This is a genomic window from Micromonospora sp. NPDC051141, from assembly GCF_044455765.1.
GTDB lineage: Bacteria > Actinomycetota > Actinomycetes > Mycobacteriales > Micromonosporaceae > Micromonospora.
Map to the genome: position 1 here is coordinate 57,161 of NZ_JBITFD010000014.1, position 56,263 is coordinate 113,423.

Consider the following 56,263-nt stretch of genomic DNA (forward strand, 5'->3'; position numbering starts at 1 on the left):
GGCGGTTGCGTCTCGATGATGCCGCCGGCATCGGCAGCATCGCCATCAGCGGCCATAAGTTCCTCGGCACGCCCGTGCCAAGCGGTGTGGTCCTGGTCCGCGACACCGTCCGCACCCTCGGTCAGCCGATCGCCTACACCGGCACCGTGGACACCACGATCAGCGGCTCCCGATGCGGGCTGGCGGCGGCGCTGCTGTGGCATGCCATCGCCGTGCAGGGCCGGGAGGGACATCGCTGGCGGGCGGTGCACGCCCGCGAGCTGGCCGCCTACGCCGTCGCGCAGATCACTGCGATCGGCTGGCGCGCCTGGCGCCATGAACACGCGATGACCGTGGTGCTCGACACCCCACCCGCTGAGGTGCGGACGCGGTGGGTGCTGGCCACCGAGGGCGCCGTGAGTCACCTGATCTGCATGCCCGGCATCACCCGCACCCAGATCGACGCGTTCGTCACCGATCTGGCCGCCGCCACACCTCGCCCGGCGGCACCGCGACCCCGCGCACCGGCCGACGACTCCGGCCTGATCACCACCAGCACCCATTGATGAAGGAGAGGCCACGATGGCGACCGGTTTCATGACCGACACGTTGTTCTTCTGGCACGACACCGGCACAGCCGCTCTCATGCTGCCGGCCGACCCGTTGCACGGCGTCGAGCCCGACGCGCACGTCGAGAGCGGCCGGACCAAGCGCAGGGGCTTCGAGCTACTCGACGTCACCGGCCTGCTGGACATGATGACGAGGGTTCGGGCGCGCCCCGCATGGATCGGCGAGCTGCTGCGCGTGCACACCGACGCGTACGTGCAGCGGGTGGCGCAGGCGAGCGCCCAACCGCGGGGAGGCGACGCTGGCGACGGCTTCACCCCGTTGGGTCGAGGCAGCGACGAGATCGCGCGCCTAGCCGCCGGCGGCGTTCTGGACCTCGTCACCGCCGTCGCGTCCGAGAACCTCACCAACGGTTTCGCGCTGGTGAGGCCTCCCGGGCATCACGCCGTCGCCGACGCCGGGATGGGCTTCTGCGTGTTCAACAATGCGGCGCTCGCCGCCCGGCACGCCCAGATCCAGCTCGGGTTGCGCCGGGTCGCGATCGTTGATCTGGACACGCACCACGGCAACGGCGGCCAGCAGCTGTTCTATGACGATCCGACCGTGATGCACATCAGCATCCACGAGGCCGGCTCCTTTCCGCCCGACTCCGGGTGGATCGAGGAGACCGGCGCCGGCACCGGCGAGGGATACACCATCAACGTTCCGCTGCCCCTGGGCAGCGGCCACGCCGCCTGGCTCTACGCCATGAACCAGGTCGTGCTCCCCGCACTGAAACGATTCCAACCCGACTTGATCATCGTTCCGGTGGGGTTCGACGGCGGCTGCTTCGAACCACTGGCCCGCCAGGCGCTGGTCGTGGACTCCTACCGGCAGATGGCCTCGCTGCTGACCAAAGCGGCCGACCGGCTGTGCGACGGCCGGGTCGTCGCGATCAGCGAGGGCGGCTACAACCCCGAGATGGCACCGTGGTGCATGGTCGGCTTCGTCGAGGGCCTGATCGGACGCAACGGCAACCTCAGCGATCCCCTCGCCGGTATCACCGCCGGATACGCCGCCGCGCCGATGCTGCCCCACCAACAGGACGTCATCGACCGAGCCGCCCGCCTGGTACCGCGCATCACCGCGACCGTCCCGGCCGGCTGACGCCCCGTCATGATCCCGAACCCCACCATCACCGCCGTGACCACGGCGACCCTCATCGCCGCGGTCGCCGCAGTGACCACCGCGCCGCCACCCGTCCCACCGGCAGCCGTCTACGGCAGCGCTGACAACGACTGCGCGGTGCCGTCGCCGACGTCGCACCGCCGCCTCTCACCGCCGACGGCGGGGGTGCGGCTGCGTCCCGGCGGCCCGGCGCGCCTGGTGCTACTGGACCTGGCCGGACGTATCACCGCCGAGGCGTGCGACACCACGCCCGGCAGGTACGCGGTGGTGCGGCATCACCTGTGGCGCTACGACTCCGGCGGCGTGGAAGAAAGCGATGTGGTGCGCTGGTACGCCGCCGACGAATCCGGCGCGGAGCTGGCGGTACGACACCCCCGCCAGCAGGTGGCACACGACTGGTGGGAACCGGCATTCGACCGGGCGGGGCACGTGGCGCACTCCTACATAAGCGGTGAGTTACTTATCAGCGCAGCCCAGTTCGACGGACAGTGGCAGGTCGAACCGCCGGCATTGGTGGACGAGCTGGCCCAACTGGCGATGTGGCACAGCCCCGACCGGTTGCAACGGCAACTCGCGGCGCGGGTTTTGGCCGACACCGCGGGCCTCACCGCGCACCCCGCGACGACGGACCGGGCCGGCCGCGTCGGGGTCGGCATCGCCGCGTTCAGCGAGCACGGCCGTACCCGGCACCTGCTGATCCTGGATGCCCACACCGGGCAGGTTCTCGCCTACGAAGCCGCGACGCTCACCGCGTCCGGCTGGCGTGCCCAGGTGTACCTGCTCCTGCTGAACCGCACCCACGCTCCGAGCCGCTGGTGGGAACCGCCGACCGCAGGCCAACCCGTCGCGGCCCCGCCGCCGTACCTGCGGCCCCGCCGCAAAACCCATTGGGTCACTCACCCACAAACGGTCTGCATCACCGACCGCACCTGACGCCTGGAGCGAAGACGATGACAAAGACACACGCCGCCGGGATGTCCGCACCGCTGCGGGAACTGCTCGACCCGCCCATCATTCAGCAGATCAACCAGCTCGACGTCTCCCCCGGGTCGCGGGTGTTGGAGATCGGCGCCGGGACGGGCCACGTGACCGCCTACCTCGCTCGCGCCGTCGGCCCGCTGGGTCGTGTCGTCGCGGTCGACGACGACACCACCCACCTGAACCCGAGCGCCGTGGTGGACGTCTACAGCCGCGACGTCGCCGTCAACCCCGACGCGGTGCCCGGCGACGCCGCTAGCTTTGACCTGGTCGTCGCGCGTTGGCCGTACCACCGGCTGGTCGACCCGGCCGCGCTGATCGACCGCATGCTCGCCCGCCTCCGGCCGGGCGGATGGCTTGTCCTCGCCGATGTCACGGACACTCGCCCGCATGTGCACCGCGCCGCCACCTCGGGCGACGAGGAGCTGATCAATCGCATCGTGCGCAGGCTCTACGACACGACCCTCGGCGCCGGCGGCACCGGTCGCTGGCCTGCCGACCTTGAGGAATTTCTGCACAGCCGGGGCATGCAAGGGGTGTGCCTGAGCGCCGCGTCGGAGACGTGGACCGGCGGCAGACCCGGCTGCAACGTCCTCGCCGGCATCGTCCACCATGCCCGGACCACCCTCCAGGCCCTCGGCATCCCCGCCGACGACATCGACTACTTCCAGACGGTCATGACCGATCATCACCTCGTACTGCGCTCGATCGAGCGCCGGGGCCTACACGCCCGCAAACCCGCCTAGCTGCCCGAGCCGTGCCGCTGGGGGATCGGCAACCTCCAGCGGCACGTCCGGCGACCACCCCCGAGGTGGTCACCGGATAGCGGTGCCGGGCCTCCACCGCCCAGGGTAGCGGCACCGCTAGGACGACCACGCCGGGATGAGGGCCCGACGGGTCGGCCAGGCCGGCGGCAGACACCCGGAATCTGCCGCCGGCGCAAGCGGACCCCTGCCCGCTCCGGCCACCCGCCGCAACTGGCACCCACGGACATCGCCACCAGCCCCGCGAGTTCCACCGCGACCTACGCCCGAAAGTCAACACGATCAGGAGCGCCATGGTGACGAGAACCCCAATCGGTCGTCAACGTCCACCGCGGCTGCTCGAACTCCTCGACCCGGCCATCCACCATGCCCTGGACCGCATCCCGATCCAGGCGGGCCAGCGCGTGCTGGACATCGGCGCCGGCACCGGCGAGCTGACCACCCGCCTCGCCCGCCTCGTCGGCCCAAGCGGCAACGTAAGGCCGTCGACCGCGACACCAGCTACCGCGCACCGACAGGCGTCATCGACGTCCACCAACGCGTCCCTCGACGCCGACGAGCTGCCCGGCGAACCCGGCAGCTTCGACGTCGCCGTCGCCCGCTGGATGCACGGTGCCCTGCCCGATCCGAACGCCGTGATCCGACAGATCATCGACCGGCTACGCCCCGGCGGCTGGCTGATCCTCGCCGACCTAACCGCATACACGTAAAGGGCAGTGGAAAACGTATCGCAGGCATCACTCATCTCCGCCGACCGGGCGTCACGGTGCGTGACCAGCGGTCGGTAGGTGAACACCTGCTTCGGCCGACGGTTTGTGCGCCGGAGGCGCCTACGGATCAGAAGGTTAGGGGTTCGAGTCCCTTCGGGCGCACAAGATCATGAAGGGCCTGACCCGGATCCTCCGTTCGCGTTGCTAGGCGCGCAGGCACGCCGGGTGCCAGCGGGCGTACCGGACGCAGCCGTCGTCGACGATCGGCACCGCTTGGGCCTGCCTCGTCACTCCTGTTCGAGGTCGAGATCGAGGGCGTTGGGATCGAACAGGTCGTCACGGTTGATGGTGACGATCGGTGCCTTTCCGGCTTTGCTCGCAGTTGTTGCGGGGGGAAGCGCGCGGATAATGACGAAGTAGACCCGCACTCCATTACTGTCGATGTAGGCCGGCCAGTCGCCTGGTTTCCCGTCGGTCGGCATCTGCAGGAGCCGGTTGGTCAGGTTGAAAATGACCAGGTAGGCGGTGCTTTTATTGTAGTCCTGGGCATACTTGAGAACCTGGTGATAGCCCTTGGCGAGGTAGGACTGCTTGCGGCCATGCCCGAATATCTTGCCGTCGCAGATGAGCGGATCCTCGGTGGCGAGGTCGCCGATGAGGTCCGGTTCGCCGGAGGCTCCCCGCGCCTTGGCGTGCGTGATGTAGTTGCCGTCTTGGAAGAGGAAGCTCTGCAGGTCGAGGTTGTAGACCTCTTCGCCGTTCGCCGTGTCGTTGGCGTACTTGGCGTGCAGTTCTTCGCGCCGGAACCACTCGACGGTGCGGACGTAGCGTTCGAGGACGTGCAGCACGCTGTTTCCAGCGGAAATGTGCTCGCCGGCATAGTCGAAGAATGGCTGCATGACCTGCTCGACCAGTTCCTGCCAGTGGTCGTTCAGGTTGCCGCTTGAGCCGTAGTTCATGACGTAGAGATTCAGGTCGTCATCGTTGGAGCCCCGGTTGCCGGCAAGGTCGACCATGACCTTCCAGCCGAACGTCGCCTGCTCGGCCTCGCTGTCGCTGATCCAGCGCACTCCTTGGTGCCGCATCGACTGCTTGAAGTCAACGAGGTCGATCTCAGGAGAGGCCCTCTCCGCCTCGGAGGTGATCGCCTGCAACGCTGGCTGCTGCTTGATCCAGCCGACGACGAGAGCGAGGGTCGCGGGGCCGTCGTGGTAGCCGGACGTGATCAGACGGCGGTAACGGTCGCGGAGCTGGACTTGGAGGTCTTGCTGGTATCTCATCCGAATGCGTTCCTGAGTGCCTGTTGGAGCTTGGATTCGAGGACACGACCGAGGTTCTGTAGATCGCCGTCCTGGTCGATGAAGAAGACGCGCGTGCGGCAGCACGGACAGATGACCGGGACTCTAGCGATGATCTCCGAGAAGCGCACCCAGATCGGGTAGGTGCAGGTCGGGCAGCCAATCTCTTGGTGAACGTGCAAAAACTGAGCGACCAGAGAGCCGGTCATCCTTGTTCCTCCCGCCTGGACTCACCTCAGCATCAACGAGTTCCGGACCACCTTCATCGAGCAGGGCTCCATAGGTCATTGACTTAGCATCGATCTGCCGACCACATTGCTCAAGTCGAGCGGTCCGGTTTCCGGTTCATCTGTATGAGCAACGCTCTGTTCGCGACGCGGGCCGCGTCGAGCTTTTCCTGGTCCTGCGTCAGGCGGGGCACGGATAGCGCGGCCTGCGGACCGGCGAGGGGTCGCGGCTCGGGCAAGCCGTAGTCCGACTCAATCCGGATCTTGCGGCTGGTCATCTGGGCGGCCCGGGAGCGCGGCGCGCACCGCGCGGTCGCCGAGCCACCCGGACGGCCGCCATGTCCAACGTCTTTCCGGTGATACTGCTGTTGGTGCTCACATGATCCTCCTAGGGGATTGGTAACGGGGTTGACGGTACGGAACGGGTGTGACGTTTTCGCGCCTCGATAAGATCATGCCCTGGCAAAGCGCGGATCTGACGTCCGGTCGGGACAGCCCAGGTGTTAGTCATGCGGTAGTAGGTCAACCGGCTGGACTACATGGCTGGTCGGCGACTGCTCTAGCGTCGTCCGGACCTAGCGAAGTGGAGCGAGCCTGTGGCAGCGTCGAGCCTGCGTGAGCAGTACGAACAGATTGCGGCGATGGCCAATCCCCGGCGGCGGGGTTTGGCCTTCGAGGATCTCGTCGGTGACTTGTTCGTAGCGAGCCACTTCGAGGTCAGGAAGAACGCCGGTGCGGCCCGACCCCGCCAGACCGATCTCTTGGCTGCCCGGGCCGGCGATACCTATCCCATCGAGTGCAAGTGGCGCTCGGACCGTGCGGACATCGACGACGTCGACAGCCTCCGGTCCCGGCTGAGGCGGACGAGCGGAGCCATCGGCCTACTCGTCAGCATCTCTGGCTTCTCTGGCACCGCCATCTCGGACGTAGCCGATCACCGCCACCAGCCGATCCTGCTGCTGTCGGGAGACGAGATTAGCGCCCTCGCACGCCGGCCGGATGATCTCGTACACCTGCTGTGGCGCAAGCAGCAGGCGCTGCAGGTCGAGGGTAGAGCACTCGTCGACGAACCCGCCCAGCTCAAGCGAGCACGGCCTCGTCGCCCACTACCCGCCTCCGGCTCGCGGTTTGTACTGCCCAGTCGTCCGGCTGCGCCGATACTGGCCTTCGAAGGCGGGTTCGATGGGTTCACCTTCGCGCATGACGTCGTCGACGTGGACTGGGTGGTAGCCCAGGGCAGCGGGGTCACCCTCGACGTCGAGGTGCCGGCGCGCCAGGAGCGCGACGTGCTCGACCTCATCGATAAGCTTGCGGACCTCGGCTGGGCGTCCCCCGACGCGAGGTGGAGCTTGCAGCAGGCCCGGACGAACTGGCACGGGTTCGGCGTCGCGGCGTTCGCCGCGGAGTTGGTTCGGTGGCGAGCACGAGCCGAATCGCCCGATGCGCACCACAGCGAGGAGTTCTGTTATGTGGACAACTGCGACGGGGGCTTGTACACCCTGACCTCGACGATCAGCGCGCACGAGTACCGCCGGGCGACTCAGACGCACCTGTCGTTCCAACTCCAAGGCGTCCCACTCGATACCGGCCCGCTGCTTCAACTATGCAGGTCGATCGGGGTCCACGGCGGAATCTACTTCCGATCGCTCACCGACAGGTCGCGCCGCCTGATCAATCTGCCGAACTGGATGACTGCCCCGGTCGAACCTGTGGCCCTCGTCGTGACGCCCGGGGCGGACATCTCCGCGGGGATGAACTTCGTCACGGGAATCGTGATTCCGAACCCGCTCCGGCAGCCACAGTGGCGGCAGAGCGAGGAGTGGGAGGCAGCGGGGCTCCGGCAGCTCGAACCGGCGGAGTACCTCGTGTGCGATCTCGGCGAACACCATCGCCACGACCAGGGAAGCTACTCCTACCGACTGAGGAGGATTGAGGTGGCGAAGACATCCAGCGGCACCGTCTTCGTCCCTTGCGCACGCTGGGACTGGAATCAGGATCGGATGGAGGACGTAGCCCCGGACGATGATCAGGAGACGAACGCATCAGAGCGGTGCCTCTTCCGCTTGGTGCCGCCGATCTGACTACCTCCGGCGTAACACGAACCTTCCCGAAGGACTTCCGTCACACTGAGATTCTCACCCGGCCCAAGCAGGAGGCATGTCTGTCGAGAGTGACCCTGCACCGTACCAAACCCCAGATCAGCGTCACTGTCGCTTGAAATTGGCCCTGGTACTCGAGTCAGCCCTGTCTGGCCCGGTAAGGTGCCGGCATCGTCATCAACGGATGCCACTGGAGGGGGCGGATCTACTTATCAGGACAGTGGCCCCCTGATCGGTGAACTTGGTGTTCTTCACCAGTCGACCATTGCGCCGATTCGTTGACCGAAGGTCGGGGCGTCCGGGACAGTCCTGGTCACCACAGTGGATGATTAGGATGTCGAGGGGTGGCATGCAGGGTGTGGATGTGATCGTGGCGGCACTGGCGGCCGGGGCAACGGCCGGGATGACGGACTCAGCTTCTGCGGCGGTGCGTGATGCCTACACCGGGCTGAAGGCCACGCTTCGGGACTGGCTGGGCGTCCGGCGTCCCGACAAGCCGGACGCTCTCGATGTAGACGAAACCGAGCCGGGGGTGTGGAAGTCGCGCCTCGAGCAGGAGCTGCTCGAGTCCGGTGCCGCCGAGGATCAAGAGGTGGTCCGGGCGGCGCAACGTCTGTTGGAGCTCGTCGCCGTCGACCAAGGGAACTCGGTCAACGTCACGGTGGAGAGTAGTTACGGCGCGATCGGCACCTTCTATGCACCGGTTACCTTCCACCAAGGGCCACCAGTCCCCCCGGCGCCGCCGGCGGCACCCTAGGGTCACCTGCCCCCGGCACCGACACCGACCCCTCCGTGATACGGCACTACGGCCCGACGGGCATCTTTCTCGCGCCAGTCACCATGCACGGGCACGCAGCCGCCGTCATGGCGGCCGGGCTGCTGCCAGAGCGTCTCGCCGGCTATTACCACCGGACGCTCGACCGGCCGGTGCTCGATCCCGAGGACATCCGAGGTCGGGCGGTCGCGCCGGCCCTGCGGGCGCTGTTCATGCCAGCTGCCTGCCGCGTGAGACAGACCCTGTCCTCTGAGAGTAACCTCGCCCTCGACGCCAACTGGGCCGGGGAACCGGTGGTTGACCTGCTCGGGTACGTCCGGAGTTACCTGCGGAGCGACGACGCGCGGGAGCGACCGCTCGTCGTGGTAGGCCACCCGGGGGCCGGGAAATCGACCTTTGCCCGCTTCTGCGTCGCGGAGCTCGCCAGCGAGGGCGCCTTGGCGATCCTGGTGGAGCTGCGCGCCGTCGTCGCCACCGCGCCCGTGCAGGAGCAGATCGAGCAGGCCCTGTACAAGCAGACCGGCATAAGAACGAGCTGGTCGGACGCGGCCGGCGCCCACGCGGACGCCCAGGTGGTGGTCGTGCTGGACGGACTGGACGAGCTGGTCAACGCGGCTGGCGTGGTTCAGGCGGAATACGTCCAGTCGGTCCGGGAGTTCCAGCGCCGCGAACGGGACAACGGCCGACCGACAGCAATGGTGATCACCAGCCGGATCAACGCGCTGGGCCGCACCGTGCTGCCGCCCCGGACCACGGTGGCCCGTCTAGAGCCACTCGACGACGAGCAGGTCGAACATTGGCTTGCGGTCTGGAACCACAGCAACGAAACCCACCTGCGGTCGCGCGGCCTGCGGACACTACCGGTCGTCACCGTACTGCGGTACCCCGACCTCGCCCGCTACCCACTGCTGTTGATGATGCTCGCCTGTACGACGCGGCCGACAACGCTCTGCAGCGGGAGGACACCGAGCTCGACCTGACCGAGCTGTACGAGAGGGTACTCACCGATTTCGTCACCCGTGAGGTCGCGAAGCGTTCCCCAGTGTTGCGGGGAGATGACCGCGCCGCCGTGATCCGGATGGAACTACGCAAGCTCGGCATCGTCGCGACCGGCATGTACGTCCGCGGTCGTCAGATCATTACCGAAGCCGAAATCGATAGCGACATGGCCGCGCTGATGCCGGTGGCACCGTCGAACGCGGGCGACCCGTCCGCCGGTCAGGAGGTCATCGGCCGGTTCTTCTTCGTCCACTCCTCTCGCGCGTTGCTCGCATCGGGCAAGGCCTCAGCCACATACGAGTTCCTACACGCCACCTTCGGAGAGTTCTTCGTCGCGTACATCGTGCGCACCGCGCTCATCGACCGGGAAAACGACCTCCTGCGGGTGGTGACGTCGTCCAGCCTGCTGCTCCGCAACGGCCCGATCACGGGCTTCCTCCGAGCGGCCCTCCGGCGTACCGATCCGGCCGTGCTCGGGGAACTCGGCCGGAACCTGGCCGCGCTACTCCGGGACGCGTTCACCACCCTGCCGGTGGATGCTCCCGACCCGGTGCGGCGGCTGGCCCATTATTCGGCGAACCTGGCGTTCCTGCTGGTCCTGACGGCAGCAAGCAACCCGGTCGACGTCGCGGCGGCGATCGGGCTGGAGACCTGGCAGCGCCTCGCCGGCCTCTGGCGCACTCAACTCCCGCGGGCGGACTGGTCGGCGCTGGTTGACACTATCCAAGTCACTCGGAAGCTGGAGTACGAGTACCTCGGCGGCGGGCATTACTCCGACCACGTGACGGAGACCTGGCTCGACGCGGCGGACGACGAGCCGGTCAGCTTGAACGCGGCACTCCCGTGGGAAAGCGAGTATGCGACCGACGACGGACCGGTACTCGACTTCCCGTTCTTCCGCCACCTCGTGTTCCCCGCTCGCAGCGAGGCAGGCAGGGCCCTACGGGAAGCCGCGCTGCTCCTCGAGTCAGACGATGCCCGGCGAAATCAGTTGTACACACTCTCCGCGATGTGGGCCAGCCTCGGCAGACTGGCGAAAATCGATGGCCAGCTGGCCATCGGAACCACCCTACCCAGCCTGCTGTGGCGAATCCTCTTCGACTCAGACGTGGAGTCTGGAGACGAGCGCATCTTTATGTACCAAGCGGCGTTCGAGGCGGCGAAGTATCATCCGGGCGGAGATCGAATCAGGGAGGTCCTCCTGCGCCGACTGGAACTCGAAGTCGTGGATCTCGGCCAAGAAGCTGTGAGGAGGATGATCAGGTCGACTCTGCCGGACGCCGCCGTGCGCTGGATCGCCGACTGAGCCCGTCTCTTGCCAGTTTCACCCGATTGGAGCGGTACCTAGCTCAAGGTAGGGATGCTGCCGGCGAGTGGCTATTCGCCTGGGGGGATCGGTTCGGGCCGTAGTTCCTCGGCTCCGACATGCTGGCCGACTGGGCGGTTGATCCATCGTTCGCCTTGGCCGGGCCGCCGGGATGTCGGCTTGTCGTCCTGGGACGTCCACAAGACGATGTCGATCAACTGAAGGTCTGATAAGTCCTGGATCTCGACAACGGTCGGTGTCACGGCGTTTCGCAGGGCCGCCATCTCGGCGCGGTGGATGCGAATCCAGATCGCTAATGCCCGGACGACTTTATCGATGCGCTCGAGACGGTCCAGACCGTGCTGGCGCGCCTTGTTGGAGAAGCCTTCACGGTTGAAGCCGAACACTTCTGCAATGTGTCCGTCGAGCACGGGAACCGCGTGGGGCCGATACAAGGCAGCCATTTTGGTGATCTTTGGTCCCTAGACGCCGTGGTACCCGAAATGGCACAGGTTGGCAACCGCGGCGACGTCGTCGTCGTCCATCGTGTGCAGGTCGGAGTCTTCCGGCACGGCAGCGACTCGGGCTGCGAAGTTGCGTCGCCGCTCACGGGAAAATCCGGCCACGTCTTCGATGTCCACTCGGCCGGCGAGCGCGTTGGCGTAGAGCAGTGACCAGGTGGTGACCTGATCGAACATGCCGGTGGTGCGGGTGCTGCAAGCGGCGAGATGGTAGGTGACCCATCCGCTGCGTGGCTCGGTGCAGAAGGCGAGCACTCGTCGGGCTGCATGGGTCACAGGCACCGGAGCCAGTACGTCACCGTCGAATCCTGCCGCTGCCGGGTCGATGGCCATCTCGGGAAGCTCAGTAGTCACAGTGACACCGTACGGGCTGGCCTCCTGAAGATCGATGCACGGCGCTGCCGTGGCAAGCCATCGAAGGTAGACATCCTGCCGGTTCGCGGAACGCTTGCGGGACAACGGGATTTGCGGTTCATGGGCTCGGCCGACGACGGCTACGACAACGCCCTGATGGGACTTCTGGCCGACGCTGAAGAGCGGACTGGTCTACCGCAACTCGTGACGCACTACGACGAGGCCGAGGACATGATCTTTCGCCTACATCGACGCCTGGTGCAACGCCCGCTGCATCCAGAAAAACCCTCAGCGGGTGATCCCCAGACGAGTACGAAGCCGCCTGGCACACCCACCAGGCGCAGCAGGACCAGGGCAGCTATCGCTCAGTCTGAGCCCACCGGCGCGAGGCAGCCCCGCAAATTGGGGGCAATCTCAGTCCTGTCTGCCGACATCGTCAGGCTGTGGCCGGGGGCTCCGATGCTGTAGCGCTCACCCGCGGACCGGAATATGTCGGTCACGCCTGGTAGGTGTACCTGGCTGTATCGGACTGACCAATCAGGAGTGACATGTCGACTTTGAGTGATCGCCTGTTGGAGGCGGTGGGCGAGGACCGTCGGGATGCGGGGATCGCGTTCCGGGCGGTGTATCAGCCGGTTGGGGGGCAGGGTGGGCGGATCGCGCCGCCGACGTTTTCGATCTCTGAGGTAGAGGAGCGTTCGGCGAGGAGGGAGGGGCGGCTTCCTCGGCCGTACATCTTCGAGCCTCGGTTGGTTGACGGCGAGCGGTGCGAGACGGTGGTGGTTGATCAGGTTCCGTCGCAGGCGAATCGCGTGGAGCAGGCTCTGCTGGCGGCGCGGGACGGCGGCCGTGTGGATCTTCCCTTGTTTGAGTTGGTGATGAGAAGGGAAGGCGTCCGGCTGACGTCGTTGGACTTCCCGCATCGCTACGCCGATGCGTACCTGCGGGACAGTGAGATCGGCGGGGTGCGCTTCGACCGCAGCGAGCTGGGACAGCAGCTACGGGCGGCATCAGCTGTGGATGTTCGTCCGCTGTTTCGGCGTGAGCCCTACTCACTGGTGTTCGGGGCGTGGGATTCGCACCGTAAGGGCCGGTGGCCGAGATTCCCCCGGGTGTACTCCTCGGAGATGTTCGGCGTGCACTGGCTGGAGGGCGCCCGCCAGGCCGGGAAGGTCGATCCGATGAACATCACCGGCGCCATCGATGACAAGACCAAGGCGGAGGGTGACTGGCGGTTCCTGCCGGAGGGCACGAAGGCCAAGGGCGGGAAGCCGAGCGAGATCGGCCATGGGCATATCGCCCCGAATCCGGCGCCGGGTGGGGTGACGGTGCGGGAGGTGCGCCGGCAGGGCTGGATCTCGTTGGCCGGGTTGGAGCGGCTGCGGTTCGGGGACGCCTCGGCGGAGGCGGCAACTTTGGCGCGGGCGACGTTGGCGGCGTTGGCGCTGGCCGGGGACCGGTTGACGTTCGGCCGTCCGTCGCTGTGGCTGCGTTCGGGGTGCGACCTGACGCGGGTGAGCGAGACGGTCGCTTTCGAGCAGGACGGCGGCGGCTGGGAGCCGTTGGAGATGTCCACGGCGCAGGTGTTGGCCGCGTTTGTGGAGCTGCGGGACCGCGCGGCGGCGGCGGGTGTGGTGATGGATGCGGATGTGGTGTCGGTGTCGCCGACGAAGCAGCTGGCGGAGGCGATCCGGTTCGCGGTGCGGTCGGCTGCCGCCGAGGGGGAGTAGCGGTGGCGGTGAGCATGACGGTGCGGCTGCGGGCGGGCCGCTACGACGCGGCCTACCCGAAGGACCGGATGGAGTGGCCCCCGCATCCGGCCCGCTTGTTCTGCGCCCTGGTCGCCTCCGCGGAACACGATCCGACGGCGCCGGGCTTCGAGGCCGACAGTGAGGCGTTGCGGTGGTTGGAGGCGGCGGGGGCTCCGTTGGTGCTGGCGGCTGCGGTCGAGCGGGTGACGGCGTCCGTGCGGGCGGGGTTCGTGGTGACGAACGCTACCGACAGCAAGGCGGGTAGCACGGTGTGGCCAGGTCGGACGAACCGGGAGTCCCGGCGCGTGGGCGCGCTTCCTCCCGATGATCGAGTCGTGTTCGTGTGGCCGCGGGCGTCGGCGCCGGACGGGGTGCTGTGGCGGCTGTCGCGGCTTGCCCGTCGGGTGCCTTATGTCGGCCGGTCGACGTCGTCGGCGCAGGTCGAGGTCCTTGATGAGGTGCTCGAGTGTGGGCCGTCGCAGGTGACCTACCGGCCGGTGAAGATCGGCACCGAGGGGTCGGTAGGGGTGCGGGTGCCCTACCCGGGTTACCTCGACGCGCTGCGCGACGCCTACGCGCAGGGGCACCGGGCGTGGGAGATGTCCGAGGAGATGTCCTACACCTGCCGCCCCGCCGACGAAAAGGCCGAACCGCTCGCGGAGGCGGGGCCGTACGTGGAGTTGCTGGTGTGGCCGGCGGCGCGTGGTCAGGTGCCGGTCGGGGGTGACGCGCTGTTGACGGTGGCGGAGCTGCTACGCCGCGCGGCGATCTCTCGGATCAAGGATCCGGTGCCGGCGCAGGCCAGCGGCCATGGCGCGGATGACCGCCCACACCTGGCGTTCCTGCCCCTGCTGGACGTCGGCCATCCGCACGCCGACGGACATCTGCTCGGCGTCGGGGTCGCCGTCCCCCGGGATCTGGAGCCGGACGACCGGCTGGCGATCCTGCGGGGTCTGCTCGGTGATGGTGGAGAAGATCCGATCCGGGAGCTGCGCGGCGGCGCCGCACCCCGGATCCGATTGGGTGATCCGGCGCTACCACCGCAGGTGTGGGGTCTGCGCCCGGACCGCTGGACGAGCCGCAACGGCGCACGGCGGTGGGTCACGACGACGCCGGTGATGCTGGACCGCTACCCGGGTCGACGCGACCCGGCCGAGTTGGTGGCCGAGTCTCTTGTTACGGCCCGGTTTCCCGAGCCGTCGTCGGTGACGGTGCTGGAGGGTCCGCTGCCGCGGGGGGCGGTGACGCGGCCGCGGCGGGGCACGATCCCCGCCGGGCGGGACCGGCGTCCGCTGCTGCACTGCCGCGTCGAGTTTCCCGTGCCGGTGCGAGGGCCGGTGATCGCCGGCGCGCTGCGTTACCTGGGTTGCGGCCTGTTCATCCCGGAGGCATCTCGTGCTGACCGCTGACGACTTCACCGCCTTCGTGGCGCAGGTCCACAGCCCTGGTCTGGGGGACCGGAGACCGTTTCCGTGGCAGCGGGCCCTGCTCGACCGGATCCTGGCCGAGGGGCGGTGGCCGGACGTTATCGACGTGCCGACCGGGCTAGGCAAGACCTCGGTGCTGGACGTCGCGGTGTTCGTGGCCGCGCTGCGCCCACAGTTGGCGCGACGCCGCATGTTCTTCGTGGTGGACCGGCGGCTGGTGGTCGACGAGGCATATGAGCACGCCACCCGCCTGGCGTCCGCGCTGCGCGACGCCGCTTCCGGCGTCTGCGCGCAGGTCGCGCAGGCGTTGAGGATGCCGGGTGATGACGGGGAGGTCCTCACCGTCGCGCGGATGCGCGGCGGGGTCACCTGGGACCGGATCTGGGTGGAGCGCCCCGACCGGTACGCGATCGTCACCGGCACCGTCGACCAGGTCGGTAGCCGACTGCTGTTCCGCGGCTACGGAGTCAGCGAACACGCCCGCAGCATCGACGCCGCCCTCGTCGGCACGGACAGCCTGATCGTGATCGACGAGGCGCACCTCGCCGACGCGTTCCAGACCACGATCACCGCCGCGTCGGCCCTGGACCCGTGGCCGCTCACCCCCGCCCCGGCCGTAGTGACCATGTCCGCCACGACCCCCACGACACAGGAGCAGACCGGTGGCGCGCGGGTGCACCGGATCAGCGCAGCCGATGAGGAACACCCGGTCGCCGGACGGCGGCTGCGGGCCCGCAAACGACTGCGCCTGCTCACCGTGACCACCAGCCGGGCGAAGGCCGCCACCGACGTTCCCCGGGCCATGGCCACCCTCGCCGCCCGCCTCGCCTGCGACGCGACGGTCGTCGGGGTAGTGGCGAACACGGTGGCGCGGGCGCGGGCCATGTTCGGCCACCTCGCAGGCGGGCCGGTCGAGGTGATCCTGCTGACCGGTCGCAGCCGCCCCATCGACCGCGACATCCTCCTCGCCCGATATTACGAACGAATCAAAGCCGGCCGTAACCGCACCGACCCTCGGCCTCTCATCATCGTGGCGACCCAGACCATCGAGGTCGGCGCGAACATCGACCTCGACGCGCTGATCACCGAGTCCGCGCCGCTGAGCGCCTTGATCCAGCGGCTCGGCCGGCTCAACCGGCTCGGCCTGCACGACGTCCCCGCCCCCGCCTACGTGGTGCACGACGCCAGCGTCACCGACGACGACCCGGTCTACGGGCCCGCCCGGCTCGCCACCTGGCAGTGGCTGACCACCCAGACCCCGACCGGCACCGTCGCCAAACCCGAGGCCGCCGGCAACGGACTTGAAGCCTCACCGACCGCGCTGAGGACCCTCGCCGCCAGCGCCCCCACCGAAACCGGCACTGGGACGATGGTCACCGTGCCCGTGCTGACCTCCGCCACCTTGGACGCCTGGAGCCGCACCTCACCCACCCCACACCCAGACCCGCCGATCCCACCATTCCTGCACGGCCTGACCGACCACGCCCCACCGGTCACCGTCATCTGGCGCACCGGGCTCCCCAACGACGAACCGCAGCGCTGGCCCGCGATCATCGACTTCCTGCCGCCGGTCACGGAGGAAGCCATCGACATCCCGTTGCGCGAGCTGCGACGCTGGCTCCTCCAGGACCCGGACACCGAACCAGTCGCCGACATCGAAATCCCCGAAGCCGACACGGACAAGCGGCGAGCCACCGGCAAACCCCCACCGCGCCCCAACGGTGGTGAGGAACGCCGAGTGCTGCGGTACCACCACCGCGGTGACACCGAAATCGCCACAGCAGGGCGCATCCAGCCCGGCGACACGATCGTCGTGCCCGTCGAGTACGGCGGATGTGACCAGTACGGCTGGAATCCCGCCAGCACCCACACCGCCATCGACGTCGCCGACCTCGCCTACCGGCGGGGAAAGCCCGTCCTACGGATCGGAGCGCACCTTCGTCACCTCGCCGCCTACGCCACCGGCACGGACCTCGCCCCCACGACGTCGCCCGATGCATCCCCCGAGGCGTCACCGTGGGCGGCGCCGCTCAACGAACTCCTTGCCCTCGCCGCCAGCAAGACAGGTCAAACGCAGCCCGACAAATATCGAGAAGCCCTCACCGCCCTGGCGGCGGTGATCGACCACAGGGAACCACTGCGCCGCACCCTGACCGGCTTGCAGGGCAAGATCACCGCCACGCCGACCCAACAAACTGAACCCGCAACCGGTACGAGTTGGACGCCAGCCTTCCCGGTCATCCTCGCCGCCACGAACACCAGCAGCGCCGACGACGACTCCGAAACCGGCAGCTCCACCACCGCATACCCGGGCCGCAGGATCGGCCTCGACGCCCACCAACGCGCCGTCGCCGCCCGCGCCGCGCAGTTCGCCACCAACCTCGGCCTCGCGCGTCGCCTCACGGCGAGCGTGGAAGCAGCCGGGCGATGGCACGACGAAGGCAAACGCGAACTCCGCTTCCAGACCATGCTCTTCGCCGGGCGTCGCGCCGCGGCTGAACTTGCTCCCGAACCCCTCGCCAAATCCGGACTCGACCCCACTAACCGAGCCGAAGCCATCCGAGCGCGCGAGGTCGCTGGATATCCCCCTGGCATGCGTCACGAAGCCCTCTCGGCCCGCATCGCCCGCCACCGACTCGCCCACACTCCGGACCTTGACGCCGACCTCGTCGTGCACCTCATCGCCAGCCACCACGGCCGCAACCGGCCCCTGCTCCCACCCGTCACCGACCCCGACCCGATAAAGATCAATATTCCAGGACTGCCCGTACTCAACACAGCGGACACCATCGACTGGGCCGCCCCCGCACGCTTCAGTCGCCTCAACTCCCAATACGGACGCTGGGGGCTGGCACTGCTTGAGGCCATCGTGCGGCTCGCCGACATCTGGTGCTCCGCCCGAGACGAGGAGATCCCATGAAACACCCGGTCGACCTCCCCGCTCTCGACGGCCGCGACCCACTCGGCTTCCTCGCCGCCCTCGGCCTCCTGCGCCTACTCACCGACGAAACAAGCTTCGACGTCAACCTCAGCTTCAACGACGACACCGCCCGGGCCGTCCTCCACAGCCCACTCGTCGACATCGCCGACGTCGTCGAGCAACTCACCGCCATCCTCGCTTCGATACCCGACGACGGCGTCATCCCCAGCGTCCCCGCCACCTTCCCCGAAGCCAAAGTCGGCACAGCGAAGGACCCGATGCGCTCACCCCGCGTCGACTACCGCGCCGCCCACACAGCCCTGACCGGCGACAACCACAACCTCACCCTTGATCGATGGCTATCCGCTCTGGTCACCGACCTCGCCACCGACAGCCAAGGCAGAGTCGGCATCACCCCCTACGCCGCCCCCGCCGGACAACAAAGCTTCCGGACGATGTTTAGCAAAACCCTCGAACAGATCCGCCCCGACCCATCCAACCGCTTCCACGAAGCCCTCACCCGCTGGCGACGCGCCGACGGCTACACCGGCGAATACCTCGACCACCGCGCCATCCGCACCGCAGCCGACCACCCCACCGGCACCTCCCTCCCCGCCGGAGTTCCCGCAGCCACCTGGCTTGCCCTCATGGCCCTACCCCTCCTACGCCTCACCGGCACCGGCACCAACCCCCGAGCCACCTGCTGGCACCGCCCCAACCACCAACAACCCGTCATGACCTGGCCCCTCTGGCGACAACCCCTCGACACCCACGCCGTCACCGCACTCCTCGAACACCCCGCCCACCGCAACCGCGACGCCTGGCCCGCACTCGGTATCTTCACCACCGCAAGCGCGACCCGCACCACCGGCAAGAACTCCGCCGGAACCCTCACCCCGGCAACGACATAACCAGCAACTGGATCACGAGTAAGGCTGCAAACGCTGCACCACCTGGCAATTGAAGTCGCCCACGATCATTGACAACTCAACAGAGCGAACAACTGCAGGACGCGGTTCGGAACCCCAAGCAGGAAATCCCAAGCGCGAGGTTCCTGCGTTAGATAAGACGCAATTAGGCGCAAAGCGGCAGGCAAGCAGCGTTTCGAAGCCTGCCTTGGTGAATACGTGCAGCTCATGCCTCCTGATGCCGGCCGCGGGCGGCCGGCCCTCATTGCGACGACCTGGTCGACGGCCCGAACCGGATCCGGGCGGTCGCTGACGCCGGCGCACGCGGCCGGCCCTCATTGCGATTAGTTCCCGCCCGCGCGTACGCCGAGCAGGCCGGCGACTGACGCCGGCCGCATGCGGCTGGCCCTCATTGCGACACCGTCTGCACGGACTGGCCGATGTAGCCGACCACCGGCCTGACGCCGGCCGCGTGCGGCCGGCCCTCATTGCGACGCGCACCTCGGCGGGCAGTTGGAGGTCCTGGTCGAGGCTGACGCCGACCGCATGCGGCCGGCCCTCATTGCGACGCACTCGACATGGCCGCCGGTGGCACCCGCGCGACCTACCTGACGCTGACCGCATGCGGCCGGCCCTCATTGCGACGACGTCACCGACTACGTCCTCGCCGGCTGACCCCCCTCTGACGTCGTCCGCATGCGGCCGGCCCTTATTGTGACGCCAGCGCGGCCTGCGCGATGACGTCCGGGGTGAGCAGTTGACGCCGTCCGCATGTGGCCGGCCCTCATTGCGACACCCGGAGCGCCTTGAGCAGGTGCCGCAGGATCAGGTCCCTACGCCGACCGCATGTGGCCGGCACTCATTGCGGCATCGTGGTGGAACCCGGCAACGACGCTATCGCGGGCACCCTACGCCGACCGCCCGCGGCCGGCCTGATTGCGACATGACAACACCGACCAGACCGGGCAGTTCCGTGAACTAACGCCGGCCGCATGGTCGGCCCTCATCGCGACCCGCGCCGGCCGACGCCGACCGTGCACGGTCGGCCCCTTGCCTGCATGACCGGCTCCGAACCGGCACGGGACGCGTGGATCAGGTTGAAGTCGCCCACGATCATTGACAACTCAACAGAGCGAAACAGCTGTAGGCCGCAGGTTCGGAACCCCAAGCAGCAACACCTCAAGCGCGAGGTTCTCATGCCACATAAGGTGCAATCAAATGCGAAAAGGTTGGCGATCAGCGGCTCGAAGCCTGCCCCAGTGGATACATGCAGCTCATGACCCCTGACGCCGACCGCATGCGGCCGGCCCTCATTGCGACACCGCGCAGTACCGGGTCGATGGTGGCTCGGGCGCCTGACGCCGACCGCATGCGGCCGGCCCTCATTGCGACGCTACCGGCGGTTGGGTGTCCGGGATGGGGGCGGGCCGACCTGACGCCGACCGCATGCGCGGCCCTCATTGCGACACGCTGCTCGTGGCCTCACTCATCCTGTGCGAGTTGTTCTAACGCCGACCGCATGCGGCCGGCCCTCATTGCGACTTGCCGGCGAGGAAGCGCGTCGCGCTTGTCGGATTCGACTGACGCCGACCGCATGCGGCCAGCCCTCATTGCGACCCGGCGCTGTCCTCGGGCCGCGTGCTCGGCGAGGCCTGACGCCGGCCGCATGCGGCCGGCCTTCATTGCGACAGCCCAGCCCGCCGAGTTCCGCGGCGATCAGCACACTGATCAGCAGGGCCAGGGGGTTGAGCTGCACCGTGTGGGACATGACGACCGGCTGCAGCAGGTGGTTTTTTGAGGTCGTCACATTGTGTCCGCAATGACGGCCTTCAGGTGACGGACTCGATCGGTCATTGGTCTCATGGTTTCCGTCGCCTTGCCGCCGGCTATGAGGTTGAGCGTTGGGCGGTCAGTGACGGCACCAAGTAGCTGCCGGACGCGTTCCACCGGCCAGCGTAGTTCCTGTGCCAGCGCGGTGATGGTCAGCCCATGATCGGTAGCTAGTTCGAAGGCTTTTCTGAGGAGGGTCGGCTGTTCGCCGGGGAAGCCGTCGATGGGTTCCAGGGCCGGTTTGGACTGGTTGAGGCGTTGGTAGGCCCGTGTCGCAGTGGTGTCGGTGTAGAGGCCCACTTCTCGGCAGCGGTAGATCAGGCTCTGGATCGACGTACCCCATGTGCGCTGGAGTTCCGCGAACGCCGCGAAGTTAACTCTCGCGGGTAGGAGGGGGATGATGCTGTCACGTGGGGTGAGGAACTCTGCAGCGAAGGTGTCAGCGTCTCGTTCGTGGCGAGTGTCACCGGGCAGGGCGTCGGCGTGGAGTACGAGGTGGGCGAGTTCGTGTGCGGCGGTGAAGCGCTGCCGGTATACGTCCTGGGATCGATCGCGGCTGATGATGATGAACGGCCTCGGTAGCCGGGAGGTCGAGAAGGCGTCCACGGTACGGAAGTCGCCGTCGGCTGGCGCATGGACGACGACGATGCCGTGGACCTCAAGGGTACGCACGAGGTGGGGAATGGGCGCGGTGCCGAGATTCCAGTGCTGGCGAAGAGCTTGGGCGGCCTGGACTGGCTCGGTGGGAAGGCTCGCGCCGGGATGGATCTCGCCGCCGGCGAACCCGGGAAGGTCTACGTGGGGCAGGAAGACGCGCCGTTCGAGGGCGTAGATGAGTTCCCAGACCTGCTCGGTGAAGGAGACGGCCTTGGCGCGCTGGTAGGAGCGTGTCTCACGGAGATGGCGGAAGTGCGCTGCGGAAGAGTCGAGGCGGGCGTAGGGACGCCCGACCTGGAAGAAGCCGACGGGATAGCCGAGGTGTTCGGCGAGGGCGATCAGAATCTCGGGGCGTGGCCGCGCCCCTGATTCGTACTGGCCGATGGCCGCGGCGCTGACCCCGACTCGGTCGGAGAGTTCCTTCTTGGTCAGCCCGGCGAGCTGGCGAGCTTGTGTCAGACGTGCCGAGTCGAACTGCCTGGCGACAGCACTGGCTGACCCCGAGGGCGACTCCACGGGCAGGCCGCCGGCAGAGAACAGGTCATCGGGCTCGTCAGTTCTGGGCATCGCTTCGCTGTTGGTGGTCGCTATGTTCGGCTACGGGGCTAACGGTGATCTGCTCAGCGGCGGTACGGGCGCGCAGCGTCGGGCTGGCCAGCTCGGCCTGGTCGAATCGCGGCGACGCGGTCGAGGTCGAGGGCTGGTTTACCAGGCGAAGTCCGGGGATCGGGTCTGCGGACGGGACGAGGAGGGGTTGTGCGGATACCCAGCTCGCTGTGCCGGTCTGGCTCACGCTGATCTGGCCCCATCCGATGTTGAGCAGCCCGTGCCGCTCGTGCGCCGCGTAGTAGATGATCACGATACCGTCTGGCTCCAGCCCTCGCAGAACGTCGGTGGCATGGGCATCCGACTCGGACTCCATCCCTTCGAAAGCTGGCTGCTCATGATCGGGTTTGGGGCCAAAAAGCCGCGCCAGCTCCAGCGTCGTCTTGTTGATCTTCTTTAGGGCGCGAGGGCTGTCGTAGGCGGTCGCGAGGTCCTTCGCGTACTCCACCGGCAGCACGGCGACGTTGTTGATGACAACGATGCGGTAGCTCTTGCCCAGCGGACGCACAGTCCGGGCGCCAGGGACCCCACCGAGGTGGTTGACCAGTTCCTCGTACCGCGCCGGCCAGCCTCCGCCGAAGGCGTGGCGCGACGTCAGGCGGACCGCGTGGTGGCCGTCCATCTGCCGTCCGACGGCGGCCTGGATCGCCGACGGGATGGCCTCCGCCAGCGTGGCTGCCACGTCGCGGCCGAACAGCGACGCCGCCCACGCTGCCGGCCGGATCTTCTTCGACACGATTCTCCCCTCACGCTTTACCTGCGTGCAGAAGGCTAGCATCTGTGCTTTAGTTTTGAGCGCGATGTCGCCACTTCGGTGGCGCTGAGTGTGTTCCCGCAGATCACGCCGCCCTCTGTTTGGCGTGATCTGTTGTGCGCCGCGATCGCGGCGGACGTCGATCAGGCCGCACCCGGTGTCCGGTTGCGGCGTTGCGGTTCGCCCAGGATGAGCGGCCGGGGAGGAAGGGGACGCATGACGGCGGATCTGACCAGGTTCGGCCGGGACGCACTCGTCACCACGGTGACGCAGGCCGCCAGTGTCTGGACCTCGCCGGGACCGCCGGGCGAGCGCTGGCGGCAGGTGGCTGAACTGCACGGGCGGGTCGCGCTGGCGCACTTGACGCACGGTGAGCCTCTGCTGCCCCTGGTGGCCTTCACCGACCTGTTGACCGGTCCGCTGTCAGGGCTTCTGCCGGACGCGCTGAGGGAAGCGTGCGACGAGGTTTTGTTGGTGGAGGACGGACAGCTGAGTGCTGCTGCCGCTGACCTGCTGATGGAGAACCTCGCGCCGTCGATGACGGCCTCCGATGTCGTCGGCTGGTCGGTCCCGCGTCTGAGCGCGGAGAAGGTGCAGGGCTGGCTTTACGGACAGATGCTGGCGACGGGCACGGAGGAGGGGTACCGGCGGGCGCGACGGACCGTCATCGAACACGCGGCGGGGGAGATGTCGGAGGTGATCGATGCGATCAAGGCCGCAGGGCTGCCCCGTGAGGGCCTGGTCGAGGAGATCCCCGCGTGGGCGTGGGTGGCGCACGAGGGGGAGCACTACTGGTTCGGGTGCCCTGTTTGCCGATACCCAATGCGGTACCAACTCGGTCGGCTTGCCTGTGCCTACCCGCCGCACACGAAGGCTCTCGGCGGCTCGATCACCGTGAAGGCGGCGAAGGGCCGTAAACCGGTGGCCGGCGCGTGGAACGTCGAGCGCGCCGCGCAGTTAGGCGGGCCACAGGTCACCACCGCGGTTCCGGTCACGGGTCAGGTGTGCCTTACCCGGCCGGCTTGGCGGTATTCGACCATCCCCGGTTGTGAAGAGGTCCGCCTGCACCGCGAACTCGAGATGATGCCGGGCGTCACCGCGAGACTGTGGCCGCACGTCGACCGGTACGACTTGGAAGTGAGGGCACCAGGACGACGGCGGCCCTGGCGGGTCGATGTCAAGGACTACACCGACCCCGCGCGGCTGGCCAAGGAGCTGCTGCGTCGGGGCAGCATCGGCGAATCTGACCTGTTGATCGTCGTCCCCGACTACCGGGCGGGCCATGTGGCGGTCCTCAACGAACGGCTGCGCCTTGCCACCGGATCACGGCGCCGGTTCGCCACGACGTCTCACCGATTCCTCACCGAGGTGACGAGGGCCGCAGCCGGATGAGCAGCCGTTCGCGTTTCCACAGAACCGCCAACCGGTTCCTCGTCGGACCGTCGCTACGTCTGGCGCTCGGCCTGGCCGAACAGATCTTCCCCACCGAGACCTGGGAAGGCGCGCCCGCGGTAGACCCCCGCGACGCGCGGTTTCTCCTCTCCGGCCAGCTCGGGGTGTGGAGCCTCTGGCGCGACGGCCTCACTGCCACGCAACGACATGCGATCGACCGTCTCATCCATCTGCGCCCTCGCCGTCTGGCCACAGAAGGTGGCCTGCGCGTCAGCCTCGACGAGCACCTGCGCAACAATCGATCGCCCCGCTACCTTGAGGCCGGAGACTTCCTGCAGGTAATCGACGGTGTGCCGGTCGGTGATCTGATCACAGCTGCGCTGCAGGAGCTGGAGGATGCCTCATCCCCGCTGCGCGTCCCCCCAGAGGCGCTGGCCGACAGGCGCTACAGCTCGTCGGTCTTCCTCGCCGGCCCCAGCCGCGACGAGTTCCGGCGCAACACCTACCTCATCCCGCGGGCGCCGATGCCCTACCCGCCCGTTCCGGTTCTGGACGCCACCGCGCCAGCCGAGGTGGTGGCCGACCTCGCGGACATGCACGCCACCGCCGAACTGATCGACAAGAAGCGCGGTGACGATGCCTTCCGCCTGGCAGAGGTCCTGGACGGATTCTCGCGGAAGCTGCGGACGCCACAGGGCCAACCCGTCCAACGGCTGAAGCTCGCGGCAGGACCCCTCCAGCTCATGATCGCTCCCACTGGTTCCGGGAAGAGCGTCTGGATGCGCGTCGCCGCCACCCACCTCGCCAGCCACAGAGGAGGCCGCCGCACCGTTGTCCTACTCACTCCTGATGTCGAGAGCACGCTGGATCTTGTTGCGGCCATCCGCAGTGACCTCGCGGCGCTGAACCTCGACATCCCCGTTGTCGCACTCATGTCCCACAGACGGCTCATCGAGGTGGCCGTCCAGCGGACCAACGACGCACCGGAGGATCCGGCCGGCGCCAGGTGGACCTGGCAGGAGCTCGGCTACTCCTGCATGCTGAGCGACGAAGAAGGCGCCGCATGGCAGCCCGGCCAGGAACCCTGCACGGATCTGCACGAGCCCGGCGTCGAAGGTCGCCACCGATGCCCTCTGATCGGTGCCTGCGAGAAGTGGGCGCCATGGCGGCAAGCTGCCGGCCCAGCCAAGATCATCGTCACCAACCACGCCTACTTCCAGCAGGGCTCGGTGCCGTTTCCCGTCATCACGAACGGCACACTCCACGGACGGATGAGCGCCCAGGAGCTGCTGCTGCGGCGCGCCGACATCGTCCTTGTCGACGAGGTTGACGCCTTCCAGGGACATGCGGTCGCTCAGTCCGGCCGCACCCTCGTCCTGGCCCGTCGTGACACACAGAAGCTGCTCTTGGAGAAGCTCGACGACCAGCGCAAGGAACAGGTCGAATCCGACAACGTGCCGGGCGAACTCGAACTCGCCTTCCAGCGGGCCATCCACCGGGTCGAGTTCCTCTCCGAGCGCTACCTGGCCGCCGTCGTCAACGGGTTCATCGACCCGCAGGACCCACTCGGCCCCAAACAGACCAGGCTGCACCTGCCACGCCGATGGGACAACCTCCTGGCCTGTCGCCTCTTCGGCCTCAACGAACTCGAAGACCGCCCCAGCGACGACCAACTCGACAGGTTCAAATCCCTGTTCACCCAGAACGGACCCGACCCTGACGCGCTACCCGCCGGTTGGGCGGACCTACGCAAGGAACTGCGCCTCGTCGTCGCCGACGAACCGGAATCCGACCTGATCCACAAGAGAAGCCAGGGCATCGTCAGCGCGATCCAAACGATCACCGCGCCCATCACCGACGAGGGCGAACCGGATGCCGACGCCGACTTGGACGCCGCCGCCGACCTGGACGAAACGGACTGCGGCCGTCAGGCCGGGAAGGACGACGGTCCGGCAGACCCCACCGCTTCGGCGTGGCAGCTCCAGACCGCTCACCTTCTCCTACGTAGGGCGTTCCTCGGCGAACTCCAGCAAGGGCTCGCCGAACTGGAAGCCCTACTGCCGCTGATGCGCGACAGCGGCATGCGGCTCGCCGACGACGTCGAAGCCGCGCTGGACCGAGCTCCCTCCTGGCAGGCAACACCCGAAGGACCGATCGGCCGAACGGTCTTCGGATTCGCCGTCACCGGCGACCCGGAGAGCCGCTCCGACCGGCAGTTCACCGCAGAGATCCTCTCCGGCGACCCGCACGCCTACACCGCAGACCTCGGAATCACCACGGCTCCCGCGCTCACGGGCGCGCCCAGAGTCATCGTCGGACTCTCCGCGACCGCCTACCTACCCGGTTCTCCCACCAACCACGTCCATGCCGACGTCGCCTGCTACTACCCCGACAACGCCGGCATTGGCACTGGCACTGGCACTGGCAGACTGGTCGTCAGCAACGCGTCCGTCAACGACCACACGACCAACCGCGGGATCGTCATCTCCGGGGCAGCCCGCAACCGCAAGGCCCAACTACTCGAAGGCATCGGATCCGGCCTCTGGGACCAGATCCTCGAACAGAGACTGCGGGACCTGCACGACCACCGGGACGCCGAACGCCGAGCCCGTGCCCGGGTCCTGCTCGTCACGAACTCCTACGACCAGATGCTCGCCCTCTGCCGCGGCCTGATCGCCGGGGGAGCCCACCGCACCCGCATCGCCGTCACCGTTCCCGCCGGTGACCGCCGCGGCCTGCAGATCCCCGACGACGTGCTCGCCATCCCCGCCAGCCGGCTGCGGACCTTCCCGGGCACGGGCAGGGACGTGCTGATCTCACCTTTCGCACGGGTCGCCCGCGGGCTCAACATCGTCGTCGGCCACCGGTCCGCGCTCGACTCCATCTGGGTATGCGTCCGGCCCATCAAGCTCATCGACGAACCATCCGCACTGGTTGCCCACACTGGTGCCCACGCCCGCCGCAACCGGCACCCCGGCGAGGACCCGCGCAAGGAACTCGACGAACGCCACCGCATCGCCGCCAAACATCTGGAGCTCATCAACAGGTCGAACCCCGCCTTCGGGCGCCTGCCCCCCGACGTGCGAACCGCGATCTTCGCCGACGTCCTGGCCGACCTGATCCAACTCGCCGGGCGCGCAAGGCGTGGCGGCACCAATACCACTCTCCACCTGGTGGACAACGCCTTTCACCGAGGAGGCGCCGCACCGGGCAGCGACTTCGCCTCCCTCATCCGCAACCTCCACCAGCGATGGCGCGACGACGACCAGCTGGACCAGGTCCGCTCCATCTACGGCACCACCATCGACGCGTTCTTCACGTTTGCCGGCATCAACGACAGGAACCCCTGATGCGTACTTTGGCCTTTCCCTACACCGAAGCGATGGCGGAGAAGATCCACGGCTACACCCTCGGCAGCGAGGTCAACGACACCTGGCAGGACCTGCACCGCCGATACACCCGCCACCCGAAGAACCTGCCGTACAGGGACCTGAGCCTCGGCCTGCGCTACGTGTCCAGCGACTACGCCACCATCTGCAAGGACCCCGACGGCCCCGGCACGCTGCTCCTGATGCGCAAGAAGATCGACACCGCCATCATCAGCCGGCTGTTCGCCGCCTTCGAACGAGACCTCGCGGCCCGGCACGGCGCGCCATTCGAAGACCTCCTCGGCCCACTGCTACGCCGCGCCAGGCCACGCACGATTCACATCGCCAAGTACCTGCAGGCGGGCACGGCGACGCACGCCGACATCCCGAACTGGGTCTTCGACGTCGCCACCTGGAGGACCATCGAACTCCTCCGAGGCACGCTCAAGCTTCCCGATGGTACGGACCTGCTTCTCCGTCCCGACACCGACGGCAACCTCGTCGCCTTCAACCGCCCGCTTCCCGAGACGCACCCCAGGGCCGAACAAGGCATCCACTACATCAGTCTCGAACCCATTACCGTCCCCGGCTACCCCGGCATCCTGCTGAACCTCGACGCCCACATCAGCGCCACCACCGGCTTCCCCGGCAACGCCAAGAGCCTCTGGATCGCCACCGACGACACCGGCATGCTGCTCACCGCCAGACACCGCTACGACCGCCCCACCAACCGAAACGTGATCACCGGGCTCCTTCCCCAACTCGTCGACTCCTTCAGCATCCGCGGCGTGCCCGCCAACTTCACCGCAGATGACCTCCTCGCGACCCACCCCCGCATCCGCGCCCGGCACGCCACCACCCCCGACAGGCACCCCATCGGCTCCGGACCGGGCCGCCGATTCCTCGACTGCGTGCTCGAGCACGCCACCGCCAGGCTCAACACGCAGTCGCTCGTCCTGGAAACCACACCCATACGCAACATCGATGCTGCCGGCGACCCCGACCGGCACGCCAAACTTGCCTCGGCCGTCGACGCGGCCGCACGGCCGATCCACATCAGCGTCGTCTACCAGGACGACCTGCAGCGCCACCGATCCGCCCAGGCGCTCGCCGACGTACTCAACCTTCCCGAGAACAGCCTCACAACCGCGGAGAACACCTTCCTCGACGGCGCGCTCACCATCACCTTCGACAGCGTCAAGACCGACATGCTGGTCGCTCCCGGACCCACGCACCTCCGGAACACCCTCGCCGAGCAGATCATCTCCACCAGGACCCCGGACGCCCTGCACCTCGTACTCGCCGAGAGCAACAAAGAACTCGCCGCAGCCAAGCCCGCCGAAGACCCCAAACCACAGCTTCGCCGCGCCCTGGCCGCCCACGGCACCGTCAGCCAGTTCATCGATCCAGCGTCAACGCCCAAGCCCAACGCCGTCGACCACCCCGCCAATGCCGCCGTACGAGACCTCCTCCGGGCAGCGGGACTCACCGCCACCACACCAGCCCGGGTGTTCTCGCACCCCCTGCAGCCGCAGCCATGCGTCATCGTCGGTCTCTACACCCGCGAACAGAACCAACCCGCCACTCGCATGATCAGCCTCTCCGCCCTCATCAGCGACGGAACCGACACCCCCTGGCACATGCTCGGTTACCACCCCGACGCTCACGGCTGGAACGACCTCCCCACCGCCATCGCCGCACATCACGCCACCGACCTGAGCCAGTTCAACGACCCGAACCCCACCACCCGCACAGCACTGGCGCGGGCCTACACAGAACGGGCCCTGCACCAGCTCCGCACCCGCTACGACGACATCCCGATGATCATCTACATCGACGGCTCCAACCGGTACCCGCTGTGGTCCGGCACCACCAACAAGAGCCTGGGGAATAGACAACTCGATGCGCTGCCCCACCTTGGAATGATCAACCCAGCCGGCATTTCACTGGTCAGGGTTAACGCGGCATCAGATGGCAAGCTGCCACAGCCTGTCAGGGCAACCGGAAGCCGGGCCAGCGCTGAAGACGGTGTAGTCCCAGCCACCGAACTGCTCTACCACCTGCCCGGCGCCCATCAGGACACCTACTACCTGATCAACCGATCGCGCAGCGACAAGGCGTTCCAGTCCAGCGTCAGAGCTGGCCATCGTCAGACGCGATTCGACCTCGCGGAGGCAAGGGAGCTCCGGACACCCTGGCACGCGATGACCTGCACCGAGTTCCTTCTGCTCGAACACGGCACCTTCGAACGCCAACACCTCGCGGCCCTCAGCGCGCGGCTGTGTGGGCATTCGCTGGCCTGGGACGGGCGGACGGCCCGACCCGCGCCCGTACACCTCGCTCGACAGATCCTGGAAGATCATCCCGGGCGCAAAACGGCTACACGCTGAGGTGTGGACGGCCGACGGACCCACCCGCGCATCGCAACGCCCGATTCTCGAACCACAACGCCCCGTCGAGCACCGGTTCCGGTTACCGCGCTGCCAGCTTGGTGGACACGGTGTCCGTCCTCCCACAACTGCCACGTGTGAACTTACCGATATGGCTGTTCCGGCGAACCAGATCATGAGCTCGAACATCACGGCCCACCCCGGCGGTTGCCCGCCATGGTGTGTCAAGGTCCATGCCGAGGATGAGTTGGATAGTCCGGGCGACCGGGCCCGGGGGCACTCCCGGATGGTGATGGAGACCCACAAGGGTGAGGTCGGCGGGATGGCGGTGGAGATCTTCTCACTGGAGCACCTTGACCAGCCCGAGGAGAGCACCCCAGCGGAGTTGGTCGTGTCCGCTCCGGATCCGCTCAGTCTGGCCGACGCCAGCTATCTCGCCACCTCCATTAGGAGGGCGGTCATGGAAGCTCGCCGATCGCACCGGCCGTACTGGCTGAGGCGGGCGTGTCCGTCCTGGTGTGTCGCGACGCACCAGGACGGCGACCATCTCGAGGATCGCATTCACTGGCCAGACGACTCGCCCCCTGTGCTGTTGTCGCTACACAGCTCGGTGAGTACTGCCGGCGAGTCATGCAGCGATGGGACGTACCGGCCGCCAGGACTGGAGGTCGACCTGGAGCAGCACACCGACGCGGTCGAGCCGGTAGTGAAGTTCGTGATCGAGGGCGCGACGGCAGCGTTGCGGCTCACGCTGGACGAGGCTGAGCAGGTGCGGACGGCGGTGGGACGAGTTGTGGCCATGGCGCGCGATGCGGACAACCAGCTGGTTGAGGCCGGATTGGCCGGTCCAGCGCCGAGGCCACACCGGCCGCGCCTCGACCAGAACGTGGCCGATCTGGTGGTCCAAGACGAGGGCCTGACGGCCGAGCAGAAGATCAGTGTGCTCCGCGGCGTGGTCGCCGAGCGACTTACCCAGCAGGGCCTGAGCGTCACTGAGCAGGCTGTGCGGTTGAACTGCACCGAGGAGCAGGCGCTGGACGCGATGGTGGACTTCGCGATGTGGTCGCACGCCGGCTACCTGCTTCCACCCGCCAAGCCGGCCGAGCCGCAGTGCCCGGTGTGGTGCGGTGGACAGTGCCTTACCGAAGACGGCGTCCGCCTGCACGACCGGCACGTGGCCGCCGTGTACGGCCAGCACCACGAATGTGCCAAGGACATCAAGGTAGCGACGGTCGACCTTCAGGCGTTTAACTCCCCCGACGGGTACGACGAGCCGCCATCAGTGACGCTGGCCATCGACAACCCGGAACAGCGCCCCACCGACATGACCAAGCTCGACGGGATGAACCACAACGCGGTCCGGAACCTGGCCGCGTCGCTGCTGCCGGGCTGCTGGGACCGCACGACGATCCGGCTCACCCCTCAGAAAGCGGCGAACCTCGGCGCGTCACTGATCGCCGCATCCCGCGCTGCCCACAACAACACCGCAGTCGAAGCCTGACCGGAGCGAGGATGTGGAGTGGTCCGGACCTGCGCAACGAGGTCCGGGCCACTCATCCAGCGGACGGGTGGTGCACCGTGTGCAGATGCCGGCCGGCGAACTCCGCACGGCCCCGGGATGTCGGGCACGGAGGGCAATCCCACGTCCCGGCGGCCGAAATGACATGCCGGGCTAGCCACTCCGCGGCGCCGGTCTGCACCGTCAGGCGCTCCCCGGCTCGCCGCATCTCCTGAGCCAGGACCGGCCGGACCACCGGAAGGTCGTAGCGCTGCTCGTAGGCCCGCAGACAGTCCACGACGTGCCCCGGCGTTCGGAACTCCGCACCCTCCTGCCGCGGCATGCCCCGCCCCGACAGCGGGCTGTACTCCGCAGGGAGAACAACCGCAACGACTCTCAGCCATGCGGCCACGCGTCACCCGGCTGCGGCTGGGCGTCGAGGATGTCGAAATTCAGATCGGCGCGGCGCAGGTAGTAACCGGCAGCCAAGCCCGCCTGCCCACTCCCGACGACCACCACATCACACGACCCGGGCACGCACGACACCTCGATCCATAGATCATCAAGCCGAGACGGCAGAAGCGTGGGCCCGTACACGAACTCACGGAGCCACCACCTGCGGATCCTCACCGAGGCTGGCCTGCTCGAGTGTGACAAGCGGGGCGTCTGGGCCTACTACCCCCTCGTGCCGTCCGCCATCGCCACGATCGCCGACCTGCTGACCCCGCCTCGCAAGCGAGCGACGAAGAAGACCCGCTGACCGACGCCACGGAAGACCGCTGCCAACGCCTCCTGACCCGGCGGCGCTCGGGCCGCAGGCGCGAAGGTTCTAACCTGCCGTCATGGGGGACGAGAAAGCGCAGCCGGAATTCAGGCAGTGGTACGACCGTGCGCTCGACGTCGGCCCGGCCGGAAATCAGGCATTCTTCGGTCGGGACGTGCTGGCTGGCCTGGTACAGGGAATCCGGGACTTTCGAGAGCACCGGCAGCGGCGGTGGGACCAACACCACGGACCTGGGGCGACGTTGCTGGGCTGCGCGATGTGGATGGACGACGCGGAACTGCTCGACGAACTCGCCAGGCTGCAGGCTGCCTGCGTGGTGGTCAGCAAGCAGGCCCGGGACAAGAAGGTGCAGCCGCCGGATCTGCCCTACAAGCTTCGCCGCCTGGCCGACCTCAACACCCGCGCGCCCGGTCTCCCGGTGTGCTATTTCCCCCCGCTGGAGCAACTGACCTCACTGGCCGCACCGGGGGTAGCCCGGCGCGCTGGACGAGCTTACGGAACCGGGTCGTGGCGTAGTTCGGGTTGATCGGCAGGCCGTCGGCGCGGATGAATACATAGCCAGTGTCGGTCCAGGGAGCGCCCTCGTCGGCGGCCTCGGCTTTCTGGTCAAGCTGGCGGCGGCGATGCGCCCGCAGGACCTGGACGGTGCGTTTGTCCAGGGCGATCGACCGTCGGCCGGCCGGGGTCTTCGGGTCGCCTTCGACGATGGCGTAGCCGGCGGTGGTGCGGTTGCGTTCGATGGTGAGCACGCCGTGGTCGAGGTCGATGTCGGTCCACCGTAGGCCGCACATCTCGCCGCGGCGCAGGCCGCGTAGGGCGGTGAGCCACCAGAACGCGAACAGCGAGTCATCGGTGACCGTACCGAGGAACTCGGCCAGGTGATCGGCGGTCCAGACCGCCACGGCCGGTCGGGCGCCGGTCTGTTCCCAGGACTCGACGCGGGCGTCGGTCCACACCTTCGCGTGGGGCTGCTGGTAGCCGGCGATCTCGATGTGCCGGGCCGGGTTGCACTCGATCAATTCTTCGCGGACGGCGAGGTTGAGCGCGGCCCGCAGGGTGGTGCGTAGGTGCTGCATCGCGGAGGCCGACTGTGGTCGGCCCTTGCTGTTGGTCGTGGCGGCAATCTGGGCGAACACGGTGCGTAGGTGCCGGGCGTCGAGGTCGGCCAGCCGGTAACGGCCGAGGTAGGGGATGAGGATGTTCTCCACGTCGCGGGTGTAGTGGAAGCGGGTGGTGGGTCGGATCTTGGTGCGGTTGTCGAGCCAGTGCCGCAGCCACCGTTCCACGGTCCAGCTCTGCGCGGTCCGGTCCGCTTTGGTCGTGGTCAGCCACTCGTCGCGGGCACGGCGGGCGGCGGCCTGCGACGGGTAGCCGCCGCGGCGGATCCGCTCGGAGCGGCCGAGCAGGTTGGGGGGCGGAGCAGTGGAAGTACCAGTTGCCGTGCCCGCGCTCGGACAGCCGAGGGCAGGACTGTTCCAGTCGCCGTCGGTGGCCGTCGCGGCAGCCGCACCGTTTGAAGATCACACCTGAGGTCGCCATGGCCGCGTCCCTTCGCTGGAGTCACGATTCCATCGATGTCGGCCCACTTGCGGTGCGGGCTTGTCGCCCGTTGCTCGCTACCTGCGCCTTCCGGCTATCCCGCTCCCGACGCGGTGGCCGTTGACCACGTCGCCGTGCTTGTTGCCAACGATATGCAACTGCGTAAGGATGGCAGCAGTGGGTGGGGCTGTGGCATTGCGATGATCCGAACCACCGCCATGGCGCCCACCCGCCCTTCACCCGACGATGACGAGGCGAGGACTTGCCGATGGGCCTCTACACGCTGCCCGACATGCCCTACGACTACGGTGCCCTGGAGCCGGCCATGTCCGGGCAGATCCTGGAGCTGCATCACAGCAAGCACCACGCCGCGTACGTCAAGGGCGCCAACGACGGTCTCGACCAGCTCGCCGAGGCCCGCGCCAAGGGCGACTTCGGCACGCTGGTCGGCTTGGAGAAGACCTTCGCGTTCAACCTGTCCGGGCATGTGCTGCACTCGATCTTCTGGGGCAACCTGTCCCCGGACGGCGGTGACCGGCCCGACGGCGAGCTCGCTGCGGCGATCGACGAGCACTTCGGCTCCTTCGACGCGTTCGCGGGGCAACTGTCCGCCGCTACCAAGGGCGTGCAGGGCTCCGGCTGGGGTGTCCTCGCCTGGGAACCGCTCGGCCGGCGGCTGATCGTCGAGCAGGTGTACGACCACCACGGCAACGTCGGGCAGGGCACCACCCCGCTGCTGGTCTTCGACGCCTGGGAGCACGCCTACTACCTGCAGTACAAGAATGTGCGCCCCGACTACGTCGACCGGCTGTGGAACCTGGTCAACTGGGCCGACGTGACCGCCCGGTTCGGCGCCGCCCGCGCCACCAGCCCGACGATGTGATCCCGGCGTGACCGCAGCCACCCCCGCCGCGGCCGAACTGGTCCAACGCGCCGCCGGGGTTATCGCCGCGAAGCACCGCGGTGACCTTGACGGCGCCGAGGAACTCCTCGCCGCGTTCCCCGGCGAGCGGGCCCGCACGCTCGGCTTCTATCTGCTTGCCGATCTGGCCCTCGGCCTTGTGCGGGCCGGCAGCGGCCAGTCCATGGACGACCTGATGCGAGAGTTGTCCCTGCTGGTCGCCGCGACCGCGGACGACCGACCATCCGAGAGACCCTGAGGTCGGCTCCTCCGCGCGCGGAGGAGCGTCCCGCCCCGGCCTTACACGGCCGGGGCGAAGCGCCAGGATCGCGTCGTCGGGCGGGTCGGGGTGTCAGCCGGTCGCCAGCCGTAGTCCGAGCGCGACGAACGCCACGGCACATACCCGGTTGATCCGGCGCGACCAGCGGCCACTGGCCAGCCGGCCGGCGAGCCGCCCGGCGCCGGCGCCCAGCGCGATGTCGACGGCGAGTTGCACGGCCACGAAGAGCGCACCGAGCAGGATCAGCTGCGCGGTGGTGTTCCCCGCTCCCGGGTGGACGAACTGGGGCAGGAACGCCACGCTGAACAGGATCATTTTCGGATTGAGCAGGTTGGTCACCAGTCCGCGCAGGAACGCCCGCCCGTCCCGGTCGTCGGACCGCGCTGCGGTGGCGCTGGAATTGTGGGCGCTGCGTAGCGTCCGCACGCCGAGGATGATCAGGTATGCCGCGCCGGCCCATCGGATGGCGGTGAACAGCAGCGGCGAAGCCGAGATCACGGTGGCGAGGCCGCCGACGACCGCCGTGACGTGCACGGTCTCCCCGGCGGCGACGCCGAGCGCGGCGACCATCCCGGCTCGGGTGCCGTAGCGGGTGGCGTTGGCCAGGACGAACATCATGTCCGGGCCGGGGGTGACCATGAGGACGACGATCGCGGCGAGGTAGCCGGCGAGCGTCGCTGTGGACAGTCCGAGCATGTTTCAGCCCTCCCCGGCGCCGTCGAGTAGTGCCTGGCGCAGGGCGAGTCTGTGCTGTCGGCGGATCTGCGCCTCGCGGTAGCGGCGCCGGTCGCCGTCGGTCTGGGGCAGCAGCGGTGGGACGGTCCGGGTTTGGCCGTCGTCGTCGATGGCGACCATGACCAGGTGGGCGGTGGCCACGTCGACGGGGGGTACGGCCCGGTCCCACCGGTCGGCGGTGACCTTGACCGCGACCTCCATGGAACTGCGGCCGGCCCAGGTGATCCGGGCGTCGACGTGGACGACGTCGCCGACGCGTACCGCGCGCAGGAAGGCGGTCTCGTCGATGGCGGCGGTGACGGCCGGTCCGTCGGAGTGCCGGGCGGCGACTACACCGGCGACGGAGTCGATGAGGTTGAGGATCCGGCCGCCATGGACCGTGCCCATCAGGTTGGTGTGGTGCTGGTCCATGATCTGCGACAGCGTCAGGTGCGACGCCGACGGCGCCCGGCCGGCGATGGTGGTGTCGTGCACGGTGGTAGTCCGTCCCTCGGGGCCACACCGCCGGGGCCGTGAGTACGCTGGCGGGGGCCAACCGCGTCCGGCGCGGCGTGCCACCCGTGCAGCCCTCCCGCGGAGCCGACGGCAGCGCAGACGGTTGTGTGCGCGGCGCGGGCAGGTCTTCGGACTCGTGGGCGTGGCCGGGGTCGCCGGTCTCCTACTGGCCGTCGCTTCCCAGGCGGTGAAACCCAGTGCTTCGTTGACGGCGGTCGTTCCCACTCACCGCTGCGGGGCAGTCCCGGATTTCCACCGGGTTCCCTCTTACGACACTCGGCCGGGTCTGGCCGGGCGAACCAGCGCCGTCCGGCAGCGTATCCCGCCGCCGGTCATGGCTGGGGTGGTCGCGAGGGCTGGTGTGAGGTATCTCCCTGGGCGCCGTGAACGCCCGTTTGCGGGTCGGGTGCGACGGGCTTTACCGGGAGCGGCTCGGGTGCGGCGAAGGTGATCGGTGCGCCGAAGGCCGCCTTCCGGGCGGCGCGGCGTAGCGCGGCGAGCACGGCAGGGCCGGCGAGGATGATCGCCACGGCGGTGGTGATTGCCCGGCCGGTGTCCCAGCCGAAGGTGGAGGTGACGGCGCTGAACACGGCCAGGCGGTGCAGGTTCTCCAGCACCGGGGCGCCCGGCAGGTAGGACAGTTGGGTGTCCGCGCCGGTGCTGAACGGCCAGAACCACAGGTTCATCAGCAGGCCGTAGCCGTAGGCGGCGAGCGCCCCGTATCCGGCGAGCACGGCGGTTTCGGCCCGGCCGCGCAGTCGGGACGGCAGCAGTCCGGCGCCGAGGCCGATCCACGAGGCGCACAGCATCTGGAACGGCAGCCACGGTCCGACCCCGGCGGTGAGTAGGGCGGAGGCGAACAGCGAGGTGGAGCCGAGCAGGAACCCGAAGCCGGGGCCGAAGACCCGGCCGGCGAGGACGAGCAGGAAGAAGACGGTTTCGATGCCGGCGGTACCGGCGCCGAGGGGACGCAGCGCGGCGTTGACGGCGGCGAGCACGCCGAGCATCGCCAGGGCTTTGCTGTCGATGCCGCCGGAGCTGAGTTCGGCCAGGACGAGCGCCACGAGCACCGGCAGCATGATGACGAAGACCAGCGGCGCCTCACCGGTGCGGGCGGTGGTCTCGGGCTGCGCGGGGACGAAGAACGGCCAGGTGAAGGTGGCCAGCGCGGCGGCCGAGGCGAGCGTCAGCACCACGGCGGTGCGCGGCGCGACCCGCAGCACGCTCATGTCGGCGCTCCGGCAGGGCGAAGCGCGGTGGCCACCTGGTCCACGGTCAGCCACGGTTGCGGTGCGAGGACCTTGGCGACCTGGGGCGCGAAGGCCGGTGAGGCGAGCATGACCTCCGCGGTGCTGCCCTCGGCGACGATCTCCCCGTCGGCCATCACGATCACCTGGTCGGCCATTGTCGCGACGAGTTCGACGTCGTGGGTGGCCAGCACCACGCTCCGGCCGGCGGCGGTCAGCTGCCGTATGAGCGTGCCGAACTGTTTCTTGGCGTGGTAGTCCAGGCCGCGGGTGGGTTCGTCGAGCAGGATCACCGGTGGGGCGGCGGTGAGCTGGACGGACAGCGCGAGGGCCAGTCGTTGTCCCTCGGACAGGTCGCGGGGGTGCCGGTCGCCGGGCAGGTCGGGGACGAGCTGGTCGAGGAGGGTTCGGCAGGTGCCGGTGGGTGCGTCGCTCTCCCGGTCGGCCTGGTCGCATTCGGCGTCCACCGTCTCCAGGTAGAGCAGGTCCGCCGGGCTTTGCGGCACCAGGCCGACGTACCGGCGGGCCTTCCCGGCCGGTAGCGCCTTCGGGTCGACGGTGCCGTGGACACCGGCGCCGTGGCCGTCGGGGCCGGAGACGGTGACGGCAACGGTGCCACTGTGGCGGGGGCCGCTGCTCTGCACCGCCCACAGCAGGCTGGACTTGCCGGACCCGTTGCGGCCCATGAGCGCGACAACCCGACCAGGATGCAGGTCGAGGTCAACGCCGGCCACAGCCACCGTTCCCGGATACCTCACGACGATCTTGCGTGCGGTCAGCACCGGAGAGGTGACGGGGACCGGCGGCGTGGCGGGGACCGCGTCGGCGAGACGCTGACGCAGCTCGGCGGCCCGTCGGCGGGCGTCACGCACCGACAGCGGCAGCGGGGTCCAACCGGCGAGCCGACCCAGCTCGATCAGCGGTGGCGCCAGGTCGATCCCGGCGAGCACGTCGGCCGGCTGGCCGTCGCGCACGTGGCCGTCGCCGGGCAGGTAGAGCAGCCGGTCGGCGTACTGCACGACGCGTTCCAGCCGGTGCTCGGCGAGGACCACGGTGACGCCGAGGTCGTGCACCAGCCGGGTGATGGTGGCCAGGACGTCCTCAGCGGCGGTGGGATCCAGCGCGGAGGTGGGTTCGTCGAGGACCAGGACTCGTGGGTGGGCGGTGAGCACGGCGCCGATGGCGACCCGCTGCTGTTGTCCACCGGACAGGGTCCGCAGTGGCCGGTCGCGCAGTTCGGCGATGCCGAGCAGGTCGAGGGTTTCCTCGACCCGTTTACGCATGACCGCCGGCGACAGCGCCAGCTGCTCCATCCCGTACGCCAGTTCCTCCTCGACGGTGTCGGTGACGAAGCCGGCCAGCGGGTCCTGGCCGACCACGCCGACGACGTCGGCGAGGTCGCGCGGCGGGTGCCGGCGGGTGTCCCGGCCGGCCACGGTGACGGTGCCGTGCAGGGTGCCGCCGGTGAAGTGCGGCACCAGCCCGTTGATCGCGCGCAGCAGGGTCGACTTGCCGGCTCCGGTGCGGCCGGCGACCAGGCACAATTCCCCCTCCTCGACGCGGATGGACACGTCGCGTAGTGGGGGCGGGTCGTCGTCGGTGTAGCGGACGGTGACCCGGTCGAACTCGATCACGTGCGGCCTCCCGCCGGTGCGGGGATACTGGTTCGGGTCGGCTTGGCTGTGGTGTCCGTCGGGCCGGTCGTGGCCTGGGTTGTCCGGGCCACCGGAGGCGGGGGCGCCAGCCAGGCCGGTGCCGCGGCGGCCGCGACGGCGAGCAGCATCAGCGGGGTCAGTTGCGGCCAACCGAGCGGACTGACCGGCGGGTAGAGCAGGTCCGGATCGACCGATCCGGCCAGCGTCATCAGGGCGGCGGTGGCCACGCCGCAGCCGGCCACCACCAGTTCCGCGGGTCGCCAGCGGTCCGGCCGGTAGCGGCTGCGGCGGACCCGACGGCCGGCCAACAGCATCCCGGTCACGGCGGTGGCCAGCCCGACCAGCAGCATCGGCAGACCCAGGAAGCCCGCGCCCGTGCCGTCGAGCAGGCCGTAGGTGCCGGCGCAGACGCCGATCAGTCCGCCGAGCACCAGCGCACCGGTGGCGGTGCGCTGCCCGGCCGGCACCGCGGCGGTGCGGCCGTAGCCGCGGGAGTCCATCGCCGCAGCGAGGGCCAGGGACCGGTCCAGGGCGTCGGCCAGCACCGGCAGGGCGATCCCGCGCAGGGCCCGCATCCCGCGTCCGGAGGCGCCCCGTAGTCGTCGTGCCCGGCGCACCCGCAGCACGCTCTCGACCAGTTGCGGGGCGACGGACAGCGCCACCACCACGGCCGTGCCGACGGCGTACAAAGCGCCGGGTACGGCCTTGAGTAGCCGTTTCGGGTTGGCCAGGGCGTTCGCGGCGCCGAGGCAGACCAGCATGGTGGCCAGCCGCAGCCCGTCGTAGAAGCCGCCGAGGACCTGTTCGGCGGCGACCGGCCCGAGCAGCCGGATGCCCGCCGCCCAGGCCGGCAGCGGGATCTCCGGCAGGCGGACCAGCACGTGGTCGCCCTGGCCGCCGCCGAACACGATCCGGAACACCACCCGCATGCCCACGACGATCGCGGCCAGCCACAGGTACATCCGGAACGCCAGGGCCCACGGGGCGTCGCCGCGCCGCCGGGCGACCACCATCGCGGCGGCCGCGACGAGCAGGCCCAGCGCCAGCGGGTTGGTGGTGTGGCTGGCCGCCGTGGCCAGGCCGAGCGCCCACAGCCACCACGCGCCCGGGTGCAGCCCGCGGGGCAGCCGCCCCGCCGACCACCCCGACCGCCACCGGCCGGCACCGGGAGCCGGATCTGGGCGATTCCCGCCGGCGGACCGGTCAGGCATCCGGTTCGGCGGTACGCCGCCGCCGGGCGGCGATCAGGCCGCCGCCGGCCAGCAGAACGAGCAAAGTCATCCCGGCGATCGTGCCGACCGGTGGACCTCCACCACCGCGGGGCGCGGAGACGTCGGTCAGCTCCGGGCCGGATGCCTCCGACGACGTGACGCCGGTGGCACCACCGGTCGGGGCGCTGCTGACCTGGCTCGGCGTCGGCAGCAGGGCGCCGGTGGCCGTACTCGTAGGGGTGGGGATCCCGGTAGCGCCGACGGTCGGTCCGGCCGCGCCGGGCTGGCCGCCCGGCGCGGGCGGTACGGCCCCGCTGCCACCCTGCGCGGGCGGTGCGACCGGTCCGCCACCGGTGGCCGGTGGGGGCGCCGCCGGTCCGCCACCGCCTGTGGCTGGCGGCGGCGGTGGGGGCGGAGCCGGTGGTGCGGGTCGCTTCGGGGCGGCGCCGGGCCGGGGCGCGTCGTTGGCGTTGCGGTTGAGCGAGAACGACCAGCCCTCGAAGCTTCCACCCGGTGGTCTGCGGTTGGCCACACCCTTGTCGCTGTAGGTCCAGCTGCCCCCGTTCGAGGCGTGCCAGTACGACCAGTAGGCGCTGGCCGGAGGCGTGTCGACGCACTTCTCCGCGGCTGCCGACGGTTTGCCCTCGATACGGCAGATGAATCCCTCGCCCCAGCGCAGGGTGCCAGTGATCTGGAAGCCGGCGTTCTTCAGAGCCGCGAGGCCGGTGCCCTGGTCGCCGCGTGCGCAGCGGATCACCGTGCCGCCGCCGAGTTCGTTGAAATCCACCACCACGGTGACCCCGGAGGCGTCCGGACAGTAGCCGGCCGACCCGGCGGCTGCCGCCGCAGCAGCCGGCGCGGTCAGGGTGCTCACCGCCGCCAGAGCGAGGACCAGGCCGGCCCGCGCGTACCGGGCCGTCATGTCGCCCGCCTGCGGCCGAGCACCAGCAGCAGCACGCCGCCACCGAGCATCAGGACCGCGACCAGCACGTAGCCGGCGATCGCCGGGCCGGTGGTCGGCAGCCCGGCCAGCCCCGGCGCGGGAGGTGTCGCACTCGGCGCGGCGGTCGCCGCCGGCGGCGTGCTCGGTGTGGTGGCCGACGGGGTCGCCGCCGGAGGGCTCACGGTGTCGCTGGGGCTCGGGTCGACGGTGGCGGTCGGGGTGGCGGTGGCGCTGGTGGTCGGGGTCGGTGATCCGGTGGGGGAGGCGGTGGGCGAGGCCGTGCCGGACGGGGTGGGTCCGGGCGAGGACGGCGGCAGGTCGACGCCGATGCGGCCGAGCGGCACCTGCGCGAGCCCGAGCAGCGCCTGGGCGGTGGCCCGGCGCCACTGGTCCCGGTCGGTGTCCGCGATCCCAGCCGCGACGGCGGTCGTGAAACCCTCGGTGCTGTAGGCGATGGCACCCGCGTCGGCGGTGGCCTTGCCGCCGTTCGCGCCGGTCAGCTGCAGCGGGGTCAGCGCGGCGACGGCGCGGCCGGCCTCGGTGTCGCGTCCGGCGGCGGCGAGGGCCTGCCCGGCCAGGCCGGTGCTGTTGGAGTTCGCGCCGGTCGTCGGCCCCGACCCGCCGAAGGAACCGTCGGTGTGCTGCTGGGCGACCAGCCAGTCGGCTCCCTTGCGCGCCGCCCCGGCCGCCCCGGTGGCGCCGTCGTCAGCGGCGCTCAGCAGCGCCTGCACGGCCATCGCGGTGGAGTCGACGTCGAGGGTGGCGCCGGGTTGTTCGTCGCAGGACGGTGACGGTCCGTCCGCGGTGTCCGGGTAGAGCCGGAAGCCGCCCGCCGCGCACTGCTGCCGGATGAGGAAGTCGACGGTGTCCTGCGGGACGTCACCGCTGCGGGCCAGGCCCAACACGGCGAAGGACTGGTCGAAGGTGTTGCTGGCGTCCGGTCCGCTGTCGGCGGTGACCCGGCTGGTGATCCGACCCCGCTGGTTACCGGCGTCCGCTGCGGAGATCAGCGACAGGGTTTCGGCGCGCAGGTCGTACCCGCCGAAGTCGGTGGGGTCGGCGCCGGCAGCGGAAGCAGCGTAGAGCAGCTTCGCGGTGGCGCCGCCGTCGGTGAAGCCCTCGATGCCCCACTCGTCGTAGCTGTTGTAGGCGCGCACGTGTGCCGCGACCTGCGCCGTGGCGGCCTGGCGGGTGGGCGTGTCCACGCCAGTGGCGGACAATGCGACGAGCCCGTCGATGGTCAGGCCCCAGTCCGGGCCGCCGAACGGTCCGGGCAGGATCCCGTCGGTGAAGTTGCCGCCCAGCCAGGTAGCGGCGTCCCGCGCGGCGGCGGCGTCAGCCGTGGCGGGCGCGGCCAGCACGGTCATGGGTACGGTGAGCGTGGCCAGGGCCGCCGCCGTGGTGGCGGCAAGGCCGGTGCCGAGTCGCCAGGGTGGGGACAGGGGCATAAGGGTGCCTTTCGCGGAGCGGTCGGTGAGAACTCCGGAAAGCATCCGAGACAAACGACACCCCGCTCCGCGAACTGCGGTGAGCGGGGTGGAATCGGACCTCGGCGGCCCGGACTTCACCCTGTAGACCTCGACAGTGGAAGCCGCTCGTCCCAGGCGAGGCGTTCCGGCTCGCGAGAAGGCTCTCGCTCACGGTTGCGGGTCAGCGCCGGCTTCTACCGGCTTCCCCCCACACGGGACGTATGCAGTTGTGTCCCCGGCGTACACCGGGTGCGGTCACCGTACCGCCCGGACGCCGTCCGGCGCCAGGGCGGTGACCGGGACCCGCTGCGATGCCGGTCACCGCCCTGGCGCGGCTCATCAGGGGGCGGTGATGCCCGGTGCGGCGCCGGCGCCGAACGACCAGCCCTCAACGCTGCCCGGGGCGGGGTTGTAGCTGGCCGCGCCGGAGGAGCTGTAGGACCAGGGGCCGCCGTGCGGCGCATGCCAGTACGACCAGTAGGCGGTGGCCGGTGGGGTGTTGACGCACGGGTCCGTCGCGGCGGTCGGCTTGCCGTTGATCCGACAGACGAACGCCAGCCCCCAGCGCTGGGTGCCGGTGACCGTGAACCCGGCACCCTGCAGAGCAGCGATCCCGGTCGCCGGGTCGCCGGGAGCACAGCCGACCTGGATGCCGCCGCCGAGGGCGGCGTAGTCGACGACGACGGTGACCCCCGAGGTGCCGGTGCAGGCCGCGGCCTGCGCGGCCTGCGGCGCGGGCTCGACGGCGGTCAGGGCGACGGCGGCCAGCGCGGCGGTCAGCAGACCGGCGAGCCGGGCCCGGATGGTGGATGGACGAAGGGACACGGATCCTCCTGAAGGTGGTCGGATGGCAGGGCGCTTACGGGCAGGCGAGGACGGGTGCGCCGGGGGCGGCGCCGGCGGCCGACAGGTCGGCGTAGCCGGTGCCGGTGAGGCCGAGGACGGCCTGGGCGGTGGCGCGGGCGGCGGTGTCCGGGTCGAACGCGCCGCCGTCGAAGTCGACCGCGCCCCGCCGGTCTGGCGTCGACGCGCAACCGACCTGCAGCCCGGCCAGGAACCGGTGCGCCCGGGCCCAGGCCAGCGGCCGGCCGGCGGCGCGCAGTGCCTGCGCGGCGAGGCCGGTGCTGTTGGCGTTCGGGACGCCGTCCGCATTGGCGAAGCCACCGTCGGGTCGCTGCACCGAGACCAGCCAGCGCAACCCGGCGGCGGCGTCGGCTCGGCGGCCGGTGGCCCGCAGCGCCTGCACAACCAGGGCGGTAGCGTCCACATCGGAGTGGCACGTCGGTTGGGCGGGCAGCACCGGGTAGCCCCCGTCGGGACACCGGGTGCCGGCCAGCCATGCAGCCGCTACCGGTGGCGCACCCTGCGAGGTGCGATCCAGGGCGAGTAGGGCGAAGGACTGGCTGAAGGCGTTGCTGTAGTCGCCGTAGGCCGACCGGTCGGAGAATCGCCCGGTGGGCGCCTGGAGCGACCGCAACCGGGCGATCAGGTCGACCCCGCCGACGTCGGTCGGGTTCCCGCTGCGGACCTCGACGGCGAGGGCCAGCTTGGCGGTCGCCCCGGCGTACGCCTCGGCGGCGCCGTCGCCGAGGTAACCGTCCCGGACGTCGGGTCGGGTGACCCAGGCCAGGGCCCGCGCGGCGGAGTCGTCGGCGACACCGGCGGCGGCGAAGGCGAACACCGCGTCCAGGGTCAGCCCCTGGTCCGGGTACGCGACGCCGTCGAAGACCACCTCGAAGCGTTCTCCGTCGACGAGTTGCCGGGCCAGCCACCCGGCGGCGGCCTCCGGCCGGTTCGGGCCGGGGACGGCGGCTACCCGTCCGGTCACGGCGGATGCGGGGGCGGCGAGGGTGAGGGCGGCGAGTACGCCGCAGAACAGGGCGAGCAGGGGATGCCGGCTCAGGCGGACGACCATCGGAAGCGCCTTTCCGGCCCGGCGGTCGTCAGAAACCCGGCCGACCGGCGGTACGCGGAGTCGACCGGGACTCCGACCCGTGGGCCACGACGGGTGGGGGAGCGGATGCGCGCGTACGCCGGGTATTCGGGCTCACCGCCGGGTGACTTGCCACCTCGGACGGCCTACCGTTGCGGGCCAGCGCCGGACTTCGACCGGACTTCCCCCGCACGGACGCGCGTTTGGTTAAGTTGTGGCGACAGTCTGGCTGGCCGCGACCACCCATGTCAATCCGTCGTCGGCCGTCAGCGGACAGTAACCGCCGTCTGCTCGCCGCGCGTGGGGATCGGCCGGTGCCGCGGGCCGGGTGGAGCGGGCCGCCACTCCACCCGGCGCGCCGGTTAGCTGCCGCGTACCTCGACCGCCGCAGTGACCAGGTGTTCCAGCGACGCCTCGACTCCGGGTAGCCGCGGGTCTTCAGCCCGTAGTCGGGGTTGACCCACAGCCGCTGCGCGGGGACCGCCGCCGCCCGCAGCAGCGCGTCCACGACCTCGCCCCGGGACGGCACCCGGGGCGAATGGATCTCCCACACCCCGGGCCCGACACCGCGCTGGTAGCCGATCGCGGCGAGATCGTCGAGGACCTCCATCTTCGACCGGGACACCTCGATGCTGGCGACGTCGGCGTCGAGGGCGTCGATGGCGGTGATGACCTCACCGACCTCCGAATAGCACAGGTGGGTGTGGATCTGCGTGCCGTCGGCGAACCCGCAGGTGGCCAGCCGGAACGCACCGACCGCCCAGTCCAGGTAGGCCATCTGGTCGGCCCGCCGCAGCGGCAGAGTCTCCAGGATCGCCGGCGCGTCGACCTGGATGATCCGGATGCCTGCTGCCTCCAGGTCCCGGCACTCTTCCCGCAGCGCCAGCGCGACCTGGTCCGCGGTGTCGCCCAGTGGTTGGTCGGTCCGGACGAACGACCAGGCCAGGATCGTCACCGGACCGGTGAGCATGCCCTTGACCGAACGGTCGGTCAGCGACTGGGCGTAGGTGGACCAGTCGAGGGCCGTCGCCCATCGTATGCGCCCGACAGGTGCTGTGGGCAGACCTGCCCGGCCCTCGGGAGCGGCGTTCGCTGCCGCATCGTCGATGCGCGACCGAGTAGCGTCGCGACATCGGGCACAGGCCTGCGACGGCGGAGGGGAACCGGTGGGTCAGAAGATCGACAGGGTGACGTTCGTGGTGGACGGCAGCGAGTGGACCGCCATGCGGCCGGAGGACTTCGAGCGACTGGACGCCTCCCGCAGGCAGGTCGGCGCGACCGCCGCCCGGGCCAACCGGTTGGAGCACGAGTTGCGTCAGACACGGGCCCGCCTGGCGCGGATCGAGGCGATCGTCGCCGAGGCGGACCCGACGCACTGCATGTGCGAGCGCCTTACCAGGGCGCTCGGAGACCCGACGTGACACCGTCGCCGGCCAGAAGTCGTCGTCGAATCTGACGCTGCCGTACATGAGCGCGATGCCCAGCATGATCAGGTGCCGGTCGACCACGCCGACGAGCCTCTCAGGACGGGGCTGCGGGCGGCGAACACCCGCGAACGCCACGCGGCCGTGCACGCCCTGCGCGCCGAAGGTCTGTCGATCAGCGCGACCGGCCGCCGAGGTGAGCTCCCGGCGGCCGAAGAACGCATCGGCGACTGTGGGGGCGTTCTTGGCAAAGTATTCAAGGTGCAGGTTCGGATCCGGAATCACCCGTACCTCGGTGATCGCGCGGATGTCCGGCCGTGACGAGCGGATGAGGTAGTCGCCCATCAACTCGACCTCACGACGGTGTCGGGGCGTGCGCAGCAGCTGGAAGCCGATAAAGATGCTCAGGTGCAGCGATTCCTGCGGCGTGAGCGGTTGCGGTGTCCGGAAGGGGTCCAGGATGCGGTCGATAACGGCGGTAGCCCCGTCCTCGATCACGCCGAGGATCCGTTCGAGTCGACCGTCTCGCTCACCGTCGAGGGTTGATGAAGGTTTAGAAGTCGCGGATCGTGCCTACGTCCTTGATGTTGCGTAGGCTCGCTCGTCCCGTGACTCGGTCGCGGACACGGATTTGCCCTGATGCGGAGAATCGTTCGAGGTAGCGGCGCGCGACGGTGTGGTGCCGGCTGCCGACCATCGGCACCGGCGAGGTCGTGTCCCACCACTGCTGGATCTCGTCGAGGATGCTCGGATCCGAGTCGATCATGTCATCGACCCAGCACCGCCACTGCTGGTCATCCCGCTCGTGCTCGCCGACCATCGCACCCTTCCCACCGCACGTCTGGCCGCGACGCGTTGGCCGCTACCCGATGATCTACCTCGCGTCCGATAATCTCGGACCCGCTCACCGCCGCGTGCCCTGGCGAGACGTGGGCGGTTAGCTCAGGACGTCGGCGCCGAGCCCGTGACGAACGTGATGTCGTCCAAGCCCCGAGGATCGGTGCTGCCACGGTCGGTCAGCTCCTGCAGGATCAGGGCCCGCAGAACGGCGCGCAGTTGAGCGGTGCTCAGACGTGGACTGTCGCCAGCGGGCCGGTCCGCGGCCATGACGGTCGCGAACACGTCACCGGCGAACGAGAACGTCCGTTTGCCCGCGTGTAGGAACTGGGACCGGAACTTGTACGCGGTCTTGAACGCCGCCTTCAGGACCGCCGGATCGTCGGCGAACACCACACCGCGCGGCTGCGGATCAGACCAGGAGCCTTCCTGCGGCCGGGCGCTCAACGCGTCCACACCCCAGATGTAGGAGCGCACCGGCTCCTGCCAGAAACCGGCCGGCAGCCGCGTCATGGCGTACGTCGCGAAGGTTTCCGCGAGCTTGATGGGCTTGTCCTTCATCAGGCGGGCACGCAGCGCTGCGGCCTGGGCCTCGGTGAAGTCCTGGCGGGCGATGAACTTCTCCCAACTCGCCGATTCGTCCCAGTCGGCCCACTCCGTCGGGGGACTGCCGAAGTGCTGCGCGAGGCACTCGATGCCCCCGACCATAAGCGCGTACGCTCCGACAAGATCACGGGTGGCCAGCAGCGAGGCGCAGTAGTGCATGTGGATCGCCGCGCTGAGGGCCCGCATGTCGTAGTCGCCGAGGCTGGTGAGTCGGGCTACCGCGTCGCGGAACGCCGCGTCGACCTGCGGCCAGTCGGGCATGGGCGCACCGAGATGGGTGTCCACCGCTCCGGCCAGCGGCAGCGCGAACGGATGCTCCTGCCCCTCGACTCTCGCCATGACCTCCGCAACGACCTGGCAGCGACGGTCGGTCACCAAGGTCAGCAGGGCGCCGAACATCGCGTTGCGGCCTACGGTGTCGAACTGCTCCGACGGCGACGTCGCGCGCATGTAGTGCAGGACCGTCACCGACTGGATGTGCTCACCCGGAACCTGCAGCAGGCCCTGGCCGTCTGCGGCGAGCAGCCCGTCTCCGTCGGCGGGCACCAACCCGGGGTGGATCATCCGCTGGAACTCGAAGGTCGGCGGGGTGCCCGGCGGAAGCTCGCGCAGGCCGTCGGCCCATTCCTTCAACCGCGCTGCGCCGGTCGGGTCCTTGTCGTCCAGCACTCCCACGTGTCCCCCGAAGGTCAACTCGCCACGGAGTGACCATCGTCGCGGTGCACAGGTACGGCGGACAACCCGAATACGCCGCACGCCCCACGTCTGCCGGCGATCGCCTCGCAGGAGGTGCCGGCGACGGTCTTCGACGGCGTCGGTCAGCGGATCTTCTTCGTTGCTCGCTTGCGGGGCGGGGTCAGCAGGTCGGCGATCGTGGCGATGGCGGACGGCACGAGTCGGTAGTACGCCCAGACGCCGCGCTTGTCGCGCTCCAGCAGGCCGGCCTCGGTAAGGATCCGCAGGTGGTGGCTGACGGTCGGCTGGGAGAGTCCGAGGGGCGCGGTGAGGTCACTGACGGACGCCTCCCCGTGCGGGGCGGACTGGATCAGACTGAGCAGTCGCAGCCGGGCCGGGTCGGCGAAGGCCTTGAGCACGCCGGCGAGCCGTTCGGCGTCGGCGCGGTCAATCGGCTCGCCAGCGAGGGGCGAGATGGCGGGCGTCTCAGTATTTACAGTTACCACGTCATGCATCGTTGCAGGTGACGCCGTCGATCGGCTGCGGAACGAGGCCAGGATCACCGTGAGTTCGCCTGAGGACCCACCGCTCCTGCCGTCCCGGCATGATGATCTACGGATCGAGGGAGGTGTCGCGCGTGCCGGGGTCGTGTGACGTGGTGGTCGTCGGGGGTGGGCAGGCGGGCGTGGCGGCGGGCTACTACCTGCGCCGCTCCGGCATGGATTACGTCATCCTCGACGCCCAGCCGCAGCCAGGTGGCGCGTGGCGGCACGGCTGGGAGTCGTTGCGGCTGTTCTCCCCGGCGGAATACAGCCCGCTGCCGGGGTGGGGGATGCCGCGGCAGGAGAGTGAGGAGTTCCCGACCGCCGGGCACGTCGTGGACTACCTGCGGGCGTACGAGCGGCGCTACGACCTTCCGGTGCGCCGGCCGGTCCGGGTTCGACAGGTGCGGCGAGTCGGGGATCGCCTGGCGGTGGACACCGACGCCGGGGCGTGGCTGGCCCGGTACGTCATCTCCGCGACCGGTACGTGGGAGTGCCCGTACGTGCCCGACATCCCGGGCCGTGAACAGTTCGCCGGCCGGCAGTTGCACACGGTGGACTACACCGCGCCGGAGGAGTTCCGGGGGCAGCGGGTCGTGGTCGTCGGCGGGGGTAACTCCGCGGCGCAGATCCTGGCGGAGGTGTCTCGGGTCGCCGAGGCCACCTGGGTCACCCTGCGCCCGGCGCGGTTCATGCCCGACGACGTCGACGGTCGGGTGCTGTTCGGGGTGGCGACCCGCAAGGCCGCCGGTGGGGCCGGCGAGAGCGTCAGCGACCTGGGGGACATTGTGATGGTGCCCAGCGTCCGCGACGCCCGGGACCGCGGTGTCCTGCACTCCCGACCGATGTTCGCTCGGATGACCGAGCACGGGGTGCGGTGGGCCGACGGTACCGAGGAGCCCTGCGACGTGGTGATCTGGTGTACGGGTTTTCGGCCGAACCTCACTCACCTGGCGCCGCTGCTGCCCGGTTGGCGGCAGGGGACGGTGACGGTCGAGGGCACCCGGTCGGTGGACGAGCCAGGCCTGTACCTGCTCGGCTACGGCGATTGGACCGGGCCGGCGTCGGCCACGCTGGTGGGTGCCGGCCGGACCGCGAAGGCGACGGTCGCCGACATCGCCTCACGCCTGCGCGGATCGCCGTAGGCCCGAGGCCCGGCCGCGCTGGCCGGACCTCGGGCGGCGCCGGTCAGGCGAGGGTGGCGAGGTAGCGTTCGGCGTCGAGGGCGGCGGCGCAGCCGGTGCCGGCGGCGGTGATGGCCTGGCGGTAGGTGTGGTCGACGACGTCACCGACGGCGAACACACCGGGCAGGTTCGTGCGGGTGCCGGGGGAGTCGACGGTGACGTAGCCGTCGTCGTCGAGGGTGACCTGGCCGCGGAACAGGTCGCTGCGCGGGTCGTGGCCGATGGCAACGAACAGCCCGGTGACGTCCAGGATCCGAGTCTCGCCGGTGTGGACGTCCCGCAGGCGGGCTCCGGCGACGGCACCGTCGTGGCCGAGGACCTCCTCGACGACGCTGTTCCACGCCACCCGGATCTTGTCGTTGCCGAGCGCCCGGTCGGCCATGATGCGGCTGGCGCGGAAGGTGTCGCGGCGGTGGACGATGGTGACGCTGCGGGCGAAGCGGGTGAGGAAGGTGGCTTCCTCCATGGCGGTGTCGCCACCGCCGACCACGGCGATGTCCTGGTCGCGGAAGAAGAACCCGTCGCAGGTGGCGCAGGCGGAGACGCCGTGGCCGAGCAGCTCAGTCTCGCCGGGGACGCCGAGGGGCCGCCAGGCGGAGCCCGTGGCGAGGATGACCGCCCGTGCCTGGTGCGCCTGCTCGCCGACCCACACGGTCTTGACGTCGGCGGTGAGGTCGACGCGGGTGACGTCGTCGGTGATGAACTGGGCGCCGAACCGGTCGGCCTGCTTGCGGAGGTTGTCCATCAGCTCGGGGCCGGTGATGCCGTCGGGGAAGCCGGGGAAGTTCTCCACCTCGGTGGTGGTCATCAGCGCGCCGCCGGACTGGCTGCCCTCGATGACCAGGGGTGTGAGGTTGGCGCGGGCGGCGTAGACGGCGGCGGTGTAACCGGCGGGTCCGGAACCGATGATGGTCAGCGGGTGGGGGTCGGACATGAAGAGGGCTCCTGCTCAGGGGTGAGCCGCCCGCCGGGTGGGTGGTCCGGCGGGCGGCGTCTGGGGGTGGCGTCAGGCGGCGGGGCGCAGCTCGGCGAGGAGCTTCTCCACCCGGGCGCGGATGTCGTCGCGGATCGGGCGGACCGACTCGACGCCCTTGCCGGCCGGGTCTTCGAGCTTCCAGTCCTCGTAGCGCTTGCCGGGGAAGACCGGGCAGGCGTCGCCGCAGCCCATGGTGACGATCACGTCCGAGGACTCCGCGGTGGCGTACTCCAGGAGTGTGGGGGTCTGGTCGGTGATGTCGATGCCGACCTCGCGCATCGCCTCGACGGCGGCGGGGTTGACGGTGTCGGCGGGTGCGCTGCCTGCGGATCGGACCTCGACGGTGTCTCCGGCGAGGTGGCGCAGCCAGCCGGCGGCCATCTGGGAGCGGCCGGCGTTGTGGACGCAGACGAACAGGATGCTGGGCTTGTCGCTCATGAGGTGCCTTCCATGCAGTACGAGTCGCGGGGCCGGTTGACCAGCACGTCGTCGAGGTGAATGAACAGGTCAAGGTCGGGATTGTCGTTGCGGTCGAGCGCCGGGTAGCGGCCCGGGTCGTGGCGGCGGTTGAACAAGCTGGGCGAGAGTCCAGCCGTGCTGGTGCCGTGCGGGCGCTGCGTCATGAGCGGTGATTGATAGTGGCGTCCCCGTCGGTGGGTACGACGACCTGGTCGGCGGCGTCACCGGCATCGGGATAGAGCGCGGCGAGCAGGCCCACACCGACCGCGAGGCCGACGAACTGCGCCACGACAAAGCCAGGCACGGAGGTGGGGGCGATGCCGGCGAAGGTGTCGCTGAACGCCCGACCAACGGTGACCGCCGGGTTGGCGAACGACGTGGACGAGGTGAACCAGTAGGCGGCACCGATGTAGGCGCCCACGGCGGCCGGGGCCACGACGGCGCGACCGGAGCGGGCGAGGGCGAAAATGAGCAGGATCAGGCCGGCGGTGGCGATGACCTCACCGAGCCACAGGTGCCCGGCGGTGCGATCCTTGCCGGAGAAGCCGATCGCGGCGAGGTCGAACATCAGGTTCGCCAGCACCGAACCCGCGATCGCACCCATCACCTGCGCCGCCACGTAGCCGCCCAGGTCGCGGGCGGTGAGACCGGTGCCGGCGCGCCGACCGAGGAACCAGTCGGCGGCGGACACGACCGGGTTGAAGTGGGCGCCGGAGACCGGCCCGAAGATCAGGATCAGCGCACCGAGGGCGAACGCGGTGGCGATCGAGTTCTCCAGCAGCTGCAGGCCGACGTCGGCCGGGGAGAGAGTGGCGGCCATGATGCCGGAGCCGACCACGGCGGTGACCAGCAGAGCGGTGCCGGTGAACTCGGCCAGCAGGCGCCGCCACAGAGTGGGGGTCATCGGTCTGTTCTCTCCCATGGTGTTGCCGTCCCGAAGGCTCGGGCAGGGTGGTTATCGGGTGGTGGGGACGTGCAGGTCGTCGAGGAGCCGGCGGACCCGGCGTTCGATCTCGTCGCGGATGGGCCGCACGCCGGTGGTGTCGAGGCCGCCGGGGTCGTCGAGTTCCCAGTTCTCGTAGCGGGTGCCGGGGAAGACCGGGCACGCGTCGCCGCAGCCCATGGTCACCACGACGTCCGCGGCGCGGACCACCTCGTCGGTCCAGGGCTTGGGGAACTCCTCGCCGATGTCGATGCCACGTTCGGCCATTGCGGCGATGGCTGCGGGGTTGATCTCGATTCCGGGTTCGCTGCCGCCCGACCAGGCGACGGCCCGGTCGCCGGCGAGGTGGGTGAAGAACCCGAGGGCCATCTGGGAGCGGCCGGCGTTGTGGGTGCACAGGAACAGCACCACGGGGCGACCGTCGCGGTGGTGACCCTCGACGCGGGCGAGGGCCTGCAGGCGCTGGCGGGCGAAGCGTTCGGCGAGCAGCGGCAGGTAGTGCGGGATGGTGCTGGCGATGGCGAACTGGTCGTAGCTGGAGAGCAGGAACTTCTCGATGGTTTCCGGGCCGTAGACGCCGGTGAACTCCCCGGCGAGCCGGGTCGCGGCGGTGCGCAGGGCGACCTGCTGGTCGATGGAGACCTCTTCGTAGGGGTGAGGGCTGGTGTCAGTCATGTCGGTCTCCCGGGGTGGTGACGGCGGGGGCGACCCGGTCGACGCGGGCGGCGAGGTCGGCGAACGCGGCCTCGAACGCCTCGTCCGTGTCGACACGGACCGGGTCAGGCACCGACCAGTGCAGGCGGGGGCGCACGGGCCCGGTGAGGTCCTCGTGGGCGTTGTCGCACACGGCGATGAGCAGGTCGCCGTCGCGGACGACATCGGTGACGTGAGCGGTGGCGGTGGGGTCCAGGCGCAGTCCGTGCCGGCCGGCGACGGCCACGGCGCGGGGATGCACCCGGGGGGCCGGTTGCGTGCCGGCCGACGCGGCCGGGGCATGGGTGCGGTCCTGCCACAGCGCGGCGGCCAGCTGGGAGCGGGCGGAGTTGCGGGTGCAGACGAACACCACCCTGCCCACGCCGGTCAGCGGCGGCGGGGTGAGCGCGGCGAGGGCTTCCGGGCGCAGCCGCAGGTAGGTGCGGCGTTTGTCGCCCTCGGAGCGGCCCTTGACCACCAGGCAGGCTTCGGTGAGGACCTTGACGTGGTGGGCGACGAGGTTGGTGGGCAGGTCGAGGGTGTGGGCGATCTCCCCGGGGGACGCGTCACCCAGGGTGAGCGCGTCTACGATCGCCAGCCGCGCCGGGTCACCGAGCGCGGCATGGATCCGCGCCCGCCCAGCCAGAGAATTACGCTCAACATTCATTGACTCAATCATAGGTGAGCTATCTAAGGTTGGCAAAGAGCGGTCCACAGGATGCGGCTGCCTCGGCGCCGCATGCGCGGCATTGACCGACCGGAGCGTTCGACATGCCCCGCCTGAACTCGCCCGCGAAGGTGGGCGCATTGCTGCGAGCCGGCGGGCTCGACGGCGAGCAGGCCCCTCCTCGCGGCGCGCGTCCCCGTCGGCGGGCGTTGAGTGCTGCTCTACGAGCCGGCGGGCTCGACGGAGAGCAGGGACGCCAACTGGCGCAGGATGCCGGGCCGGGCGCGGTGATAGACCCAGGTGCCACGCCGCTCGGCGTCGACCAGGCCGGCCTCGCGCAGTGTCCGGAGGTGGTGGGAGATCGTCGGGCCGGTCAGCTCGAACGCCGGCGTGAGGTCACACACGCACGCCTCCCCGCCCTCGGCGGAGGCGATCATCGACATCAACTGCAGACGCACCGGATCGCCCAGCGCCTTGAACGCCGCCGCGAGAGCCGCGGCTGCCTCTGCGGGCACCCGCCGCTGCGCAAGCGGCGCACAGCAGGAGGTCGCCGCGTTCAGGTCGATGGCGACGAGCGGCGCCGGCTGCTTAGACATGCCTCTAGGTTGACATCCTTCTAACCAGCGTGCAACTGTCTGATTTGACGGACGTCGAGACAGCGTAGGACGGGTAGAGGATCATGATGACTGGCGACAGTGACGGCCCGACCACCCCGGTGGGGCGGGCGAGCGTCGCCGTGCGACCGATGACCGCGGCGGACGCCGATGCGGTCCTGGCGATCTACCAGGCGGGGCTCGACGCGGGCAGCGCCAGCTTCGAGACCGCAGCGCCACCCTGGGCCGACTTCGACGCCGCCCGGCTGCCCGCGCACCGCTTCGTCGCCGTCGCCGACGGCCTCATCATCGGCTGGGTCGCGGCGTCGCCGACCTCCGCCCGGGCGGTCTACGCCGGGGTGGTCGAACACTCGGTCTACGTGCATCCCGCCGCTCAGGGCCGTGGCGCCGGGCGGCTGCTGCTCGACGCGCTTGTCGCCTCCAGCGAGGCAGCCGGGATCTGGACCATCCAGTCCGGCGTCTTCCCCGAGAACACCGCCAGCCTGACCCTGCACGAGCGGGCCGGCTTCCGCGTCGTCGGCGTCCGCGAACGCGTCGGCCGCCACCACGGCCGATGGCGCGACGTCGTCCTGATCGAGCACCGCAGCCCCACCATCGCCTAACCCCTTCCTCGCCCCGGACACCCGGGGCCCAGTCCGCCTATCTGATTCGACAGTTATCAACGCAGAGAGATGCTCGATGAGCACCCTGGACACCCTTCCGGTCGTGGTGATCGGCGCCGGCCCCGTCGGCCTGGCCGCCGCCGCCCACCTGCACGAGCGCGCCCTGCCCTTCCTCGTCCTCGAAGCCGGCGACACCGCCGGCGCGGCGGTGCGCCAGTGGGGCCACGTCCGCGTCTTCTCTCCATGGCGGTACGACATCGACCCCGCCGCCCGGCGGCTGCTCGACGACGCCGACTGGGTCGCCCCCGACCTCGACGCCCTGCCCACCGGGGCCGAACTGGCCACCGACTACCTCCAGCCCCTCGCCGAGCTACCGCAGCTCAAGCCGCACCTGCGCTACGGCGCCCGAGTCGAGGCAATCAGCCGCCTCGGCCTGGACCGGCTACGCACCCCCGGCCGCGACACCACCCCGTTCCTCATCCGCCTCACCGACGGCCAGGAGGTGCTCGCCCGCGCGGTCATCGACGCCTCCGGCACCTGGCGCACCCCCAACGTCCTCGGCGCCTCCGGCCTGCCCGCCCGCGGCGAGACCGACGCCGCCGCGTACCTGGAGCACGCCCTGCCCGACGTGCTCGGCGCCGACCGCGACCGGTTCGCCGGCCGCCACACCCTCGTCGTCGGCGCCGGCCACTCCGCCGCCAACACCCTGCTCGCCCTGGCCGACCTCGCCGCCGAACACCCGGGCACCGAGGTGACCTGGGCGATCCGCACCGCCTCACCGGCACGCACCTACGGCGGCGGCGACGCCGACGCCCTCCCCGCCCGCGGAGCACTCGGCTCCCGACTGCGCGCCCACGTCGACGCCGGCCGGATCCGCCTGCTCACCGGCTTCACCGTCCACGCCCTCACCCCCACCGACGGCCGCGTCACCGTCGTGGTGCGCCACAGCGACGGCAGCGAGGAATCGGTCACCGTGGACCGCATCGTCGCCGCCACCGGCTTCCGCCCCGACCACACCATCGCCGCCGAACTGCGCCTGGACCTCGACCCGGTCATGGGCGCCACCCGCGCCCTCGCCCCGCTCATCGACCCCAACGAACACTCCTGCGGCACCGTCCCCCCGCACGGCGTCGACGAACTCGCCCACCCCGAGACCGGCTACTACGCCGTCGGCATGAAGAGCTACGGCCGCGCGCCGACGTTCCTCATGGCCACCGGCTACGAGCAGGTCCGCTCCGTCGTCGCCGCCCTCGCCGGCGACTGGACCGCCGCCCGCGACGTCCAGCTCGACCTGCCCGAAACCGGAGTGTGCAACAGCAACCCCGACAACTCCGCCACCGGCGACAACTGCTGCGGACCCGCGCCGGCCGCCGAACCGGCCGGACGCGGGCTGGCCACCGGCATCACCGGCGGACTGCTCGCCGCGCCGCTGCCCCTCGTCACCCTCGACGCCGCCCCCGCCGACACGCAGGCCGGCGGCTGCTGCGGCAGCTGATGCCCACCACCACGACGGTGCCCGCCGACCCCACGGTCGGCGGGCACCACGGGTGGCTGATCGTCGCCGCCCTCGCCGTCACCTCCACCATCGGCTACGGCACCCTCTA

The 56,263-nt window shown here is 69.7% G+C and carries 52 protein-coding genes, 3 pseudogenes, 1 CRISPR repeat array and 3 riboswitches (1 of these 59 only partly in view); of the genes and pseudogenes, 25 read left to right on the plus strand and 30 right to left on the minus strand.

Annotation, left to right across the window (positions count from 1 at the left end; all coding sequences use genetic code 11):
* From ACIA6B_RS24610 to ACIA6B_RS24630, 5 genes are all read left to right on the plus strand, one after another.
* Positions 1 to 545: the 3' end of a histidine decarboxylase gene (locus ACIA6B_RS24610; RefSeq protein WP_396776942.1), read on the plus strand. Its footprint begins 655 nt before the window's first position; the window shows 545 of its 1,200 coding nt (coding positions 656-1,200); its start codon lies beyond the left edge, outside the window; the stop codon is at positions 543 to 545.
* A gap of 16 nt (positions 546 to 561) precedes the next feature.
* Positions 562 to 1,692, plus strand: coding sequence for a class II histone deacetylase (locus ACIA6B_RS24615; RefSeq protein ID WP_396776693.1), 1,131 nt, complete (start codon positions 562 to 564; stop codon positions 1,690 to 1,692).
* Positions 1,693 to 1,728: 36 nt separating this feature from the next.
* A complete protein-coding gene (locus ACIA6B_RS24620) occupies positions 1,729 to 2,646 on the plus strand; it encodes a hypothetical protein (RefSeq protein WP_396776695.1) in 918 nt (305 codons plus the stop codon).
* Between the two features lie 41 nt (positions 2,647 to 2,687).
* The gene (locus ACIA6B_RS24625) at positions 2,688 to 3,437 is read left to right on the plus strand and encodes a class I SAM-dependent methyltransferase (protein WP_396776696.1); all 750 of its coding nucleotides are present in this window, start codon (positions 2,688 to 2,690) and stop codon (positions 3,435 to 3,437) included.
* A gap of 314 nt (positions 3,438 to 3,751) precedes the next feature.
* Positions 3,752 to 4,165, plus strand: coding sequence for a class I SAM-dependent methyltransferase (locus ACIA6B_RS24630; RefSeq protein WP_396776698.1), 414 nt, complete (start codon positions 3,752 to 3,754; stop codon positions 4,163 to 4,165).
* Between the two features lie 287 nt (positions 4,166 to 4,452).
* Here the strand turns inward: ACIA6B_RS24630 and ACIA6B_RS24635 are convergent, their stop codons facing one another.
* From ACIA6B_RS24635 to ACIA6B_RS24645, 3 genes are all read right to left on the minus strand, one after another.
* Positions 4,453 to 5,445, minus strand: coding sequence for a hypothetical protein (locus tag ACIA6B_RS24635; RefSeq protein WP_396776700.1), 993 nt, complete (start codon positions 5,443 to 5,445; stop codon positions 4,453 to 4,455).
* On the minus strand, positions 5,442 to 5,672 hold the full coding sequence (locus tag ACIA6B_RS24640; RefSeq protein ID WP_396776701.1) for a hypothetical protein: 231 nt from the start codon (positions 5,670 to 5,672) through the stop codon (positions 5,442 to 5,444). Before ACIA6B_RS24640 ends, ACIA6B_RS24635 begins: the two co-directional genes overlap by 4 nt.
* A 110-nt stretch (positions 5,673 to 5,782) precedes the next feature.
* Positions 5,783 to 5,968: a hypothetical protein gene (locus ACIA6B_RS24645; protein ID WP_396776703.1), complete on the minus strand. Its 186-nt coding sequence runs from the start codon at positions 5,966 to 5,968 to the stop codon at positions 5,783 to 5,785.
* A 318-nt stretch (positions 5,969 to 6,286) separates the two neighbouring features.
* Between ACIA6B_RS24645 and ACIA6B_RS24650 the strand changes: the two genes are divergently transcribed.
* From ACIA6B_RS24650 to ACIA6B_RS24665, 4 genes are all read left to right on the plus strand, one after another.
* On the plus strand, positions 6,287 to 7,771 hold the full coding sequence (locus tag ACIA6B_RS24650; RefSeq protein WP_396776705.1) for a restriction endonuclease: 1,485 nt from the start codon (positions 6,287 to 6,289) through the stop codon (positions 7,769 to 7,771).
* 367 nt (positions 7,772 to 8,138) lie between these two features.
* Positions 8,139 to 8,546, plus strand: a complete 408-nt coding sequence (locus tag ACIA6B_RS24655) for a hypothetical protein (RefSeq protein WP_396776707.1) — start codon at positions 8,139 to 8,141, stop codon at positions 8,544 to 8,546.
* A 35-nt stretch (positions 8,547 to 8,581) separates the two neighbouring features.
* Entirely contained in the window at positions 8,582 to 9,544 is a 963-nt protein-coding gene (locus ACIA6B_RS24660; RefSeq protein WP_396776709.1) for an NACHT domain-containing protein, read from the plus strand.
* A gap of 98 nt (positions 9,545 to 9,642) precedes the next feature.
* On the plus strand, positions 9,643 to 10,869 hold the full coding sequence (locus ACIA6B_RS24665) for a hypothetical protein (protein WP_396776711.1): 1,227 nt from the start codon (positions 9,643 to 9,645) through the stop codon (positions 10,867 to 10,869).
* Between the two features lie 71 nt (positions 10,870 to 10,940).
* Here ACIA6B_RS24665 and ACIA6B_RS24670 read toward each other — a convergent pair whose 3' ends face one another.
* Together ACIA6B_RS24670 and ACIA6B_RS24675 are read right to left on the minus strand one after the other, a co-directional pair.
* Positions 10,941 to 11,300, minus strand: a complete 360-nt coding sequence (locus ACIA6B_RS24670; protein WP_396776713.1) for a hypothetical protein — start codon at positions 11,298 to 11,300, stop codon at positions 10,941 to 10,943.
* Between the two features lie 51 nt (positions 11,301 to 11,351).
* On the minus strand, positions 11,352 to 11,744 hold the full coding sequence (locus ACIA6B_RS24675; RefSeq protein ID WP_396776715.1) for a hypothetical protein: 393 nt from the start codon (positions 11,742 to 11,744) through the stop codon (positions 11,352 to 11,354).
* A 548-nt stretch (positions 11,745 to 12,292) separates the two neighbouring features.
* On the opposite strand from ACIA6B_RS24675, the gene cas7u reads away from it, so the two are divergent.
* The 4 genes from cas7u to ACIA6B_RS24695 are packed head-to-tail and all read left to right on the plus strand — an operon-like array spanning position 12,293 to position 18,753.
* The gene (cas7u, locus tag ACIA6B_RS24680; RefSeq protein WP_396776717.1) at positions 12,293 to 13,474 is read left to right on the plus strand and encodes a type I-U CRISPR-associated RAMP protein Csb1/Cas7u; all 1,182 of its coding nucleotides are present in this window, start codon (positions 12,293 to 12,295) and stop codon (positions 13,472 to 13,474) included.
* A 2-nt stretch (positions 13,475 to 13,476) separates the two neighbouring features.
* Positions 13,477 to 14,904 (plus strand): type I-U CRISPR-associated protein Csb2, encoded by a 1,428-nt coding sequence (csb2, locus tag ACIA6B_RS24685; RefSeq protein WP_396776719.1) that lies wholly within the window; start codon positions 13,477 to 13,479, stop codon positions 14,902 to 14,904.
* Positions 14,891 to 17,842, plus strand: coding sequence for a type I-U CRISPR-associated helicase/endonuclease Cas3 (gene cas3u, locus ACIA6B_RS24690; RefSeq protein ID WP_396776721.1), 2,952 nt, complete (start codon positions 14,891 to 14,893; stop codon positions 17,840 to 17,842). The genes csb2 and cas3u overlap by 14 nt, the downstream gene beginning before the upstream one ends.
* Positions 17,839 to 18,753, plus strand: a complete 915-nt coding sequence (locus ACIA6B_RS24695; RefSeq protein ID WP_396776723.1) for a hypothetical protein — start codon at positions 17,839 to 17,841, stop codon at positions 18,751 to 18,753. The genes cas3u and ACIA6B_RS24695 overlap by 4 nt, the downstream gene beginning before the upstream one ends.
* Before the next feature lie 242 nt (positions 18,754 to 18,995).
* Positions 18,996 to 19,619: direct repeats of the CRISPR family, unit length 21 nt; unit sequence GCGGCCGGCCCTCATTGCGAC.
* A 934-nt stretch (positions 19,620 to 20,553) separates the two neighbouring features.
* Here the strand turns inward: ACIA6B_RS24695 and ACIA6B_RS24700 are convergent.
* Both ACIA6B_RS24700 and ACIA6B_RS24705 read right to left on the minus strand, forming a co-directional pair.
* Complete coding sequence (locus ACIA6B_RS24700) at positions 20,554 to 21,804, minus strand: ImmA/IrrE family metallo-endopeptidase (protein ID WP_396776725.1); 1,251 nt, start codon at positions 21,802 to 21,804, stop codon at positions 20,554 to 20,556.
* Positions 21,791 to 22,579: a hypothetical protein gene (locus ACIA6B_RS24705; RefSeq protein ID WP_396776728.1), complete on the minus strand. Its 789-nt coding sequence runs from the start codon at positions 22,577 to 22,579 to the stop codon at positions 21,791 to 21,793. Before ACIA6B_RS24705 ends, ACIA6B_RS24700 begins: the two co-directional genes overlap by 14 nt.
* A gap of 234 nt (positions 22,580 to 22,813) precedes the next feature.
* On the opposite strand from ACIA6B_RS24705, the gene ACIA6B_RS24710 reads away from it, so the two are divergent.
* From ACIA6B_RS24710 to ACIA6B_RS24725, 4 genes are all read left to right on the plus strand, one after another.
* Positions 22,814 to 23,989 (plus strand): hypothetical protein, encoded by a 1,176-nt coding sequence (locus ACIA6B_RS24710; RefSeq protein WP_396776730.1) that lies wholly within the window; start codon positions 22,814 to 22,816, stop codon positions 23,987 to 23,989.
* Positions 23,986 to 27,339 (plus strand): hypothetical protein, encoded by a 3,354-nt coding sequence (locus ACIA6B_RS24715; protein ID WP_396776731.1) that lies wholly within the window; start codon positions 23,986 to 23,988, stop codon positions 27,337 to 27,339. Before ACIA6B_RS24710 ends, ACIA6B_RS24715 begins: the two co-directional genes overlap by 4 nt.
* Before the next feature lie 32 nt (positions 27,340 to 27,371).
* Positions 27,372 to 29,747: an RNaseH domain-containing protein gene (locus ACIA6B_RS24720; protein ID WP_396776733.1), complete on the plus strand. Its 2,376-nt coding sequence runs from the start codon at positions 27,372 to 27,374 to the stop codon at positions 29,745 to 29,747.
* A 286-nt stretch (positions 29,748 to 30,033) separates the two neighbouring features.
* Positions 30,034 to 31,248 (plus strand): DUF6907 domain-containing protein, encoded by a 1,215-nt coding sequence (locus ACIA6B_RS24725; RefSeq protein ID WP_396776736.1) that lies wholly within the window; start codon positions 30,034 to 30,036, stop codon positions 31,246 to 31,248.
* Between the two features lie 393 nt (positions 31,249 to 31,641).
* Here the strand turns inward: ACIA6B_RS24725 and ACIA6B_RS24730 are convergent, their stop codons facing one another.
* Positions 31,642 to 31,875: an NAD(P)-binding protein gene (locus ACIA6B_RS24730; protein WP_396776738.1), complete on the minus strand. Its 234-nt coding sequence runs from the start codon at positions 31,873 to 31,875 to the stop codon at positions 31,642 to 31,644.
* On the opposite strand from ACIA6B_RS24730, the pseudogene ACIA6B_RS24735 reads away from it, so the two are divergent.
* A pseudogene (locus ACIA6B_RS24735) lies at positions 31,853 to 32,005 on the plus strand (ArsR/SmtB family transcription factor); the annotation flags it as partial. The gene ACIA6B_RS24730 and the pseudogene ACIA6B_RS24735 overlap by 23 nt on opposite strands.
* A gap of 416 nt (positions 32,006 to 32,421) precedes the next feature.
* Here ACIA6B_RS24735 and xerC read toward each other — a convergent pair.
* Positions 32,422 to 33,315: a tyrosine recombinase XerC gene (gene xerC / locus ACIA6B_RS24740; RefSeq protein ID WP_396776740.1), complete on the minus strand. Its 894-nt coding sequence runs from the start codon at positions 33,313 to 33,315 to the stop codon at positions 32,422 to 32,424.
* Between the two features lie 521 nt (positions 33,316 to 33,836).
* Between xerC and ACIA6B_RS24745 the strand changes: the two genes are divergently transcribed.
* Together ACIA6B_RS24745 and ACIA6B_RS24750 are read left to right on the plus strand one after the other, a co-directional pair.
* The gene (locus tag ACIA6B_RS24745; RefSeq protein ID WP_396776742.1) at positions 33,837 to 34,451 is read left to right on the plus strand and encodes a superoxide dismutase; all 615 of its coding nucleotides are present in this window, start codon (positions 33,837 to 33,839) and stop codon (positions 34,449 to 34,451) included.
* Positions 34,452 to 34,458: 7 nt separating this feature from the next.
* Positions 34,459 to 34,728: a superoxide dismutase gene (locus ACIA6B_RS24750; protein ID WP_396776744.1), complete on the plus strand. Its 270-nt coding sequence runs from the start codon at positions 34,459 to 34,461 to the stop codon at positions 34,726 to 34,728.
* Positions 34,729 to 34,821: 93 nt separating this feature from the next.
* Here ACIA6B_RS24750 and ACIA6B_RS24755 read toward each other — a convergent pair whose 3' ends face one another.
* The 10 genes and pseudogenes from ACIA6B_RS24755 to ACIA6B_RS24800 form a co-directional block, all read right to left on the minus strand.
* A complete protein-coding gene (locus ACIA6B_RS24755) occupies positions 34,822 to 35,445 on the minus strand; it encodes a LysE family translocator (RefSeq protein ID WP_396776745.1) in 624 nt (207 codons plus the stop codon).
* A gap of 3 nt (positions 35,446 to 35,448) precedes the next feature.
* Positions 35,449 to 35,895, minus strand: coding sequence for an acyl-CoA thioesterase (locus tag ACIA6B_RS24760; protein WP_396776944.1), 447 nt, complete (start codon positions 35,893 to 35,895; stop codon positions 35,449 to 35,451).
* A 206-nt stretch (positions 35,896 to 36,101) separates the two neighbouring features.
* Positions 36,102 to 36,249: riboswitch (cobalamin riboswitch) on the minus strand.
* A gap of 62 nt (positions 36,250 to 36,311) precedes the next feature.
* Entirely contained in the window at positions 36,312 to 37,208 is an 897-nt protein-coding gene (locus tag ACIA6B_RS24765; protein ID WP_396776747.1) for an ECF transporter S component, read from the minus strand.
* Positions 37,205 to 38,860 (minus strand): ABC transporter ATP-binding protein, encoded by a 1,656-nt coding sequence (locus tag ACIA6B_RS24770; RefSeq protein WP_396776749.1) that lies wholly within the window; start codon positions 38,858 to 38,860, stop codon positions 37,205 to 37,207. The genes ACIA6B_RS24765 and ACIA6B_RS24770 overlap by 4 nt, the downstream gene beginning before the upstream one ends.
* A complete protein-coding gene (locus ACIA6B_RS24775; protein WP_396776751.1) occupies positions 38,857 to 40,092 on the minus strand; it encodes a CbiQ family ECF transporter T component in 1,236 nt (411 codons plus the stop codon). The genes ACIA6B_RS24770 and ACIA6B_RS24775 overlap by 4 nt, the downstream gene beginning before the upstream one ends.
* Positions 40,085 to 41,014, minus strand: coding sequence for a hypothetical protein (locus ACIA6B_RS24780; RefSeq protein WP_396776753.1), 930 nt, complete (start codon positions 41,012 to 41,014; stop codon positions 40,085 to 40,087). The genes ACIA6B_RS24775 and ACIA6B_RS24780 overlap by 8 nt, the downstream gene beginning before the upstream one ends.
* A complete protein-coding gene (locus ACIA6B_RS24785; protein ID WP_396776755.1) occupies positions 41,011 to 42,483 on the minus strand; it encodes a cell wall anchor protein in 1,473 nt (490 codons plus the stop codon). The genes ACIA6B_RS24780 and ACIA6B_RS24785 overlap by 4 nt, the downstream gene beginning before the upstream one ends.
* A gap of 137 nt (positions 42,484 to 42,620) precedes the next feature.
* Positions 42,621 to 42,769: riboswitch (cobalamin riboswitch) on the minus strand.
* 74 nt (positions 42,770 to 42,843) lie between these two features.
* Entirely contained in the window at positions 42,844 to 43,329 is a 486-nt protein-coding gene (locus ACIA6B_RS24790; RefSeq protein WP_396776758.1) for a hypothetical protein, read from the minus strand.
* Between the two features lie 34 nt (positions 43,330 to 43,363).
* Complete coding sequence (locus ACIA6B_RS24795; RefSeq protein WP_396776760.1) at positions 43,364 to 44,419, minus strand: peptidase; 1,056 nt, start codon at positions 44,417 to 44,419, stop codon at positions 43,364 to 43,366.
* Positions 44,420 to 44,517: 98 nt separating this feature from the next.
* A riboswitch (cobalamin riboswitch) is annotated at positions 44,518 to 44,653 on the minus strand.
* Positions 44,654 to 44,906: 253 nt separating this feature from the next.
* Positions 44,907 to 45,407: pseudogene (locus tag ACIA6B_RS24800) on the minus strand (5-methyltetrahydropteroyltriglutamate--homocysteine S-methyltransferase); the annotation flags it as partial.
* 196 nt (positions 45,408 to 45,603) lie between these two features.
* Between ACIA6B_RS24800 and ACIA6B_RS24805 the strand changes: the two are divergent.
* Positions 45,604 to 45,858 carry a hypothetical protein gene (locus ACIA6B_RS24805; RefSeq protein ID WP_396776955.1) on the plus strand — a complete coding sequence of 85 codons (255 nt, stop codon included), beginning with the start codon at positions 45,604 to 45,606 and terminating at the stop codon, positions 45,856 to 45,858.
* 72 nt (positions 45,859 to 45,930) lie between these two features.
* Positions 45,931 to 46,182, plus strand: coding sequence for a hypothetical protein (locus tag ACIA6B_RS24810; protein WP_396776957.1), 252 nt, complete (start codon positions 45,931 to 45,933; stop codon positions 46,180 to 46,182).
* Here ACIA6B_RS24810 and ACIA6B_RS24815 read toward each other — a convergent pair.
* From ACIA6B_RS24815 to ACIA6B_RS24830, 4 genes and pseudogenes are all read right to left on the minus strand, one after another.
* Positions 46,132 to 46,359, minus strand: a pseudogene (locus tag ACIA6B_RS24815) (DUF4238 domain-containing protein); the annotation flags it as partial. The gene ACIA6B_RS24810 and the pseudogene ACIA6B_RS24815 overlap by 51 nt on opposite strands.
* Before the next feature lie 55 nt (positions 46,360 to 46,414).
* A complete protein-coding gene (locus ACIA6B_RS24820) occupies positions 46,415 to 46,681 on the minus strand; it encodes a hypothetical protein (RefSeq protein ID WP_396776762.1) in 267 nt (88 codons plus the stop codon).
* Positions 46,682 to 46,803: 122 nt separating this feature from the next.
* Positions 46,804 to 47,973: a hypothetical protein gene (locus tag ACIA6B_RS24825; RefSeq protein ID WP_396776764.1), complete on the minus strand. Its 1,170-nt coding sequence runs from the start codon at positions 47,971 to 47,973 to the stop codon at positions 46,804 to 46,806.
* A gap of 149 nt (positions 47,974 to 48,122) precedes the next feature.
* Complete coding sequence (locus ACIA6B_RS24830; protein ID WP_396776766.1) at positions 48,123 to 48,494, minus strand: ArsR/SmtB family transcription factor; 372 nt, start codon at positions 48,492 to 48,494, stop codon at positions 48,123 to 48,125.
* A 122-nt stretch (positions 48,495 to 48,616) separates the two neighbouring features.
* On the opposite strand from ACIA6B_RS24830, the gene ACIA6B_RS24835 reads away from it, so the two are divergent.
* Positions 48,617 to 49,666: an ArsO family NAD(P)H-dependent flavin-containing monooxygenase gene (locus ACIA6B_RS24835; RefSeq protein ID WP_396776768.1), complete on the plus strand. Its 1,050-nt coding sequence runs from the start codon at positions 48,617 to 48,619 to the stop codon at positions 49,664 to 49,666.
* Between the two features lie 43 nt (positions 49,667 to 49,709).
* On the opposite strand, the gene trxB is transcribed toward ACIA6B_RS24835, so the two are convergent.
* From trxB to ACIA6B_RS24870, 7 genes are all read right to left on the minus strand, one after another.
* A complete protein-coding gene (gene trxB, locus ACIA6B_RS24840) occupies positions 49,710 to 50,639 on the minus strand; it encodes a thioredoxin-disulfide reductase (protein ID WP_396776770.1) in 930 nt (309 codons plus the stop codon).
* Between the two features lie 72 nt (positions 50,640 to 50,711).
* The gene (locus ACIA6B_RS24845) at positions 50,712 to 51,119 is read right to left on the minus strand and encodes an arsenate reductase ArsC (RefSeq protein ID WP_396776772.1); all 408 of its coding nucleotides are present in this window, start codon (positions 51,117 to 51,119) and stop codon (positions 50,712 to 50,714) included.
* Positions 51,116 to 51,304, minus strand: coding sequence for a hypothetical protein (locus tag ACIA6B_RS24850; protein WP_396776774.1), 189 nt, complete (start codon positions 51,302 to 51,304; stop codon positions 51,116 to 51,118). Before ACIA6B_RS24850 ends, ACIA6B_RS24845 begins: the two co-directional genes overlap by 4 nt.
* Positions 51,301 to 52,044, minus strand: coding sequence for an aquaporin (locus ACIA6B_RS24855; RefSeq protein WP_396776776.1), 744 nt, complete (start codon positions 52,042 to 52,044; stop codon positions 51,301 to 51,303). Before ACIA6B_RS24855 ends, ACIA6B_RS24850 begins: the two co-directional genes overlap by 4 nt.
* A gap of 51 nt (positions 52,045 to 52,095) precedes the next feature.
* Complete coding sequence (locus ACIA6B_RS24860) at positions 52,096 to 52,758, minus strand: arsenate reductase ArsC (protein ID WP_396776778.1); 663 nt, start codon at positions 52,756 to 52,758, stop codon at positions 52,096 to 52,098.
* Positions 52,751 to 53,443, minus strand: a complete 693-nt coding sequence (locus ACIA6B_RS24865) for a helix-turn-helix domain-containing protein (RefSeq protein ID WP_396776780.1) — start codon at positions 53,441 to 53,443, stop codon at positions 52,751 to 52,753. The genes ACIA6B_RS24860 and ACIA6B_RS24865 overlap by 8 nt, the downstream gene beginning before the upstream one ends.
* Before the next feature lie 221 nt (positions 53,444 to 53,664).
* A complete protein-coding gene (locus ACIA6B_RS24870) occupies positions 53,665 to 54,039 on the minus strand; it encodes a metalloregulator ArsR/SmtB family transcription factor (RefSeq protein WP_396776782.1) in 375 nt (124 codons plus the stop codon).
* Between the two features lie 86 nt (positions 54,040 to 54,125).
* Here ACIA6B_RS24870 and ACIA6B_RS24875 point away from each other — a divergent pair, with 86 nt between their 5' ends.
* Both ACIA6B_RS24875 and ACIA6B_RS24880 read left to right on the plus strand, forming a co-directional pair.
* Positions 54,126 to 54,659, plus strand: coding sequence for a GNAT family N-acetyltransferase (locus ACIA6B_RS24875; protein WP_396776784.1), 534 nt, complete (start codon positions 54,126 to 54,128; stop codon positions 54,657 to 54,659).
* Positions 54,660 to 54,735: 76 nt separating this feature from the next.
* The gene (locus tag ACIA6B_RS24880; protein ID WP_396776786.1) at positions 54,736 to 56,154 is read left to right on the plus strand and encodes an FAD-dependent oxidoreductase; all 1,419 of its coding nucleotides are present in this window, start codon (positions 54,736 to 54,738) and stop codon (positions 56,152 to 56,154) included.
* The last annotated feature ends 109 nt before the right edge of the window (positions 56,155 to 56,263 follow it).

Excerpts from the sequence above, each read along its gene's own strand:
- ACIA6B_RS24615 (WP_396776693.1), top strand. The coding sequence starts at position 562 with ATGGCGACCGGTTTCATGACCGACACGTTGTTCTTCTGGCACGACACC.
- ACIA6B_RS24625 (WP_396776696.1), top strand. The coding sequence starts at position 2,688 with ATGTCCGCACCGCTGCGGGAACTGCTCGACCCGCCCATCATTCAGCAG.
- ACIA6B_RS24635 (WP_396776700.1), bottom strand. The coding sequence starts at position 5,445 with ATGAGATACCAGCAAGACCTCCAAGTCCAGCTCCGCGACCGTTACCGC.
- ACIA6B_RS24640 (WP_396776701.1), bottom strand. The coding sequence starts at position 5,672 with ATGACCGGCTCTCTGGTCGCTCAGTTTTTGCACGTTCACCAAGAGATT.
- ACIA6B_RS24645 (WP_396776703.1), bottom strand. The coding sequence starts at position 5,968 with ATGACCAGCCGCAAGATCCGGATTGAGTCGGACTACGGCTTGCCCGAG.
- ACIA6B_RS24655 (WP_396776707.1), top strand. The coding sequence starts at position 8,139 with ATGCAGGGTGTGGATGTGATCGTGGCGGCACTGGCGGCCGGGGCAACG.
- ACIA6B_RS24665 (WP_396776711.1), top strand. The coding sequence starts at position 9,643 with ATGGAACTACGCAAGCTCGGCATCGTCGCGACCGGCATGTACGTCCGC.
- cas7u (WP_396776717.1), top strand. The coding sequence starts at position 12,293 with ATGTCGACTTTGAGTGATCGCCTGTTGGAGGCGGTGGGCGAGGACCGT.
- ACIA6B_RS24695 (WP_396776723.1), top strand. The coding sequence starts at position 17,839 with ATGAAACACCCGGTCGACCTCCCCGCTCTCGACGGCCGCGACCCACTC.
- ACIA6B_RS24700 (WP_396776725.1), bottom strand. The coding sequence starts at position 21,804 with ATGCCCAGAACTGACGAGCCCGATGACCTGTTCTCTGCCGGCGGCCTG.
- ACIA6B_RS24710 (WP_396776730.1), top strand. The coding sequence starts at position 22,814 with ATGACGGCGGATCTGACCAGGTTCGGCCGGGACGCACTCGTCACCACG.
- ACIA6B_RS24715 (WP_396776731.1), top strand. The coding sequence starts at position 23,986 with ATGAGCAGCCGTTCGCGTTTCCACAGAACCGCCAACCGGTTCCTCGTC.
- ACIA6B_RS24720 (WP_396776733.1), top strand. The coding sequence starts at position 27,372 with ATGGCGGAGAAGATCCACGGCTACACCCTCGGCAGCGAGGTCAACGAC.
- ACIA6B_RS24725 (WP_396776736.1), top strand. The coding sequence starts at position 30,034 with ATGGTGATGGAGACCCACAAGGGTGAGGTCGGCGGGATGGCGGTGGAG.
- ACIA6B_RS24745 (WP_396776742.1), top strand. The coding sequence starts at position 33,837 with ATGGGCCTCTACACGCTGCCCGACATGCCCTACGACTACGGTGCCCTG.
- ACIA6B_RS24755 (WP_396776745.1), bottom strand. The coding sequence starts at position 35,445 with ATGCTCGGACTGTCCACAGCGACGCTCGCCGGCTACCTCGCCGCGATC.
- ACIA6B_RS24760 (WP_396776944.1), bottom strand. The coding sequence starts at position 35,895 with ATGGACCAGCACCACACCAACCTGATGGGCACGGTCCATGGCGGCCGG.
- ACIA6B_RS24765 (WP_396776747.1), bottom strand. The coding sequence starts at position 37,208 with ATGAGCGTGCTGCGGGTCGCGCCGCGCACCGCCGTGGTGCTGACGCTC.
- ACIA6B_RS24775 (WP_396776751.1), bottom strand. The coding sequence starts at position 40,092 with ATGCCTGACCGGTCCGCCGGCGGGAATCGCCCAGATCCGGCTCCCGGT.
- ACIA6B_RS24780 (WP_396776753.1), bottom strand. The coding sequence starts at position 41,014 with ATGACGGCCCGGTACGCGCGGGCCGGCCTGGTCCTCGCTCTGGCGGCG.
- ACIA6B_RS24785 (WP_396776755.1), bottom strand. The coding sequence starts at position 42,483 with ATGCCCCTGTCCCCACCCTGGCGACTCGGCACCGGCCTTGCCGCCACC.
- ACIA6B_RS24795 (WP_396776760.1), bottom strand. The coding sequence starts at position 44,419 with ATGGTCGTCCGCCTGAGCCGGCATCCCCTGCTCGCCCTGTTCTGCGGC.
- ACIA6B_RS24820 (WP_396776762.1), bottom strand. The coding sequence starts at position 46,681 with ATGGTCGGCGAGCACGAGCGGGATGACCAGCAGTGGCGGTGCTGGGTC.
- ACIA6B_RS24830 (WP_396776766.1), bottom strand. The coding sequence starts at position 48,494 with ATGCATGACGTGGTAACTGTAAATACTGAGACGCCCGCCATCTCGCCC.
- trxB (WP_396776770.1), bottom strand. The coding sequence starts at position 50,639 with ATGTCCGACCCCCACCCGCTGACCATCATCGGTTCCGGACCCGCCGGT.
- ACIA6B_RS24845 (WP_396776772.1), bottom strand. The coding sequence starts at position 51,119 with ATGAGCGACAAGCCCAGCATCCTGTTCGTCTGCGTCCACAACGCCGGC.
- ACIA6B_RS24850 (WP_396776774.1), bottom strand. The coding sequence starts at position 51,304 with ATGACGCAGCGCCCGCACGGCACCAGCACGGCTGGACTCTCGCCCAGC.
- ACIA6B_RS24855 (WP_396776776.1), bottom strand. The coding sequence starts at position 52,044 with ATGACCCCCACTCTGTGGCGGCGCCTGCTGGCCGAGTTCACCGGCACC.
- ACIA6B_RS24860 (WP_396776778.1), bottom strand. The coding sequence starts at position 52,758 with ATGACTGACACCAGCCCTCACCCCTACGAAGAGGTCTCCATCGACCAG.
- ACIA6B_RS24865 (WP_396776780.1), bottom strand. The coding sequence starts at position 53,443 with ATGAATGTTGAGCGTAATTCTCTGGCTGGGCGGGCGCGGATCCATGCC.
- ACIA6B_RS24870 (WP_396776782.1), bottom strand. The coding sequence starts at position 54,039 with ATGTCTAAGCAGCCGGCGCCGCTCGTCGCCATCGACCTGAACGCGGCG.
- ACIA6B_RS24875 (WP_396776784.1), top strand. The coding sequence starts at position 54,126 with ATGACTGGCGACAGTGACGGCCCGACCACCCCGGTGGGGCGGGCGAGC.
- ACIA6B_RS24880 (WP_396776786.1), top strand. The coding sequence starts at position 54,736 with ATGAGCACCCTGGACACCCTTCCGGTCGTGGTGATCGGCGCCGGCCCC.